Genomic DNA, 57,671 nt, shown 5'->3' with positions numbered 1-57,671 from the left:
AGGCAGGGTCAGAGCAAACGGCGGTCACTGCATAAGCGCCATCCCTTAGCTTGACGGAGTAGCCGCCGCCCGTAACATTTCCGGTATAGCTGTATCCGTCATTTAGATTCGTAAATTTGAGACTGCTGACGGTAACCCCGGACGGCAATCCGGTAAAAGCACCGGTTGCGTTGTAAACCGCTGCCTTCGCAACCGTGAGGGGCCGCACAGTATCCGCGCTGATGCTAACATCCGCTTCGCCTGTAAGCACGTAATCGTTCACGCCGGATAGGGCCAGGGTATAGCGCTCTCCGGCACGTGGATCTGCCGAGTAAGTCAGCGCTGCTGTATCCAGCACAGCTTCTACAACCGGAGCAAGACTTCCCTGGGGCGGAACCAGGCTAAGCTTCAGACTATTGAGGCTGTAGCCTGACTCAAACCCGCTAAGGGTACCGCTGAGCTTTGCCATTGAGGTTTTTACCACATTTAATTGGACATTCTTAATGCCGCTGCCCAGATCAGCAAGCGTAACGGCTACGTTCTTGGAGGTGTCCGAAATGGCATACTCAGAGCTGACGCCACGGAGAACGGCGGTATACGTGTAGCCTGCTGTAAGAGCAGCCACGTAAGTGCCGTCAGCAGCAAGCTCAACCGGCAGCAGCTCCCCGGTGGACTGATTCTGAAAAACAATGGAGTGACCGGAAAGCACGTGTTCATTCAGTTTGAGCGTACCGGAAACTGTAACACCCGGGGTTCTAGTAATGCGGGCAACATTGGGTTTATAGCTTCCTGACTCCGAATAAAACAGCTGCAAGGTTCCCGAGTCCAGTGCATGATATTCAAGGATCTGCCCCGCTGAAGTAAACGAGTCGGTGCTTCTGGTCACCACTTCACCGGTGGTGCTGCTGGTCAGGGCAAAATTAACGGTAGCCGGCCCGGACCCGTTGGTAACAAAGCCGTATACCGTGATCTTGTCTCCGGCTTTCACATTCTCCAGCCGGATGTATTTGGCTGAAGCATCCCCGTTGCCGGCGGAATAGACAGAGCCCTTGCTCGCATAGCCGTCGCTGAAGGTCTTGGTGGTAGGCTTGCCGTAGGATAATGCGCCGTTCCCTTCACCGTCGTAATAATATAGTCTGTGGTAACCGCCCCCGGCTGGGGTCATTACCGTTAAGTCGCCGAACACCGTATTCTCCCTGAACCAGCCGGCCCCGATAAAGGAGCCTAACCCGTTGAGGGTATCCACTGTAATGTGATTGATATAGGAATCTCCCGCTGCCTGTACGCCTCCGAAGTCCCATACCTCGATCTGGCCGCCCTGCGCATTGCCCTCCGCCTCTGCGGGGGGAGGCTGCAGGCCAAACACAGCCGTTACCAGCATCACAAGTACCATGAGCTGGCTCATGGCTTTTTTCGTCTGCTTGTACATATGTGTCCTCCTTGTTTCAAAAATGATAAATGATAAAGCCTCACTCATCTAAGCGCTTTCATCTTTACTCTAAAAAAACCGCCTTACTTCCTTTCCAGGTTCATAAGACGGTTTCACTACGGCCGGCAATTGTTATTTGTTTTTCAGATAAGCTTCCTTATACTCTTCCATCAGGCTGCTGCCGCCGGCCTGCTTCCATTTCTCAATTTCGGCGTTCCAGCCTACTTCATCAATTTTGCCCATGATATATTTGGTTTCCGCGTCCGTAATCAGCTGCTCAAGCTCGCTTCCGCGCTCTGTATAGGTATTCGAGATCAGCGTAAGGGCCGGATTGGACACCACATATTGTTCGTTGTCTGATACGATTTTATTGTTCTTCTGGAACAGCTCTGTCTGCTTCATCGGCTTATCCATGTTATAGGACTCTCCGCGCTGAAGCAGTGTATCCCGGTAAGGCTTCACTTCCTTGGCATCGGCATCCTTATCCAGCGGAAGGGTATGATCGCCTTCTACTGAATAATGCGTCCCTTCGATCCCTTTATTGATCAGATTGACCATTTCCTTGTCGAGCAGCTGATCGAGGAACGTCATCACCCGCTTCATTTCCGCTTCATCCTGAACAGAGGATTTCGGCAATACTAATATTCCGGCATTTCCGCTCTCGGCAGGAACACGGATTCCGCCAGGCCCTTCCAGTGCAACCGCATCCATAACGGCGGTAGGCACAACCTTCACCAGATTGGTCTGCATGGTCTGGGCATTGCCCCCGGAGATGCGCATCGCTACCCGGCCTGCTTCATATGCCTTATCGATGGTCTGGGCATCGGTTACAGCAAAATCCTGATTGATCAGCTTCTCGGCGTACAGCTGTCTGAATAAATCCAGAGTATCCTTAAATACATCGGTCATGAACTCAGGAGTGAAGTTTCCTTGCTCATCTGCCTCCCATTTATTCGGCCCGCCCTGCATAACTGAAAATCTGGTTAAGGTCGAAGCGACGCCCTGATTGTAATTCTTATCCAGCATCATTCCGTACGTATCCTTCTTCCCGTTCTTGTCCGGGTCATTCTCCGCAACAGCCTTCAGCACGTTATACCACTCATCCAGCGTCTTCGGAACCTTCTGGCCGGATTCATCGAACCAGTCCTTGCGGTACTGCAGAACAGCGCGGCCTACACTGCGGAATACCGGTAGTCCATATAGCTTTCCGTCAACTTTAATATTGTTATAATAAGTCTCAGGCTGGGCAGCAAGGTTCGGATAATCCTTCAGATAAGGTCCAATCTCCCAGAAAACATCAGCCTGCATGGCACTGATAATGGTTGGAACATAGCTGACCTTCAGGATCTTGGGAAGCTCTCCCGAGGCAATCATAACGTTAATTTTTTCGTCATAGCCCGAATTCGGAATCCACTGGAAGCTGAGCTTGGTATTTGTATATTTCTCAATAGCCTGCTCCATCGGATTTCCCTTGGCAGGCGCCTCAGCGGCCTGGTGTACGGCAATGGACAGCTCCAGCGGTGAAGTGTCCTCCACAGCAGGTGCATTCGTGTTACCTTTAGCCGCATCCGTATTGCCGCCCGCCGCGTTCTGCTCATTATTGCTGCCGCATGCCGACAATACAGATGTGGCCAGTAACGCGCCTCCCATTAGTAACGCCATTCTTTTCTTCATTAACCTAACCCCTCCGGTTGTAGAAATTTCTATGGTAAGCCTGTAACGCCCGTTTATCAGGAGCTACAGGCATTCATAGCCTGTTCATTGCCTTTCAAGCATCTTTAGCCCTCTTAGCCCTTAACCGATCCGAGCATTACCCCTTTGGCAAAATGCTTCTGGAGGAACGGATAGACCAGCAGAATAGGAACGGTAGCAAACACGATGACGGCCATCCTTATGGTCAGCGGCTGAATCTCTATGTTGTCAATCGAGGTGTCACCAATGCTGCCTTGCGCTAAAATAACGATCTGGCGGAGCAGCACCTGAATCGGGTACAGCCTGCTGTCGTTGATATACAGAATGGCGCTGAAGAACTGGTTCCAGTGACCGACCGCATAAAACAGGCCAAAGGTAGCCATCGCCGGCATCGAGAGCGGAAGCACAATCCGGAACAGCACGCCTACATCAGTGCAGCCGTCGATCCGTGCCGAATCCTCCAGGCCGTCAGGAATCTGCTGAAAGAAATTTTTAAGCACAATCAGGTTAAAGGCACTGATCGCATTCGGGATCATCAGCGACCACAGGCTGTTCGTCAGCCCCATCGCCTTGACCACGAAGTATGTAGGAATCATGCCCCCGCCGAACAGCATGGTGAACAGTACAGCAAGCAGAATAAACTGGCGGCCCCTGAGTGTTGCTTTTGCCAGCGGATAGGCCATAAGTGAAGTGAACAGCAGATTGATGAAGGTCCCCACTACCGTAATATAGATGGACACCAGCATGCTGCGGAACAGCGTATCCGTTGAGAAAATATACCGGTACGAGGCCAGTGACCATTCCTTCGGCCACAGAATTAACCCGCCCTTGGCGACTTCTGCCGGACTGGTAAAGGAAACCGCCAGCACATATACAAAGGGCAGCACGCAGACCAGAGCGATCAGAATTAACAGCGTGTAATTGATAATGTCAAAAATCCGGTTACCGATGGTTTTATCTTGAAGCATAGTAGAATACTCCTCCTCCGTTCCTTGTTCATGCAGCGGGTTCAGTAGACCCCTTCTTCTCCGAATTTTTTGGCCAGCCAGTTGGACCCTAATACCAGCACCAGCCCTACTGCCGATTTGAACAATCCCACCGCCGCACTGTAGCTGTACTGGGCCTGGGTCATCCCTTTGGTATACACGTAGGTATCGAATACTTCCCCCACCTCGCGGTTGGTCGGCGTAATCATCAGGAAGATATGCTCAAACCCGGAATCCAGGAAGTTGCCCAGCCGCAGAATAAACAGGATGATGATTGTGCTGCGTATCGCCGGCAGTGTAATATGCCACAGCTGGCGCCAGCGGCTGGCCCCGTCAATCCGTGCTGCTTCATACTGCTGCAGATCGACACCGGCGAGGGCAGCCAGGAAAATAACCGTTCCCCAGCCGATTTCCTTCCAGATCGATTGGGTGATAATCATCGTCCGGAACCATTCCGCTTCCAGCAGGAAGGCTATTTTTTCGCCGGTAATCCGGTAAAGCAGCTCATTCAGAATGCCATTCTCCGTTGTTAGCAGAATATAGAAGATCCCGACAACCACGACCCAGGAGACAAAGTGCGGAATGTAGATCAGGGTCTGCACGAAATTTTTGAACTTGGCCCTTCTAACCTCATTAAGCATAAGAGAGAGGATAATCGGCATCGGGAAAAAGAACACCAGATTGTAGACCGCCAGAATAACCGTATTGCGGAACAGCATGCCGAACTGCGGCTCCGAGAAAAACCGTTCAAAATGCTTGAGGCCCACCCAAGGGCTGCCCAGAAAACCGGTGTACGGCTTATAATCCATAAAAGCCATCGATACCCCGTACATCGGGACGTACTTAAAGATAATGAAATAGATGACACCGGGCAGCAGCATCAGATACAGCCACTTGTCCCGGATAATATCCCGCAGCAGGGTACCCGCCTTGCCTCTGGGGGCTTTAATGCCGGGCGTTCCTGCAGAAGTTGAGACATTCTGCTTCACCTTTTGTAACCTCCTTATGGTCCTGTTTGGTTTCTGGCCCCATCTTATTTCAGTTTGCCGTGACCGGCTATAAGGCTGGGGCAACCTGTTGACCGCTTCGGCTGTCCGGCCGCTGTCCATAAGGGTTAACAGGAATGCCGAAGCCTCCAATAGCCTTCATATATCCTTTACCGTTGACTCCAGATAACCATGGCTACAGCGTGATATAAACAAAAAAACGGGTTGAGATCGGTGATCTCAACCCGCCGGTTATTCCGCCGCCCTGCTGCTGTAGGCCTGCTCATATTCAAGACACATTTGATTGCCGCCTGCCGCCTGCCACTTGGCCAGCTCCGCCCGCCAGCCCTCCTGATCAATCATGCCCATAATGAATTTGGTCTGGGCATCCAGAATAATAGTCTCCAGCTCCTTGCCTCTTTCTCTATAGGTGTCCGACTCCAGTGTCAGGCCCGGATTCTCTACGGTATATTCCCTGTTCATTTTGCCGATCTGCTGATTCTTCTGGTACAGCTCAGGCTGGCGGACCGGCTTAATCGAACGCTGATACTCTGCCAGATTGGGCAGCAGATCCCTGTACGGCTTCACCTCTCTCAGATCCAGCGTGCGGTCCGTAATTTCGGCATAATCTCCCTGGTCAGACCAATGCCGGCCTTCAATTCCCCTTGTAATTACGGTCTGCATCGGAGGCTCAAACAGCTTGTCGAGAAATTCGAGGATCTGCTTCACCTCCTCCAGTGTTTTTACAGAATCCTTGGGAACTGCGAAGAATCCGGCATTGCCCGGTTCACCCGGCAGACGGCTGCCTGCAGGTCCGGCAAGAAAGGCTACATCCACCTTCGCGTCCGGCACTGTCTTGATTAATTTATCCATCCAGCTCTGGACGTTTCCTCCGGAGATCTGGATGCCCGCACGACCTGAATCATAGATTCTGGAGGCTTCATTATTATCGATAACTACAAAATCAGAATTGATCAGCTTCTCCGCGTACAGCCTTCTGAATAATTGCATGGTTTCATAAAAGGTCCCGGTCATGAATTCGGGGGTAAACCTGCCGTTCTCCACCAGCCACTTGTTCGGCCCGCCCTGGGATACAGAAATCCGGGTCAGCATCGAGCTGGCATCCTGGTTGTATCTTTTATCCAGCACCATGCCGTAGGTATCCTGCTTTCCGTTCCCGTCAGGGTCCTCCAAGGTCATCGCGCGCACGACAGTGTACCAGTCCTCCAGCGTAACCGGAACCTTCAGGCCCAGCTTATCGAACCAGTCCTGGCGGTACTGGATGGTCGCCCGGCCGAGATCACGGACAATGGGGATGCCATAGATCCGCCCTTCCACCGAGATGTTACTGTAATACTCGCTGTCCAGCACTGATAAATTGGGGTAATCCTTCAGCAGCGGCCCGAGCTCCCAGAATTGGCCGGCTTTGATCGTGCTTATATAGTCCGGTGTATAGCCCAGCTTAACCAGCTTAGGGAGCTCACCTGCTGCAATCATCAGCCTAAGCTTGTCATCATAAGCAGACATCGGAATCCAGTCGATCTGCAGTTCGGTGTCCGTATAAGCTTCAATAGCCTTCTCTACTTCATTATTATTGGGCGGCAGCTCACCGATCAGGGTGGCACCTATAGACAGATGAAACGGGGCCGGGCCGGCGGATTGCCTGGAGCTTCCGTCCACAGGCCCGCAGCCGGCAAGAACAGCCGGCAACATCAGGATAGCTGCACCACGGCAGAGATTTATTTTCATTCCTGGGCTCCATTCATCATATTCTCCCGGTATTGGCCCGGGGTAATCTGATAGGTTTTCTTGTAGCTGCGGATAAAAGAGCTGATATTTTTATATTTTATTTTCTCGCTGATTTCCGCTATCCTCATATCCGTCGTCTCCAGCATCTCCTTGGCCATCTTCATCCGGTAGTCCGTCAGATAATCGCTGAACGAGACCCCAATCTCCCGCTTGAAAATACGGCTCAGGTACACCGGATGATAGCTCAGCAGCTTCGAGTACATTTCCAGGGTAATATCCTGATCGTACTGCTCATGAATCAGATTCACCAGCCTGTCGGCAATTTTAACGTACTGAATTTTGGAGCTGTCAGACAGCAGCCTGATCAGAGGCTTGAACAGCCTGGATTCGAACCAGTGAATGATCTCCTCCCGGGTCTGCAGCTGAAAAATCTTTCTGAGGCTGCTCTCACCCTCCAGCACCTGCTTGACCGGAATTCCCTGCTCCTGGGCGATCCGCAGGATGCCGGAGGCCAGCTGCAGCAGCATAGTCTGATGCTCATACAGCGGGCGGTCCTTATGGACGAGGGTGTCCAGATACTGGCCCAGCAGCTCAGAAGCGCTGTCCGGCTGCATTTCCTTGATAGCGTAGATTACCCGGTCCTCCAGAATTTTCAGATGAGAGTATTCATAATGACTGTCTGCTGCATGGTTGCCGGTATCGCCGTAATGAATGATCATTTCCGGTCCCAGGCTGATCCGCGCCTTTAGGGCATTGAGGCTTTCCGCATAGGCATGGACGGTATCTGTGAGCTGGACATACGGATTGCTGATTCCGATGCTCACCTTAATCTGCAGCACCTTCTCAGCATTTAGCTTGATACACTCTGCAGCCTCATACAGAATCTTTCTAACCGCCTCCCTGTCTTCCTTATCTGTAGCAATCAGCGTAACCTGAGAGCCGTTCAGCGTAATTGGCGGAAAACGGAGCGAGGCAGGCAGCACCTCCTGGGCGATATTGCTGATCGCATACAGCAGCAGCTCACGGTCCTCTTCCCGGCAGCGGGTCTCCTGCAGATTATCAATCTGCAGGGCAAGCACCCCGAGGCTCCTCCAGCCTTCAGGAAAGCCGTATTTGTCTGAGCGGAATAAATAATCATTTTCGCTGATCTGGCCGGTGAGCAGCTTTAACACGAAATATTCCTTCAGATGGCTGGTCTGGCCCATCATCTGCTTCTCCAGCTGATCCCGTGATCCGGCAAGCGACTGAAAACTTGACTTGATATATTCAAGATCATCCCGGCTGCGCGGGGTACGCTGGTCTGAATCGGAATCCCCGTAGGTCCGCGCCACCTTCAGCAGATTACGGATAGGCAGATACATTCTGCGGCTTCCATACAAAGCTAAAGTAACGACAATCAGCAGGATAGTCAGACATACCAGAATGGTGAATCCGGCTATTTTCCGCGTATCCTTTTTGATCTCCCCTATATCCACCACCGAAATATAGGTCCAGCTGTTATAGCCTGAGGAACGGTACATGACAGCTGCTTCTTTTCCGTCCAGCTTCGTATTCAATATTCCTGACGGCCGTTCGGTATCGGAGTTAAGCCGATCAAGCACCTTGCTGTTAATTTCTTCATATCTGGACTTATCCGGTCCGGCAGCCAGAATATCCGCCCCCGTCCGGTCCAGAATATAATTCCGGCTGGATACGTTCGAGGACAACTGCATGACATCCTGGACCTCAGATAAAACAATGCTCACGACCAGCAGCCCCTGCGGTTCATTGGTCCGCGGCAGAATCGGGATTTTGTGCACTAATGTAATCGTTTCCACAGGTTCGTATAAATCATCGGTACCGGAAGCCGAGACCCCCGTATACCAGAAGATGCTCTTCGGCTGTCTGGCATTTTCCACAAATTCCTGATAGTTCTCCAGCTGATCCAGCGGCTTCATAACATTCAGGTTGAGCGCCCAGTTCTGCTCCAGGCTGACCAGGTGCGCCTGCGTAATAATGGCATCACTTGACTGCAGGTTATACAGCTCCTTGGTTAGCTGGCGGACGGCCTCAAAGTTATATGAAGATAACGGGCTGCTTATGGATTCCCTGACGAGCGAGGAATTGGCAAACTGGGTAGCCGATTTCTCTGTAGTTCTGAGAATCTGCTCGACACGCATCTGCGTCTGATCCAGCCACTGCATATTCATTTCCTTGACCTTCGTCTCCATATCCCTTGAAGCTGTAGAGTAGGAGGCAAAGCCGATAATGATCGTAGGCAGAATGCCCAGCACCAGACTATACGCAAGCAGCTTCAGCAAGTATTTGCTCAACTCTATTCCTCCTGACATCCATTCTGTAGAGCAGATCATAATCCCCAGGCAACCTTTATCATCCCAGCTTATGGCATTTCACACAATATACTTCAGATAACCTCTTTGACATTTTACTGATTTTCCCTGTATCCCACAAGCAGTCCCCACCTTATTAAGATGAGGACTGCTGCGGCTAATTAAAGTTCTTTATATTTGGGATTAGCCGTGGCTCCAGACATTCAGCTCATACATCGTCCATACCCGGTCCTCAGGATCGGCCAGAGCCAGCTTGATAAACCGGCCCTTCTGCTGCGGAAAGAGGATTTCTGTCTGTCCTGCCTTTCCCTGACCGGTCCCTTCTGCAACAGCTTCCCCGTAATGTACACCGTCCTCCGAAACATACAGCCGGAAGCCGCCGGGGTTATCTCCGGTATCCTGATCAATTGTGATTCTGTTGAAGCACTGCTCCTCCGCCATATCCACAACGAGCTGAATCCCGTCAGCCTGATATGAGGCTCTCCAGCCTGCCGCAGTGCCCTCCTCCAGGACGGCATAGGCATTAAGGCCGTTTCGGGAGGCAACAGCCGACCAGCCCGAGCGGTCCAGCCGACCGTCGTCCTGCACAAACTTATACTTATCCAGATGAAGCAGATTGTCCTCTGAATTCCCATAAAATTTCAGAATAACACTATGGGTACCGGTCGTTCTGGCAATCGGGCAGCTCACATATTGCCACATATCATCCCCGGTTTGCGGAACAGGGCAAGTACCGATGACTTCCCCTCCCACGCTGTCCAGCACAATCTCAAGCTTGGAATGACGGGCTATACCGGATACCTTTGCCTTGAAGGTCCTGGAGCCAACCTCATCAAATACCACGTTATCGTGCCGGATATAATCAAAATTATGGCAGTCGGTTACATACCACGTCCCCCCGACAGGGGTCACCAGGCTTACTCCCGCCGTTTCATCCGCGCTCTCAGCTTCAATATAACGGTAAGCGCTCCGGAGCGCCGAGGGCTTCACGCCGCCGGCACCGGTGGATGGTTTCTCCGGCAGCCGGGGCGGCTTGACCCCGGGGCTTCCGGCTGCAGCTATGGTAAGCCCTGTGCTGTCAATCGTGCCGTTCCATTCGATCAGCAGCTCCCTGGCATATCCGGTACCGGAACGGGTAAATGGAGTATTCTCCCCGTTAACTGTCACCGTCACTTCCGCCCCGTAAGGATCGGCAAGATGTATGATGCTTACTTCAACAGGCTGATCGAACCTTACGGTGATCTCTTTATTGTGCCGGAGCTCCCCGCTCTCTCTGCAGTTGACGGACCCGTAGCCTTCCGGGGTGACAAACATGGCTTCCTTCAGCTCATGCTCCAGCTCCTCCGGAATAACCGGCTTCAGCCACAGCTCCTTCGTATGCCTGTCACGGTGGAAGCCTACGATATCGTAATAGTTCCGCCAGATTCCCGGCATGCTGATATACTGCTTATCCCCGGAGACCGCAGTAGCGGTATAATTGAACTCCACCGCCGCCGGCAGGATATCCAGCGGATGATTAAATACATAATTCCTGTTGTTGTACTGCCTGTTATAGGCATCCTTCTGCATGGCTGCCCATTCGCCGGTTCTTCCGGTCTGAAGCAGCAGCCCGCCATAGTGAACAAGAATATACGGGGTCCATTCGTTATAGGTCCCGCCCAGATTGCCCAGCCCCCAATAATAGGGATGGTAATAGCTGTCCAGCCTCTCCAGTACAGCATCCGTTTCCGGCGCCGGCCATATTTCACCGAGCTGCAGGTGCAGAGACAGCCATTGTCCGGCAAAATAGGATTCACAGCCTCGCCCTGCAGGCAGGGCATCCTGCAAATAACGGGCCCGGTATGAAGCTGCCGCTGTTTCATAACTCATGCGGTATACCTCAGCCAGCCCGGCTTCACCGTTCATCTCAGCAAGCCTGATCATAATCCGGTAGGCAACTGCAGAAAGACTGGCATTATACGGGTTCGGGTCGCCGCCTGCATCATATGAGTTCTCTGATTCGTCAAAGGTATACGGGTACTCAGCGCTGCCATAGAGCTCCACCTGCTCCAGAATCCGCTCCCCCGCCTTCCTGACGTAAGGCCAGAAGAAATCCAGCTGCTCCGTATCTCCGGTGGCACGGAAGGTTTCAAAGACCGAAATAATAAAGCCGCAGTTCAAATCCACCCATTTGCTGATCTCCCTGTAATCCTTGTGATCCTTATCATCCCAGTCCACCAATACGGACTTGTCCGGTCCGCCGCTGTTGAAGTCATGGTGGATTTGCCCGTTATCCTTCTGGGTTCTGGCCCAATACTGCAGCTCCTGCCAGGCGAAGGAGGGAATCAGCTGATTGATGATCTGCCGCGCATGCCACATCTGGTCCATCGTACCGAAGCAGGTCCATTCCCCTTCTGCAAAAGCGACTCTCCCGTCTTTTTTATACATGGAGTTATTCGATATATTTGCGAGCGTATTCAAGGTTTGATTCAGGAGCCATGGAGGCAGATTGGACCGGCGCATCCGGTGAACAAGCTCCTCTGCATTAGCCTTGAGACTATCAAAATGGTCTAAGCCCAGCTGTGCAATATCACCGGGATTGTCATACCTGTTCAAATAATAGGCGCGTTCCGGATCGGTATCATCATACCAGGCCAGTACAAAACGCAGCGTCTTCGTCTCCTGCGGGGCCAGGTTTACTTTAACAGCAACCTTGTTAAGGGTAGCTTCAGGCTGTCCCGTATATTCCCCATGGCTGATAAAGAGGCTGTCATCCCCGCCGCAGCTGATCACCGCTGCCGGATCGCTGCTGGCGGCATAAACGGCCCATTGTTTTGCTGCGAAGCCTTTTCCTTTTGTGTAGACGGACGGGCCGGATTGCAGCTCTACCTGAAAGGAACAAGCGGCTATTGCTTCAGTATCGGCGCGATTCACCAGAACAAGCTCATAAAAAGCGTAAGGCATGCTCATCAGCTCCGGGTTCAGGCGGTCCAGCGGCGAAAATGCAGTCATATGTATCCAGATAGCTTGAACCGTACCGAAGCTGACCCTATGGACCGGCCAGACCGCATCATCCTCATAACGTCCGTTGCTGCAGTAAGCCTTAAGGGTATCTACGGTTTCAATGCTTCCGCCCCGGTATGAATAGAACTGCATTCTTGTGCTGCCCATAGAGCTGTAATCATTCTGATCGGCCGGCGCTTGTGTGACTGCGGCAAAGGTTCCGTTGTGGGCGCAAAATTTGACTGCACCTGCTCCGAAGCCCCCCAGCGGCGTTCCTGTAGTACCGTCTACCGCACTCGAGAAGTCCTCCCCATTTTTGTACAATGACTCCACTTCCTTCTATGATAAAATAGTTGTGATTGTCCGGGAATGAGTCACATTATAGCTCCCGGCCATCACTGCCAGAAAGCCATTAATTGCTCATTTGCAGTCAGAAATTGCTCAATACTCATTTGGCTTGGCGGCGGCACATACAGAAGTGAGGAGGCTTCCTGTCGTGAAGGCTTTTTATGAATTACGCTCTTATCCCGCTGACCTCCCTCTGCGCATTTACAGGCATGAGAACAAGCTGTTCTCCTTTCACGCCCATTGGCATTCGGATATTGAAATCGTTTTCGTTATAGAAGGCGATATACGGTTTGGAATCAATCAGGAGACTCACCTCCTGAACCAGGGGGAGGCAGCTGTATGCTGCAGCGGGGATATTCACTGGTACGATAGTCTGGATGGGGCTACGTTCTATATTCTGGTCTTTCAGCCCGGTGTTCTTGGCAGCTATGCAGCCAGTCCCCCGGATATCCGGTTCAGCAGCTCTTTCTTCACTGACGCTATTGTCCGTGAGCGGGGTCTTCATCCCGGATTGCTGGACAGCCTGAAGACGATTATCGACGTGATCTATGCTGAAATGCAGGTAAACGAACCCTTTTCCCGGATGTGTATCACCGCTAAAACAATGGAGCTGTTCGCGCTGCTGCAGCGCCATATTCCGCGTACCCCGCTGGATGCCGAGCAAGAAAGCAGGCGGCTGGCCAGCTTAAAGACTATGCAGAGCATTATTGATTATCTGCAGTCGAACTACACCAGCCCTTTAACCCTTGCTGAAACAGCGCAGGCTTTCAATCTCAGCACCTTTCATTTCTGCCGGTTGTTCAAGAGCCTGGCCGGCACCAATTTCAAGCAATATCTGGATGCCATCCGCGTGGATGCGGCCGAGGAGCAGATCCGCTCCACCCGTGACTCCATCACGAACATCGCACTGGAGTGCGGCTTCAACAACCTTAGAACCTTCAACCGGGTATTCAAGTCGGTCAAGGGCTATAATCCGTCGAGCCTGAGAAGCGGTCCAGGCACAACAAAAGGCATTGAAGACTGAACGAACACTTAAGTTTTGCAGAATGCTGTTATGGACAAAGAACAAGCCGGGAGGGAACCAATGCGCAATCCATTTCACAATGTAGGCTTGTTCAGACAGCTGGTCTACTTGATCGGAGTAACGTTTATTATCGTGCTGGTATCATTCGCTGTTTCTAATAAAATTGCAGAGCGTACGGTAGAGAAGCAGGTCGCAGACTCAGCTGACAAAATCGTGCTCCAGGTAGAGGAGACGCTGGCCAACTTTTTTAAGGATATGGACGGGATCTCTTACTCTCTGCTTTACAGCACCATCTTGCAAAATTACTTAAGCAGCGATGATCCGCTCACGAAGATTCTGATGAATCCGGAGATCATTGCCGAGTTCTCCAGTACACTGGCCCTGAAGGAAGAGGTAATGGGCATCCAGCTCTACAACCGGGAAGGGGAGCTCGCCACCAGTATCGGCAAACCCTTTGCTCCAGTGCAGCAAAGATCAGCAGATGAAATTAAATATGAGCTGGGCACCTCTGACCAGGCCGGCAGAACCTTCTATACCATTTCAGTACCTGTGTACAATTTGCAGAATAACCGTGTACTTAAGGACTACCGCGGTATGTGCGTATTTTATATGGACGTCAAAAATTTCACCTCGGTCTTAGGCAAATCGAAGCTGACCGAGCATTCGCGCCTGTTCCTGACCGATGAGCGGGACCGCATTATAACCGGCTCTGACGGACCGGATTCCCGCGTGCTGGCAGATGTCGATCAGCACAGCTCCGGCAAGGAGTATATTGTGCTCAAGAAGACACTGGCCAACGGCTGGAAAATTGTCAGTGACATCCCCCGTGCCGAGCTTCTGTCAGAGCTGGATCTGGTCAAACGGCTGAATGTTGTTGCTTATGCCGTGATTTCACTGGTGTTCCTGCTGTTTCTGCTGCTGTTCTATTTCCAGCTGCTGCGCCCCGTACGCGCCCTGCTGGATTTCGTAAATTCATATGCGCGCAGGGGAGGACAAGCCCGGTTCCATAACAGCTACCATAATGAAATTGGCGTGCTGGGCACAAGCATCAATCATATGCTGGATTCGATTGTACAGCTGGGAAATGATGTGCAGAATGCGCAGCGGAAAATGTACGAATCCGAGCTGGACCGCAAGCAGATGGAGATCACCGCTTACCGGAATCAGATCAATCCCCACTTTTTATACAATACACTGGAAAGCATCCGGGCCTTATCCCTTTACCACAAGGTAGGTGACATCGCTGAAATTACCTCCTCCTTATCAAGGCTGTTCCGGTATTCCGTTAAAGGGGATAACTTTGTTACGATACGTGAAGAGATTGCACATATGCAGGAATATGCCCGTATTATTGACTTTCGTTTCAGAGGTAAAATCACGATCCGCTTTGAGGTGGAAGAGTCCTTAACCGAGGTGAGAACACTTAAGCTGCTGCTTCAGCCATTGGTTGAAAACGCTGTCTTCCACGGGCTGGAGCGTAAAATCGGACCCGGCACGGTTACCGTTACGCTGCATAGCGTTCATTCAGACTTCATCCGGGCTGTCGTCGCAGATGACGGGATCGGATTCCGTGACGACAAGCTGGAACAGCTCCAGGCTTTTTTGCTGCACGCTGAGCTTACAGGCGACCATCGTACAGGACTGCAGGGCTCCGGAATCGGCCTCGCTAACAGCTTCCGCCGGCTTAAGCTGTTTTACGGCGGACAGGCAGCGCTTAAGATTGAGGCCGGCCCTGTTCAAGGCACAATTGTCACGCTGGATTTTCCCATTCATATTCCTTTAGATGAGACGGAGGCCGACTAACATGAGAAAAGTATTAATCGTCGATGACGAGCCTTGGGTTGCCTATGGCATATCCCGGCTGATTGACTGGGAGCGTCTCGGCTTCAGGATTATCGGAGAAGCCTATGACGGAGCCAGTGCATGGCAGCAGGTGATGCAGGAACAGCCTGAGCTGGTTATTTCCGATATCCGCATGCCCGGACTGGACGGCCTTGAACTGCTTGAAAATATTAAAAGGAGCGGACTTCCCACGCAGGTTGTGCTGATCAGCGGATATGCGGATTTCAGCTATGCCCAGCAGGCAATCCGCCACGGTGCTTTTGATTATCTGCTCAAGCAGGTGGAGCAGGACCAGCTGGAGGATGCGGCTAAACGGGTAGGAGAATTTCTGGATGCCAGGGAGCAGTCCGACAGCAGCCTGGATCTTTTTCTGGATGACCTGTTCGAGCTGCTTGATCCGGATAACAGTGTGAGCATTGCAGGCTTCATTGAAAGCAGGCGGATACCGGCCAGCTTCCCCCACTTCCGCTTCATCAACTGCCTGTTCCCGGAGGTCTCCCCGGACTGGCCGGCCCTAACCAGTCCTGCAGACGCGGGACAGCTTCACGAGCTCCGTATGCGTACGGGACAGAATAAGCTGTCCATTCTTATCAATTATGACGAGGATAACCATCCGCTTGATTTACTGACTTACATTTCAGAGCATCTGCAAGCTGCGGAATGGACCGGCATCAGCAGCCTGGGACTGCTTGACTCCCCGCTTTCCCGCCTTCATCAGGAAGCTGACATTGCTCTATACAGCTCGGCCTTTTACCGGGCAGAGAATGTGCTGCGCTACAAGCCTGTTCTGCCCCCTGCTGAACTGCGTAAAATGCTGCTTAGACTGGAAGTGTCTATCAAGGAACAAAGCCAGGATGATATCACCTCGGATATCTCGCTTATAGCTTCCATATGCCGGACTCATTTGCTGCCGGCTGATCAGGTGGCTTTTGCCTACAATCAGATTGTCAGCCTGTATTACAAGTACTATGAATCTTCTTGGAGCTCCGGTCCGGAGCTGTTAACCTATGAAACGATCGCCCGTCAGCACTGCACCTCTGAAGAGCTTTTTGCCCGCCTTGGGGCCAGCTTTGAAAATGCAGCCGGTGAACCGGCTGTTAGCCCGAGCGGGCTTGCCAAGCGGGTGCTGGATTATATAGATGACAGCTTTACCGAAGATCTGCTTCTAAGCGAGGTAGCCCGGAACTTCCGCCTCAGCACCGGCTATGCAAGTGCCCTCGTCAAGAGGGAAACAGGCTCTACGTATTCGGACTATGTGACTGCCAAACGTCTGCAGCTGGCCCGCCAGCTGCTCGCAGACCCGGAGCTGTCGATCCACGAGATCGTACAGCGGATTGGCTATAAGGATTATTTCCATTTCAACAAGCTGTTTAAGAAACACTTCGGTGTAACGCCAAGCAAATACCGCAAACTGTGAAAGCGGATTTAACCCGTGAACAAAACACCAAAACAGCAAACTCCAGCCCTATGCCCTGGACGGCTGAACGTTTAGCATAAGAATTGTCTTATGCCTCATTACAACAAACGGGGAGGTTTAAAGAGAAATGAAAAGAATGAAGCCACTGGCACTATGCGGTTTATTGGCCTTATCACTTTTGGTTACAGCATGCGGAGGCTCAGGTTCTCCTGACGGTAATGCGGGCAATGCCGCATCACCGTTACCGGATACAGCCGGAGCGGACAGCGGGAAGCTGGATCAGGCCGTATGGTTCTCCAGCATTGATTTCTGGAATCCGCCGGCCACCTGGAACACAGATCCGAAGTCAGTGCAGGGCGCAATTTCAGAAGCAACTGGCTTGAGCTTTGAATTCAACATTCCGGCCCAGGACGGTGATACGAAGCTGAATCTGATGCTCGTATCCGGCAAGGATTTTCCTGATGTGCTGACAGTTACGAATGATGTGATGGTGAAGAAGCTGATCCAGTCGGGCAAGGTGTGGGACCTGGAAGAATTCCTGACCAAATACGATCCGGAATCCCACATTCTTAAAGACTTTCCGGCTGACGTAAAAGCAGTGATTGAAGAGCGTGACGGCGGCTTCTATTCCTACCCGAGCCATATCAATTCAGCAGATGCCCGCAGCGTCTATCCGCCTTCCGGTGAGTTCTACGTTGACCTGGTGGATTATGCCTCCAATCTGGGCATTATGGTAAACGGCAGCATTCTGGAGCAGATCGGCATGACACTTGAGGATATCCGTACCGAAGAAGGGCTGCTGGCTGCATATGACAAAGCCAAAGGCCTTAAGGTGGACGGCACACCGGTGATTCCGCTGCTGGTTGACGGTAAGGGCTATCAGGACACCACTCTCAAGTTCCTCCAGGACACCTTCGGTGCAATGGTTGTCGATAAAGACGGAACCTATAGGGATCTGCTGCTTGCTCCTGAAACTAAAGACGCTTTGTCTTTTCTGAACCAGTCCATGCGCAGCGGTTACTTTGAGCCGGGACAGATGACTGTCGACAACGCCGCAGTCAAAGCCGATGTCGCCTCCGGCCGGGTGTTCACCTTTATCGGAAATACGGCCAATACCTCATTCCAGCTTAACGATTACTGGCAGTCTTCAGGTCCCATCCTGTCCGCTGGCGGCAAAGCTCCGACATTGGATAAAAGTCAACGGGCCGGCGGCGGCTGGATGAAAACTCTGATTTCCAAGGATACCAAATACCCTGAGAAGCTGGCTAAATGGCTCAGTTATATGACCAGCAAGGAAGGGATGATGCTGCATATTTACGGCTTTGAAGGCGAGCATTACACTCTGGACGACAAAGGCCTGCTTGTCAAAACCGAAAAAGGTCTGAAGGACGCGGCAGATTATATGAATACAGCCGTCAGTGCGATCTGGCCGTTCCATCACACTACCTTCTCTTATTCGGTACAGCAGCCTCCAACTGAGGAAACAGATAAGGAAGCCGTTACCGCCAATAAAGTCCAGGCAGCCTACGGTAAGGATAAGGAGACTCATATATACGACAGCTCCGCCCTGTCACTGCCAGCCGATCTCTTCCCTGCTAACAGCGATAACGCCAATATTGAAACACAGATCAAGGCTTATAAAGAAGCACAAATTGCCAAGATTGTGATGTCCAAAACAGATGATGAATTTAACCGGCTGTACGATGAGCTGATTGACCAGTTGAAGAAGCTGGGGATTGAAAAGCTGGATGCCGAGCGCAACCTGTATATTCAGCAGAAAAGCGATGAATACGGTGTTCATACCAAGGGCATCAATTCCTGATAAGCAGCTGAACCAAAGATAAACAGGCTTGAGCCTGCGGCGGCACAGCTGCGGCAGGTGCAAGCCGGATTGGAGGAAGAAAACGGTATGGCGATGATCGAACCAATAACTTCTTCTAAGAAGAAGAATAAGGCATCCCGCAAGCAAAAATCCTTCAGGCTCGGCTACGACTTCCGCACACAGCTGGAGCTCAAAACGATGCTGCTGCCCGCTGTGTTCCTGATCTTCCTGTTCGATTTCACACCGCTGTTCGGGCTGCTCATGGCCTTTAAAGATTTTGAGCCGGTTATGGGTGTCAAAGGCATCTTTACAGCGGACTGGAACGGGATGGCCCATTTCAAAAGACTGTTTACCAATTTCCAGTTCTGGCCAATGATCCGCAACACCCTGGGCATTAACCTGCTTGGCGCAGCAGTCAGCATTCCGTGCACCCTGCTGTTTGCCCTGCTGCTCAATGAAATCCGCAATTCCCGCTTCAAGGCGGTCGTCCAGACGGTCACTTATTTACCGCATTTTCTGTCATGGGTCATATTCGGCGGGTTATTTATTACACTGCTGAACAGCGATGGCATCGTTAACTATGTACTGCTTCAACTGGGCTTCATCGACTCTCCTCTGCAATTTTTGGCTGATCCGAAATATTTCTGGGGTGTCGCCATTGCGACGGGCCTGCTGAAGGACCTCGGCTGGGGTGCTATCCTGTATCTGGCCGCAATGGCCGGAGTGGACCAGAGCCTGCATGAGGCGGCGGCAATCGACGGCGCAGGTCGTTTTAAACGAATGCTCCATGTAACGATACCAGGTATTCTTCCGACACTGATGGTGCTTATTATTTTCGCTGTCAGCGGCATGCTGAATAACAACTTTACCCAGATTTATGTCTTGCAGAATACGCTAAATCTGCCTGCCAGCCAGGTTATCGATACGTATGTTTATCAGACCGGACTTCTCAATTTTCAATTTTCGTCTGCGACCGCGATCGGTTTAACAAAGTCTGTCTTTGCTCTGGTCCTGCTGGTCGGGTCAAACTGGGTATCTAACAAAATAACTAAAACCGGATTGTTCTAAGGAGGAAATCGCTTATGGTGGGCGGAAACCACGCCGGGGAGCGGCTGTTTAACGGTTTAACCATTGCTATAATGATCCTGCTCATGATCATGACCGTGTATCCCTTCTGGTTTTCGGTCATTAGTTCATTTAACAGCGGAGGAGACTTACTTCGTGGTCCTGTGTTCCTCTGGCCGCGGGAATTCACTTTCGCCAGCTGGAAAGCGGTATTGTCGGACCAGGGCATTCTGTACGCGGCCTGGATTACAGCCTCGCGGACTGTAATTGTTACAGCCGTATCCATTCTGTATACGTCGATGTTTGCCTATGCCTTCTCCCGTCCCTATTTGCGGCGCAAGGCCTTTTACATTACGATCGGCTTCATCAGCATGTATTTCAGCGGCGGCCTGATTCCTTCCTATATGCTGATGAACTGGCTTGGATTATATGACAGCTACTGGGTCTATATCCTCCCTGCCCTGTTCGGCGGATTCTGGAATGTCATTATTTTCAACGCCAACTACAAGGGCATTCCGGAAGCTTTATTTGAATCCGCCAAAATGGACGGGGCCAGCGAATACCGCATCTTTTTCCAGATTGTCCTGCCCTTATCCAAACCCGTACTGGCCGCATTGTCTGTCTTTACAGCCGTCAACATCTGGAATGATTACGGAGCGACGCTCTACTATACGCAGTCTACCGATCTGCAGACACTGCAGTACTTAATTCTGCGGCTCATTCAGTCAAACCGTGCGGTTGAGAACATGATGAGCATGAACAATGGCACCAATCTCGCTGTTGCCAATCTGCTTAATAATACCGGCGGAGTCGGTAACGTCACGGCACGAACGATTGAACTGGCCGCAATGGTTATCGCCTCTCTGCCCATGATTATTCTGTACCCGTTTGCGCAGAGGTTCTTTGTTAAAGGGGTGCTGCTGGGCTCGGTAAAAGGATGATGGAGCTTTGGCAGCAGCATCAAAAGGAGCAGGAAACACCGTTACCGGTCTTCCTGCTCCTTATGCTTGCTTAACAATAAGCCTACCGCGTCAATCCCCTCGTAAACGTCCCCACACTCTCCGTGATGAAATCCTCCAGTGTCAGGCCAGGAAATTGTTCACCGCCTGCCAGATTGTTAAGGAATACCCCATAATTCATAGAGATGAAGGAATAAGCCTGCAGCTCCGCGTTAGTCTCGATCAGCTTACCCTGAGCAGTCATCTCCTTAAAATAACGGGTCAGAATTTCAATGAATTGCTTCGGGTGCCTGATCGTGCGCTCACGAAAGCCCGGCAGATGATCTGCCTCTTTTACACTGATCATGATCATTTTACGGTTGCGGTTCATGATCTCATGATAGGTCCGGCTGATCAGCAGCAGGTCTGTCTCCAGCTCCCACACCAGCTTTTCATTAAACAGCCTCGTCATTTCCTCCGCATAATGAAACCGGTCAAAGGCTGTCTCCAGCAGGTTTTGCTTACTTCCGAAATGGCGGAACAGCGTCTTTTCGCTCAACCCGGCGGCAGCGGCAATCTCCTGGGCTGTTACTCCCTTATAGCCCTTGCTTGCCATCAGATCAATCGCAGCCAGCAGCAGCTTATCACCGGTATTTTTAACAGCGTTGCTTCCTTCACTCATTATTTCCACCTCATGATTATAGTCTGGCAGTTTCCGGCCGTTCAGCTGTGTCCTTGTCAGATCTGCGCCCAAATTGAACAAAATATAAAGAAGCCATGATTGCCACCAGCAAAGCCAGTGTTAAAAAAATGTTGCTGTATACAAATGCAGCGCTGTCACGGGGAATCGGATTAAACCTGATGGTCGTTGTGCCGAAATCGAGAATTTTGCCTATCGTTGCCGTGGATACCGCTGCTGCAATAAAGTTTAACATGGAAAACAGGCCCATCCCGATCCCTATCTGATCCTTGGACAAGGTGCGGGAAATGGTGTTTGATAAGGCGATCTGCATAAAGGATTGGCCCAGCACCGTAAAGATAAGGGATACGGCAATAAAAACAGGCGGCATGCCCGCAACCGTAGACAGGCAGAGGAAGCCAAAGATAAGCAGAGCGGCTGCTGCAGTTAAAAGAAAGGAATTCCCTTTTTCATCAGCCAGCCTGCCCCCTTTGCGCCCCATATATGCCGTAATAAGCGCCGAGGGCAGCATGATCAATCCGATTACAGCCGGTGACAGCTGGTTTAGCTGTGCCAGAAGCTGGGGCGTAATGAACGGTGTGCTGAAGCTGATCGCAGTCAAAACAAAGGCAATAGCCAGACCGGAGGTATAAGCCTTGTTCCGGAAAACAACCGGATCAATGAACGGATGCGCCGCATAGCGGATACGCAGAATGAAAAGCAACAGCAGTATGATCCCGCTGACAGCGTATCCTACGCCTCCATTCGTTAATGCAAGCAGTAAGGCAGCTACAGTTCCTGCCAGAAGAACGCCACCGATAAAATCGATTCTGCTATCGCTCCCCTTCTCATCGTCCAGGTATTTACGGTAAAACGGTAACGTGAATAGGGCAAGCAGCGGAATAACGAAAAGCACCTGCCAGCTCCACACCGTAGACACAAACCCGGCAATAATCGGGCCAAGTGCCGACCCGAGTGCTACCCCGATGGCTGAAGTGCCAAGGGCGCGCCCGCGCTTTTCCGGTGAAAAATAACGGATCGGAATAATCATCGCCAGCGCCGGAATGACGGATGCCCCGACCGCCTGGAGCAGACGGGCCACAATCATCATCCAGTACTCAGTGGACACGATTCCGAATAGAGAACCGGCTGCTAAAAAGATCAGGCCGAACGTCAGCAGATTTTTCAGGCTGTATTTGTCCGTCAGCTTGCCGAAGGTCACCGTGCCGATTGCGTACACGATCAGATAGCCCGATACCATCCAGCTTACCTGCGACGGCGACAGCAGAAATTGCTTGCTGATCACCGGAAGCACCACATTAAACATCGTTCCGTTCATCACGGAGATGATCAGAGTAAATACAAGAATACGCATTAGCCGCTCACCGTTATTGGCGGGAATGCTGCTGTTTGTCTGCATTGCAGGGCCTCTTTTCTATAAAATAAACCTGCCGTTCCCGGCTTGTTTGACTGTCAGTACTGACTGACATTCAAACAAATAATAGCCCACATCTGTCTGTTTGTCAAAAATTTATTTACCGTTACTCAACACATTCGTCATTAAATCCTCTACTGTATAGAGTCCATTGGGCTGGGTTGCAATGAATGCAGCCGCCATCAGAATACCCTTAGTCAAATCTCTGCGGGATTCCAATTGATGTGACAGTTGAATGGTTTCACCTAAGGCATTATAGAGCGTAACATAATGTTCTCCGATAATATCGCCTTCTCTTATGCTCGATATTTCAATCTCTGTCTTTTCATCAGCTTCGCGTATGATCTCGTCAATTTTCAGTGCTGTTCCGCTCGGCGCATCCAGCTTGTATTTATGATGCTTTTCTACAATCTCGGCCTTAACAATACCTCCCCGCTTCACAATTTCTCTGATTTTCTCAATAAATATGTATATGTCCACACTGAAATTAGCCGCCATCAATATAGGAAAAGAATGACTCAGCTCTTGAATGTCGTTCAAATCCTCATCTGTGAATGCAGTGGTGGCAATCACCAGCGGTTTTTTTAGTTTTTTATAATGGCCGGAATTGCTATTCATAAAGGCATCTCTCATCGTAACATCGATGATGACATCCGCTTCATTCACCTTATTGAAGTTATCGGAAATCACGACATTTGTTTTCTTATACTCAGAGATCAGAGAAACACTGCGCCCAACATGCTGATTCCCTTCTCTTGTTACGGCATTACTGAGCAGGAAGCCTTTACTATGTTCTATCTCGTTAAGAATGTCTGCAGAAAATCTTCCCGTGGCCCCAATCAAAGCAATATTAACAATATCCATGCGGACCCTCCTGATACGGTTTCAAGTGATTATGCAGATTATAGCATTATTCTAAATAAATGACGCGCCCGGGAAGAAAGGTGAGCCTTCCGCAGGGCGCGTCATAGGGTGATTAGTGAATGTCTTTCTTTTTAAAGTTACCGCCCTTAACCTCAGCCACGTCGTACACTACGACAAAAGCACCCGGGTCAATTTCATGGATGATATCTTTAATCTTGCTTTCTTCCAGACGGTTGATGACACAGGTAATTTCTTTGAACTGCTCGTTGGAGTAGCCGCCGTATGCATCAGTATAGGTTGCTCCCCGGCCCAGCCGGTCGCGGATGGTTTCGACCATGACTTCAGGCTGGTTGGTGATGATTTTGAACGTTTTGGAGCCGCTCAGACCTTCCTCTACGATATGTATAACTTTTGAAGCAATGAAATAAGCTAGCGCCGACAGGATCGCCCCCTGCAGACCAAACACGGTTGACACGACAATGAACACAAAGGTGTTCAGGAACAGGATCAGGTCACTCGTACCAAAAGGCAGCTTCCGCGACAGCAGCACAGCCAGCATATCAATCCCGTCCAGCGCCCCGCCGTTACGCAAAGCAAGACCCATCCCGAAACCGATGATAATCCCGCCGACCACTGTAACCAGCAGGGTATCCCCCTGAATGATTGTCGGTACGTGATGCATAAGGACGGTGCCGACCGCTAAGGAAGCTATACCTAGAATGGAATAAAGGGCAAAGCTTTTACCAATCTGCTTATAACCGAGCCACACAAAAGGAATATTAATAACCGCAATCAGCAGCCCCAGCGGAACTCCGAATAATTGCGAGCCTACGATACTTAGACCTGTCACGCCTCCGTCAGAGACATTATTGGGAATTAACACAGCTTCCAGACCATACGCAGCGATCATAGCCCCGATGGCTACTAATAATGCCTTTGAAAAAACCTTTAGCTTATTGGATTTCGGTTGTCTTCTTACATTCATCAAACTTCCCCGTTTCTGAATTAATTTACCTTTTACAAAAAAAGCTCACAGAAACCAGTCTATAATATTTATCACAACATTAGCAAATGGCAGCGGGCGTTTGGGCAAAGGGCAGCAGCAGTGTGGTTCACCAGACGGAGAGCGTTTGGGCAAAGGACAGCAGCAGTGTGGTTCACTAGGCAGAGAGCGTTTGGGCAAAGGACAGCAGCAGTGTGGTTCACCAGACGGAGAGCGTTTGGGCAAAGGACAGCAGCAGTGTGGTTCACCAGACGGAGAGCGTTTGGGCAAAGGACAGCAGCAGTGTGGTTCACCAGACGGAGAGCGTTTGGGCAAAGGACAGCAGCAGTGTGGTTCACCAGACGGAGAGCGTTTGGGCAAAGGACAGCAGCAGTGTGGTTCACCAGACGGAGAGCGTTTGGGCAAAGGACAGCAGCAGTGTGGTTCACCATGTCCGTTGGCGGTTATCGTTACATAGAACGGCTTTTGGCGACACATCCTAAGCTAGAGTCTGCACATAGAAAGGAGATTATCCCATGAAGGACAACAAGGAAGCCCCGCTGGACGGGCGCAAACCGGGTGTACACCCGATCCCAGAGCCGGATTCCAAGGCGGATAGCGATACAGGAGCAGCAGGTAAGCTCGACGAAATCGTCGGCGCAGTGCTGGGTAACGACCACGAGGTAACCGCTCCCGGGATTGCCCCGGATCATGAGGACAAAGAGGAGCGCAGGGACTAAGCAGCAGGGATTTTTCCCTCTATTGCGGTCCGGGCGGGCAACTTTGGACCATTTAGAGGGATTTTTCCTTTTATCGCGGCCCGGGCGGGGCAACTTCGGACCATTTAGAGGGATTTTTCCCTTTATCGCGGCCCGGGCGGGGCAACTTCGGACCATTTAGAGGGATTTTTCCCTTTATCGCGGTCCGGCGGGGCAACTTCGGACCATTTAGAGGGATTTTTCCCTTTATTTCGTCCATTTCGCCTACTTTCGGCGGAATCAGAGGCACTTTTGCCCTTCATTCGCTCACTCCGCCCACTTTCGGCGGATTCAGAGGCACTTTTGCCTTTGATTTTCTCATTCTGCCCACTTTCGGCGGAATCAAAGGCATTTTTGCCTTTTATTTGTCCATTCCGCCCACTTTTGGCGGAATGAGAGGCACTTTTGCCTTTGATTTTCTCATTCCGCCCACTTTCGGCGGAATCAGAGGCACTTTTGCCTTTGATTTTCTCATTCTGCCCACTTTCGGCGGAATCAAAGGCATTTTTGCCTTTTATTTGTCCATTCCGCCCACTTTTGGTGGAATGAGAGTCACTTTTGCCTTTGATTTTCTCATTCCGCCTACTTTTAGCGGAATCAGAGGCATTTTTGCCTTTCATTCGCTCATTCCGCCCACTTTTGGACGGAATCAAAGGCACTTTCGCTTTTGCCTCTCTTCTGCTCATTCCGCCTGCTTCTTCTTGGCGGATTCAAAGGCACTTTTGCCTCTCATTCTTACATTCCGCCAACTTTCCGCGGCGTTGGTGGGATTTTTTCCTTTGCTTTAACCCGGACAGGGCGTTTTCAGCTCAGTTGGCTGGATTCCCCCCTTTACTCAGGTACGGGCTAACCAAATTCAGTCGGCGTATAGGGGTATTGGGGTTTACCACACACATTAAACAAGGTATCCCATTCCGCATCAGCCAGCGGAATCCGGGATACCTTGTTTTTGTTCAGCACAATTACCGTTCAGCAGCCTCTAGAGCGAAACGGGGCCGCCGTTTGCTTTGGTACTCTTTTTGCCAAGCAGCTTGTTCGTAAAATGCACATCAAAGAAATGAATAATCGGTCCCAGGCCAAATGCGGACACCAGCGTTCCAAGGCCGACAATGCCGCCTGCCAGGAAGCAGATCAGCGCACAAAGCGCGTCGGTAAACATCCGGTGCCAGAAATACGAAATCCTTGGCGCTCTAATCTTCATAATTAGAGACAGCGCATCATACGGGGCTACCCCCACATCCGAGGACTGATACAGCGATACTCCAAAGCTGCAGACCACCACGCCGATTGCTACTGTGATCACCTTATACCAGAACTGCTGGGGCTCACCCAGCACCCCGATCCAAATATCATAAAAGAAGGTGGCGATATACCCCAGAAAGATGGCATTAACAAACGTCCCGGCTCCGATAAACTTCCTTCCGGTAATCCATTCAACTACGAACAGCACTACGTTTAGTAAAATAAGAAAATTAGCATAGCTGATAAAGCTGAGGTCTGCCAGGGCCATTACCATGCCGCTAAACGGATCATTCCCCATACCGGACAGCTTAAAAATACTGATGCCCATCCCCAAAAATATATTGCCGATAATCATAATAATTAGCCGTTTGGGATCTAGTCCCTTAATATACCCAATCATCCGGCTCATCCTGTTACCTTAATGCTGACTTCCAGCTTAACCGGAATAATCCCGTCATCAGCAATGAATTCTATTATATAAGGCTCATTACGTACCGCATCAGCAGCAGGCGTCCAGCTGAACGTACAGGCCTGTCCCGGAACAAAAGCGGCTGTATCAAAGCAAGCCCCCTCCGGTAATTTCCCTGCTGTCAAAATCATCGGCTCCGCAATCCCCTGTACCCCAGGGTCCTTATCGGACCGGGTTTCATTATAGATCCTGCCGTCCGTTTCATGAGCAGATACCTCATATGCCGGCTGTCTGGCTATAACAGGGAAGGACAGCTGTTCACCAGCCCGGATACTCTGCTCTGCAACAAAAGCGAAGAACGGCCGGAATACCGTCTGCGGCAAAGGATACGCTCCGGTCTCAACCGGGAGGCTATAGCCATTATCCGGGATAGCTACCGTTTCATACGGATACAGCCGGTCCTTCGGCGTCCCCGGAGCAGGCGCATTGACTGCCACCCTTTTGACAGACAGTTCACTGTCTATGGTTACATCCTCTACTGCGGTCTGCTCATAAGGATAGTCCGTTACATATTCCAGTCCTGCCGGGCGTTTGCACCGGTTACTCACCAGGACAACATCTTCAACTCCGTCGGCACGGTCAACGCGGATATTCCGGAGCGAACCCTGCACAACATCATCGAGCACAATGGGATACCGGGTATCTTCTGTCAGGAAGCGAAGCTCGATCCCGTCCAGATACAGATTGTCCACGTGTCGTGCATACAGCCCGTAGGCCGGCAAAATCCCCCAGTTGCTTGGCTCAGGATAAACCTCCGGCAGCTCCGGTACATTAAACGGCGCGTCCTTCCACGTTCCGGCTTCCGGATTCCATTCTGCGCGGGGGAGCAGTCCTTCATTTTTCAGGAAAAAGGTGTTCACCAGCCACGGCAGCGACTGCACACTGCGCTTCTGTCCGCCATACTGGGCATATTCCCAGTTCGTGTTCAGCTGGCGCTGCTCCACCGCATGCTCCAGGCTCAGACCGCCGCGGTATTCCACCTTGACGTTGGTAATGGACACATTCTTAATCCGGCTGCCCATCAGGCCCATCAGCTCAATCGGATAGCGGGGATCGGCATTTTTGACCGTAATATTCCGGATGATAATGTCGTGAACATAAGCAATATGCTCGCTGCCGTTCGCATTGGCATACAGCGGAAGCTCGCCTTCCTGCAGCTCTTTACTGTAATCCGGAACATATTTCTTCGTCAGCTCATCGTAGCAGACAGCATACCATCTGCCATTCTCTTCATGGACATTGGCCGGATTCAGCCGGAGAGGCTGCTCAGGGTCTACAATATTAAAATAGGAGGAGCCGTCCGCAGAAACGTTATGTGTTCTATTATAAGACGGAAGATAGCGCCTTGCCGGATACACCTGGTATGGCTCCTTGGCCGGCAGCACCCAGTGACTCTGATCCAGTCTGACATTAGGTGCCGCATCCCCGGCCGGAATAAAGTCCTCTCCGGTGCTGTTCCCCGTAACAGGGAATCGTCCGCGGTCTCCTGCCTTAATGAATATCGGCGAGCTGCTTACATCCTCCATAGTCGAATCCTCAAAAATAATATTGCTCAGGTCCGCCCCGTCCACAGCCTCGAGCGCAAAGCCTCTGGATCTTTTAAACTGGACACGGCGCACCGTAACAAGGTCATACCCGCAGGTTGACTCCGTTCCCAGCTTGACCCGGGCGGTAGGGCCGCAGCGGTCCGTGGCGATCAGCTTATCCTGTGTATACGTTTTCGCATATACGGAGCCTATGTCATAGCCGCTGACGATGCAGTCTTCAATCAGCACGTTACGCAGCGGCATGAATATTCCGCCTCCGTAGGAGGCTTTTAACACAATGGCATCATCGGTCAGGGAATTAAAAGTAGAATGCACAATCGTCACATTCTCACAGCAGTCCACATCAAACGCATCGCGGTTCGTATCGACCAGAATGTGCTCCACATACATATTTTTCACACAAGTCGTAATAATCGCAAAATGGCCGCCGGCCAGAATCGAAAAGTCGCAAAAGGCTATATTCTCGCACCGCACCAGTGCAATCGCCTTGTTCCCGAACCATTCCCCCTGATGCCCCGGCCCGTTACGGCGGATTGGCTCATGCGGGTCGCCACCCATCAGGATCTGCTCCAGCTCCCCTTTATCATTCAGCGAGCTTCCATCCAGCAGACCGGGACCGTAGATCATCACATCACGGATATCCGCTCCATACATCAGACTGTTCGCAAAATACGTATGCCCGTGATCCTGCAGGCCCACATACAGATTGACCTCAGGCTCATCATAATTACCGCCCTCTCCAAGCTGCAGCTCATAGGACCGGGTAATATCCGTTCTGGCTGCGGAAAGGACACTGCCTGCGGACAAGTACAGATTCACGCCGCTCTGCAGACGGATCGTATACACTCTGAAGCTGCCTTCAGGTACAACTACAGTTCCGCCTTCTAACGATGCAGCCAGAATGGCATTATTAATTGCTGAGGTATTCACCACAGGTGAATGGTCCGTCCCCGCCCCGAAATCACGGATATCGAACCGGCGTTCTTCCTTCAATAGATAGGTTCTGTCAAAAGGGCATCCTGTTGCTTCTGTTACCTGAAACATAATAGCCTCCATTTTATCCGGGAGCATGCTGATAGGTCCTCCCGCAATTTCCTCTGCTGCTGTCTCTTGGCTGTTTGTCTACCGTTTTCATTCTACGTAAAGCGGGGGATTTCCTGCGTAATCCTTTAACGGCTGGTCTTTTTATAATTAGCATGAAAAAACCCGCCCGGCTCCTTTCGATGCCGCCAGCGGGTTTTATTTTCGGATAAAGCTACACACCTGCTCTAATATTCTTCACCGTTTTCTTTTCTAATGAGAAGCCAGAGTAGCTTCTGTCACCGCCGCTGCCAGTGGGAGCCTGCGGAACGAAGCCCACCTTCACCGTCTCCTCCACCGGTAAATTGAAGAATCTCACCATGTAGAACTGGTCACCGTCTAATGAATAATGAAAAGCAAAGCCCTGGCCGACACGGGTAATCTGAAGCCATACTGAATCCCCGTCAATATTGCTGCCATTTGCGTCGTCTGATAACGGATTCGTCACCACACTTACAACGGCATGGGTATCGAAATCTGTCAATTCAAAGCATAGCTTGGCCCATACCCCAAGATCCTTCATGACCATTACCGAAGCAGAATCGTAAACATCCCGGAAATCATGGCTTACCTTCACCCGCATCACAAAATCACCGGAAACCTCTGTGTAAAAAAACGGGGCATTGGTAAGCGAGCTCGGCGTAATTCCTTCTTCAGATACCGTTCCATTGTTGCAAAAGAAATCACTATCCTTCGGAGCGTATAATATCACTTCTTCATTCTCATACCGGATGCTGCTTTCGTTAAGCCAATTAAAGCTGCTGAAATCCTTGTGATCCATTCAACTTCCCTCCAGCTCTTTTAGGATTAGTAAATTTTCACACTACAGTAAATAATTTTATCACTGAAGCTGCCGTTTCGTGTAGAACGATTCTTCTCAACTGATAGCACAATCTGAACAATCCGGGCTGCACTCAACCATCAGTTGAACTACCCGAAATAATCAAACAACAGGTTATTGTCCGTTCCATAAATCTCCAATAAAATTGGACTACACAGAAAAGGAGCGTGGATACGGAATCATGAAGGATAAATTAGCCAGAAACATAAGCCTGTACCGCAAGGAAAAGGGACTTACACAGGAGGAGCTTGCCCAAATTCTCGGTCTGTCTTTTCAGGCCGTGTCCAAATGGGAAAATGCCCAGTCCATGCCGGACATTTCGCTGCTGCCCCAGCTGTCGGCAACCTTACAGGTAAGCATCGATAAGCTGCTGGGTTATGCATCGCAGGACCGGCCGATTTCGATCTATGAGGATGTTTACAAAACACAGGAATATTACTGGGGAACTGAGCCCAACAAGGTATGTTATCAGGTGCTGCAGCTTATGCCTCCCACCAGACATTTGAAAGTGCTGGATTTAGGCTGCGGGGAAGGAAAGGACGCCGTCTTCATGGCCCGGAACGGGTATGAGGTGAGCGCCCTGGATATTTCAGATGCGGGTATCGAGAAGACCAGGCGGCTAGCTGAAAAGAACGGTGTACACGTAAATGTGTTTAAAGCAGATATCCAGGACTACCGTTTGAATGCTCACTATGACATCATCTTCTCAAGCGGCGTGCTTAACTACATCAAACCGGATTACCGCAAAGAAATCTTTGATCATTACAAGCACTATACCAATGAAGGCGGCCTGCATGTCCTTAATGTGTTTGTTAATAAGCCGTTCATTGCCCCTCCGCCCGAAAAAGAATCCAACTCCTACAAATGGCACTCCGGCGAATTGCTCGCGCATTATCATGACTGGCTGATTAAGGATAGCACAGAAGTCGTCTTCGACTGCAATTCATCCGGCATTCCGCATAAGCACGCCATGACTAAAATGATCGCGCAGAAGGTTAGCATGCTGCCTTAGAGCTGGTGAAACACCAAAGAGGGGCATTACGCCCCTCTCCTCATCCAAACTCCCGCTTGACCACACTTAACGCCTCAGCGATCACCTGATGCATATCAAAATATCTGTACAGCCCTAAGCGTCCTCCCAGCAGCACATTAGGCATTTGCTCCGCCAGTTCACGGTACCTTCTGTATTTTTCATTATTGCTGCCGTCATTCAATGGATAGTAGGGCTCATCCCCTCTGCTCCATGCCTTTGGATATTCCTTTGTAATAACGGTCTTGGGCTGAGTCCCGAATTCAAAATGCTTATGCTCAATAATCCGGGTAAACGGGGTCTCGGCATCGGTATAATTTACAACTGCATTTCCCTGATAGTTTGGCTGATCCAGCACAGCGGACTCGAAGCTCAAGCTCCGGTATTCCAGTTCACCAAATTTGTAGTCGAAAAACTGGTCGATCATACCTGTGTAAACAATCCTCGGGTACTCTTTTATATACATCTCTTTGTCCGCAAAAAAGTCCTGACTCTGCTCTACCCGAATGGATTTGCCCGACAGCAGCTTTTCAATGATTGGGGTGTAGCCGCCGACAGGAATTCCCTGATAGGTGTCATTGAAGTAGTTGTTATCATAGGTGAACCGGACCGGGAGGCGTTTTATAATGAAGGAAGGCAGCTCGGACGCTTTACGCCCCCACTGCTTTTCACTGTAGCCCTTCACCAGCTTTTCATACAGATCCTTTCCTACCAGCGAAATGGCCTGCTCCTCCAGATTTCCCGGCTTTTCGATCCCCGCAGCCGCTGTCTGTTGCGCAATTTTGGCCATCGCCTCAGCAGGCGTAACCGTTCCCCACAGCTGGTAAAAGGTATTCATATTAAACGGCAGATTATAAATTTCACCTTTGTAATTGGCGATCGGGCTGTTGGTATAGCGGTTAAAATCAGCGAATTGATTAATGTAGTCCCAGATCTCCTTACTGTTCGTGTGGAAAATATGGGCTCCATATTTATGCACCTGTATACCCTCAATGCTCTCGGTATAAATATTGCCGCCGATATGATTCCGCTTGTCAATCACCTTTACGAGCTTCCCCCGCCGGGCTGCTTCATAAGCAAAAATACTGCCAAACAACCCGGAGCCTACCACCAGATAATCGTATTTCATATAGGGCACCTTACTCTCAATTAAATCCCACAATTTTCTGTGAAACCTTATAGGCAGATACCGTTATACTGCGGCCCAGATAACCCGGTATGTTCATTAATCTTCCCATTACGCCATACCGAATCGTATTATATAATTCCAAATCTTTATCTTTGATGTACCTCCACAGCTCTTTTTTCTTCTTCAAATTCTCTTCCTGCTTAGAACGAATTAAGAGTATGGTGGAAACGACAGTGATAATTTCAAGGTAGTTCAGCATATACTGGCGCAGCTTCGGGCTTGCAATCTCTTCCAGGTTCAATCCGTCGATCATCAGTTTATTCACTTTCAGCTGCTGATCGATTCTGGCGATCATGACCTTCTCATTGACGGACTGATCCTCTCTGCCGATAAAATACCGGTAAAAATCCGTATTCACATAATAGATCCGTTCCACTTTTTCCAGCGGCTTGAACACAAACAGATTGTCTACATAAAAGGTATGCTCCGGTAGCCTGAACTGGCATTCCTTCAGCAGATTCGTCCGGTAGATGATTGAGTGCATCAGAATATACTGACCTTTACGGAAGCTCTGAATATCGTCCCAGGTAAAAATCCGTTCCTCCGGAAAGTTTTTGCCGTACTTCATGACCTTCCGGTGCTTTTTCCCCTGCTTCTCATAGACAAAATTGCTGACTACCATATCCACTGGCGCGTCTTCGGTAATTAATTTCTTCAGCGTCGCCAGTATTTTCTGATACGCCTTTCTGTCCACCCAGTCATCACTGTCTACTACCTTTACAAAAAAACCGGAAGCATGGCTGATTCCTGTATTCACCGCACCGCCATGCCCCAAATTTTGCTGATGCACCACTTTTACCATCAATGGATACTTTGCCTCATAGTCCTCGGCAATCCTTCCAGTCTGATCACTGGACCCATCATTGATGATCAAGATTTCAATTTCTTCTCCCTCAACAAGCAGGCTGCTGATACAACGGTCCAAGTAATCCTGCGAATTATAGCAGGGGATTATGAAAGACAATAGTTTCATTCACACTAACCTCTTTTTATTCTTTTTTAAGCTGAAATCTGCTTTTTATCTTCTCTGAAAATAATTTTCAGGATCGGGAAGTAGACCCAGAACGAAATAGCCGCATTGATGAGCATCGTAATCAGGTCAGCAGCTGTTTCACCTGTTTTTCCAAACCTGTCAATAAAGAATTGGTAGATCGGGTCCTTATACCAGCCCTGAAGCGCCCCGGCACAAAGGGTAATCATAATGTAGGCGATCAGATACCAGACAGCCGCTTTGTAAATGTTCCCTTTTGAACGGAAGGTGATATTGCGCTGGGCAAAGAAATTAATAACCTGGGCAATCCCGAGCGTCAGCTGAACGGCAATAAAGTAGGCCAGCCCGCCCCCGCCGCCGGAAGAAATGGACCCTAAAGGATAGTTAAAGATGTAGTAGGGCGATCCGTCAGTATTGTTACCCACCGGAAAAATTTGAAAATTGTGGGCTTCAAGTGCCGTACCGCTAAAAGCAGCTTTTAACACCGGCATCAGAATCATCTGAAATACTGTAATCCCGTTGCTGAGCAGAAAAAACATGATAAACTGGGCAATTTTCGGGTGTTTAAGACTGTAATTATTCCAGAACGCTTTAATTCTGCTCATCGCTGCCACGTCCTTCTACATTTACACTAAAGCGCAGGACCACCGGCTCTGTCTGATGGGTTGAGATGGTTAAGGTGCCGTTGCCGGCTGCGCCGGTTGACTTGATATAGGTTCCGCACATGCCTCCCTCTGCTGTAACACAGTCAGGACCAATGATTTCAATGTTCCCTTCTGCTTTCAGGAATACAGGCAGATGAGAGTATGTGGCATTGTTGTTGTTAATATCGGCCACCCGGATGCGGACTGATGCAACATCAAAAGTCTCTGCTTCAGTCAGGCTGGTGCCGCTGATTGTAGTTTCCAGGTGAAGGCTGGCGTTAGACGCTTTAGTAATCTCAGCAACAACCTTACCATTTTTGACCGCCTCAAAGCGGTATACCGGAGCAGACACGCCCCAATTCTCAATATATTTAAAGAACAGGCGGTAAAAGGTTACTGGAGATACAAGGTGCCGCAGCATGACCCACATCGCTTTAAAAATGTATTTTGGCGGCAGGGCGGTACCGAAGCGCTGAATGGCCAGCAGGCATTCTTTGATGGCCTCAGCTTTTTTGTGCGAATAGTTCTCGCCCTCCTCAATTACATTTCCTACTGTGTCGTAGAATTCAATAGGAGGGTGCGGCAGATGACGGTACTTTTTGTTGACCGGCATAAATTCCCGGATCATCCGCTCATTTTTATACAGGCGTACTGAGTCCGCATTCGTGAAAATATAATTTTCACCAACAGAACCTCCGGGATAATCGCCGATATGCATATCTGAGCCGACCTCAAGAACCGGAGCTTCTTCCGAGAAGCTCGCATAGACCTTTGAAGCAAGCTTAGGATTACGGTAGATATCCATGATGCCGTGGTAACAGATACGGTCGCCTGAGCCAAAGTCGCCATGTGTCTGGTAATCGAACATGCACCAGCCAAAGGCACCTGCGATATCCTCTTTTTTATACACTTCATTCAGTACGTTGGCATGACGGATCGCATGGGACAACCGGTGGGTAGGCGTATCTGTTGATTTGGTCGGGAACATATGGCCATTGAACTCGGCAATCAGATAACCCTTATTCTTATTGGGCGAAATCAGCCATCTTGGCAGCAGTCCGCTATTCTTGCCTGTATGAGAGAAGTCGTTGAAGGCATATACATCCTCCAGCAGACTGCTTCTCCAGAGGAACCGGACGCCGCTGGACTGTCGGCTCTGATCCAGACGGCGGGCAATTTCATTTGTTCTGGTGTACAGTGCATCATCGTCCTGGGACTCATTCACCCGTACGCCCCAGAGAATAATAGACGGATGATTGCGGTACTGCATGATCATTTCCCCGACATTTTCACAGACGATCCGCTTCCATTCATCATCGTTCTTGATATGCTGCCAGCCTGGCGTTTCGGTGAAGACAAGCAGTCCCATGCGGTCACAGGCATCCAGAAAGTGCTGAGACTGGGGATAGTGAGAGGTGCGGACCGCGTTGACATGCAGCTCTTCTTTCAGAATCCGGGCATCCTCAATTTGCATAGATGCTGGCATCGCATATCCCACATGAGCATAGCTCTGATGGCGGTTAACCCCGCGGATCTTATACTTCCGGCCATTCAGATAGAACCCGTCGCCGCGAAACACTGCCTGGCGGAAACCAAAGGACACGGTGTACTCGTCAATGATCTCCCCCTGCTGATTTCTCAGAGCGGCTATCAGAGTATACAGATATGGCGTTTCGGGACTCCACGCCTGAGTGTTATCCACAGGGATACTGCATTTATCAATTACTGTTCCAAGGGCATTCAGGCTCTTTTGGCCCACTACCGTCTGCTGCTGGTCCAATATGCTTAACTCCAGCGTATGGCTTGTATCAGGACGGCTGATCGTGATATCGATCAGGGCCTGCTTCATATCCGGTGTCTGGACAAACACATCTTCAACATAGCTTTGATCTGCAAGCAGCAGCCATGCTTCACGGTACATTCCGCCATAGGTCATATAATCAATAACATGGCCAAACGGCGGCACGTTCGCATCCTCACGCGTATTCAGCCGGACTACAATTCGGTTCTCTTCCCCGTACAGCACCTTATCTGTTATCTCTATCCGAAATGCAGTATAGCCACCGTAATGAGTCATTAATTTCTCGCCGTTCACAAATATTTCTGCTACATGGGCAGCACCGTCAAACTGGAGAAACAGGCGTCGGCCCTTCCATAGCTCAGGTACATTCAGATGACGTCTGTAACCGCAGATCATCTGGCAGGCACTTTCCTCCATATAATGAACAGGCACTTCCTTCGAGGTATGGGGCAGCCTTACGGCTGTCCCCTCCTCTGTGAAGTTAATAAATGCATTGGTAATGTTCTCTACAAAACTCCATCCATCACAGATACTGATTTTTCTCATCTACTTATCTCCATCTATTCATTTTGAAGTGGTAACGGTAAAGATTAATCGTTCCGTTCTGGATTGCTTCATGAAGCTTGAGAGGATCGAAGCAATGGTACCAGCAGCAAAAATAATGCCAAAAATAATGACTGCCTGCGGATTTCCTCCAATAAAATTAACGCCATTCACAACATCCGATAATGTCGGAAAGCCTAAATAAAGATGCCATGACAGCGCTACGCCAAAGCAGACTGCAGGTAATAGAGGAGCAAAATAATAGTTTTTCGTCCACACCACCAATTCTCCCAGGAAGCCGGCGATAATCAGGCCAAAGGTAATAAAGGAAAAGGTCCGGTCGCCGTAATCAAACAGGATAAAGGCAATATTTCCGGCAAGCATCAGGCAGGATGCAAGAAACCCGATCCAGAAGCCCAGCGTTCTGTCTTTGAATAAGACCATTTTATTTCCCCCCCTTTGTATTGCGTCTTAGACCGCTTCTGATGAACAAAATGGCACTGAGCGCCGTTAATGCGATAAGAACGTAATTAGTAACCTTCAGGAAGGTTTCCCACCACGGGGTGAACCCTTCAACTTCGGTATCATCGGTCAGACCGTTAAGCAGGCTGGACTTGGCCAGTGAATAATAGAAATGCTTATTGGCGCGTCTTAATTCCTGCAGCACATAGCCGTCCTTTTTACTGGCCAGATACTTAAGAATTTCGCTGGCCCGGCCGGTGTCGGCATTAAAGGTATCCGTGCCTGCAATCAGGGATTCAACCGTTGGAATATTCGGGTTACCCTTGACAGAATCCGTAATGGTCACACCTTTAAAGCCCCATTCATTTCTTAGAACTTGTTTTAATGTGGCACTATCGCTATAAGCCAGCTGTCCGCCGATTCGCGAGAAGGACATCATTGTTCCAAGCGCTCCGCCTTTTGTAAAGGCACCCTCAAAGCCCTTCAAAGGCCCCTGGCGGTAAGCCTGCTCATGCATAAACGTAGACAGCTCTTGTCTGTTCGTTTCCTGGTCATTTGCTACAAAATGCTTGATAGCAGCCGTTAAACCCTTAGCCTGCATCGCTTCGGTTTGTTTAGCCGCCAGCAGATAACTCAGAATGCTGTCCTCCGAATAGTATTCAAAGTTGCGTCCGCTGAAAGGAGAGCGGTGTAAGTTTCCCCCTGGCGACCAGAGCTGTGAAGTACCGCTGAACAGGCAATCCTCGGCAATAAATTTGCCGCGTTCTGCGATCAGCTCATGGCTCCAGGTTGATGCTGCCACAACCTGAACCACATGGAATGTGGCCGGCTGGTTGCCGCCATACAAATAGTTCGATTGGGAGCCGGATGGACCGTCCGTATTTTTATTGGCCGGTTTATTGATGGACTTTACAGCCGGCTGGCCGAAATTCTCACCAATCGTTGCACTTAACTCACTGACGGTCAGCTGATCCAGGAACTTGTTCCAGGTCTCATCATCCTCAAACGGGACATCCTTCATATCGAGGAGCTTGAGTGTAACCTTTGCACCTTGTGTAAAGCTGTCATAAGCAGGCGCGTCCGCCGGCTTTTGATATTTCTGGTCGTACATAACCGCTTTGAGCTCATCCGTTGCCACAATATCCTTATATGGCTGCGGATAAGTGTTCCAGTCGCTGCGGGTCAGATACGTTATTGTATTTTCTGCAAAATAGTTAATATCGACGTTATCAAATTGATTCGAAACTACCTCATCCGCATATTGAGACTTGGCGTAGGTTGTGTTGTCCAACGACTCTAATGCAACAGCTGCCGCATTTTCCGGCTTGCCCTTTACTTTGGAACCGTCAGCAGCAAGCAGCTTGCCTTGAACCTTTGCGCCCTCTTTCTTAGCTAAAACGTTATTGAGCGCATCATGGCTGTCATTTCCGATGGCAAAGTAATAATCACCCGGATCGTAGACATAGCTGCCCTTCTTGGCCGGGTCGGCACCATTCTCAGCGTTAACGTCATACGTTGCGAACAGGTATTCATCAACGGTGACTGTGACTTCTTCTGATTCACCGGCAGCAAGCTCGCCGGTTTTGCCGAAGCCGATCAGCTGAATGGCTGATTTCTCGGCCTGCCCTTTTTCATAAGGAAGCTGAGCGTACAGCTGGACTACAGACTTGGATTTCCCTGTGTAAGCTGAGCCTTCCGGGTACCCTTCATTTGTTACTTTTACTGTTGCAGTAACGGTTTTCGCTTGTCTGTCCCAATTCAGGCTTGTTAATTCCTGGGTGAAATTGGCGTACGAGCTGCCATAACCGAAGGTGTATACCATCTCATCCGCGTAGCTCCAGCTATCCTTATTCACAAAGGCGCCTGCACTGCTGTCAGCATTATTCAGCCCGAGAACAGTATCCTGATACCGTGTTTCATAGTATTTATATCCCTGGTAGATGCCTTCAGCTTCAACAATGTAATGACCGTCATCGTTGGCATATTTGAAATCACCGGCATTGCTTACCGCTGGTGAAGACAAGGAATTAGCTGCATAGGTATCAACCATTCTGCCGGAAGGATCGGCTGCCCCTGTCAAGACATTGGCTACACCGGTGAAGCCCTTTAAGCCCGGATTACCGATCCACAGCGCGGCATCCACACCGTATTCCTCTTCTTCTATCCAGCCAAGCTCCATCGCATAGGCGCTGTTGATCAGGACGATTGTTTTGGCAAATTTACCGCTGTCCTTAATCATATTGAGCAGATCCTTCTCAGAATCATGCAGTGCCAGATAAGAGATTCCGTCTCTGTCGGAAGTGGCTAAGTCTTTACCCTCGCCGCCATCGCGGGCCAGCATCACAATAGCTGCATCATTGTAATCCCCTTGATAGGTGGCTTGCAGCTCGCTTGTGTAGAAGCTTTTTTCAACCTCACCAATAAACCAGTCGGGCGCTGCCTTCACTCGGGCAACCTCGCTGCTTTTATAAGCGTCAAACAGCTTGTCATTAATCTTGAAGCCCGCTTCCTGCAAAGCGCTGTACAGATTGACCTGCCGCGCCTCATCCATCCCCGGCCCCCCGGCATTCCCGCTGTACACAGGATCGGCGGTTGCCCGGCCAAACAAGGTGACGCTGCGTTCTTCTGAGCTCAGCGGCAGAACCGCCTGCTCATTCTTCAACAGCACTGTGCCCTCTTCCATCGTCTGCACATCATGCTTATCAGAGTCTGCCAGCATTTGCTTCAGGCCTTCATCTGACAGCTCATAATCACTCTTATATTGCATCGTGCTGGCATCCGCTTCGATTACCGGTGCTGTGACATTCAGGAAGACGTTGACCTGTCCGCTCCAGCTGAGCAGAAGCTGAGTCATCAGCAGGCTAAAAGATAATAGAAAAGCAAAAACAGATGTCATCCCGCGCCACAAATTCGATTGTCTTCTCAATGTGTTACCTCCCTGCACAATCCCTGATTGGCTTATTTGGATGCTGCTTCGTCACCAGTCAACACTACATAATCGAAGCTGTCATTTGCTGCGTCAACAATGATTGAGGTTTCCGGGAAGGACACCGATTCCAGATATTCTTCAGCAGACAGAGCCGGACCCTCACCGCCCACTGCAGTTCCCATCTCATCGGTCCAATCGCTCGTATTCACATAACCAATCGGGTTGGTACCGGCCGAATAAGAGCTGTTCGTTATAACTGCTGTTGGTTTGGACAGCTCAAGGGTAACCAGTCCGTCAGCATCGGTTGAAGTTAAAGTGCCGTAGTACTTGATAATGCTTGCTCCTCTTGGAACAACATCATATTTACCATCGTCATTAAACAGCAAATGTCCGGAATAGAAGGTATCCGTGCTTGTCAGGACATAGGTGTTGTCTGCAAAGGTCTCAATGCTTTGTACACCGAAGATGGCCTGCTTGAAGGTATATTCCGGGTAAGCACTGGAAAAGGCTACGTTTGTTGTCGAAGCATATACCGCTGACGGCTGTCCTCCGCCGCTGCCTGCCTCATTTGAAGAATTACCGCATGCTGCTAGCCCTGTCGCCAGCGCTATTGTCAAGATTGCCGTGCTTACTCTTTTAACTGTCTTTTTAGTCATTTTCTTATCCCCCTGGCAAGGTTTTGTATACGCTTCCGTAAGCGTACACTCATTGTATTTAAAAAGATTTGATCCATGTGATTCGTAGCATAATCTAATGAAATAACAGATCATTCAGCTCACCGCTTTTAGTTTGCGCTGTTTTTTTGTAGTCTGTGAGAAGCGCAGGGCGCTTCATTGACAAAAATGAATTCGCTTTCTATAGTGAAAATGGACCTGTATTAAATGAAGAGGTGAACTATGATTATTAAAATTGCCATTGTGGAAGATGATCTGGATCAAGCCCGTCTGCTGGAAAGCCACTTGGACAATTACGGCACCGAAAAAGGGCTTTCTTTCAGCATCGTGCATTTTCCGCAAGCTGTTGCACTGTTAGAAAACTACACCGCAAATTTTGATATCATATTCATGGATATTCAATTACCTTATATGAACGGAATGGATGCTGCCCGCAGCATCAGAGCACTTGATAAAGGCGTCATTATTATCTTCATCACGAATCTTACGCAATACGCTATTCTGGGCTATGAAGTGGAAGCGCTTGATTATATCGTAAAGCCGGTCGAATATTTCGATTTCGCCCTTAAAATGTCACGCGCCATACGGAGAATCAACGAGGTACCGCGGAATGATATTCTTATCTCAACCGACGAGGGCATTCTTAAGGTATCACCCAGGAGTATCCGCTACGTTGAAACAGAAGGACATCATGTAATCTACCATACGGCAGATGGTGTATTCCGGCAGTATGCAACCATTTCGTCGATTGAGAAAAAGCTGGAGGAATATGATTTCTTCAGATGCAACAACTGCTATCTTGTTAATTTGGCCTATGTGCAAAAAATACAGGGCTATACCGTTATCCTTGACGGCGATGCCCTGCGGATTAGCCAGCCCCGGAAAAAGGCTTTTGTTAAAAAACTGATGGAATATGTAAGAGATAAGGATCAATGAGCGGGATCATCGATAATCTATTGGGCATCTACTCTAAACAATTCACTATTCGCTCAGCGATTTCAGTTGAATTTTTCTTTTGCGTCTTTCTGCTAACGCTCCCTTTTCAGAAAAGAAACCGTTTTGAAATGAAATTAAGTATAATGACTCCGTTTGCTGTTCCCGTTATTTTTCTAATGTCTGTAATCAACACGCATTTCCCGCAGTTTTTCGCCGGTATGACGAATATCTTTATGTATCTGTTCGCTCTTTCAGCGTTATATTTGCTTTACAAGGAAACCTTTTCTGAATTATTACTCTGCCTTTGCGGTGCGGTAGCCATTCAGGTCATAGTAGGCCGTTTATATGAAATATTGATTATACTCTTACACAAAAATCCGTATGAAACCCTCTCTCTCTTTGAGACTATGGTGCCATACCGGGACTGGCCGCTCTACTATTTGATTCATTTCTTTTTTTGCGCTTTGCTTGCTCTTCTTTTCCGCCGGAAAAGAGTGTATGAGCACGACCGGGCCAATAAGCAGCTAATCATTACCTTCTCCCTCATTTTTATTGTAGTAACGATGATTCTCAGCTCAGTCAGCCGTTCCTTTGAAGGGGAGAATGCGGTTCTCGATTTTATCATCCGGACCTTCGCCATTCTGTATGCCCTGTTGACCTTATTGTTACGGACGCGAATCCTGGAGACCAGCAGGCTCAAGCAGGATTTATTAATCATGGACGAGCTGCTGTATTCGGAAAAAAAGCAGTTTGACAGTATGCGGAGCGAAATTGAGGTCATTAATATGAAGTCCCACGACCTCCGCCAGCAGTTGTCGAGCATCAGCTATAAGCTCACCCTTCAGGAGCTGGAAGCTTTAAAGGAAGCCATTGAGGTATACGATACAACCGTCAAAACGGGCAGCGATATTCTGGATGTAATTCTTTATAAAAAGCAGCTTTTCTGTGAAAAAAACGGAATACGCATGAGCTGCATGGCGGATGGCCAATGCTTGTCTTTTATCTCATCCACCCATCTGTATTCCCTCTTGAATAACGCTATTGAAAATGCCCTGGAAGCTGTTCAGCTCGTCCAAAACGATAACAAACGTATGATCTCCATATCTATCGGCAAAGAACACGGCGTAATCGGAATTCACGTAACCAACTATTTTAACGGAGATTTTATCGTCAAGGATCAATTGCCGCAAACCGGCAAGAAGGATAAAAACCGCCATGGCTTTGGTATTAAAAGCATGCGCCATATTGCGGATCAATATGGCGGGACTGTTTCCTTTCATACAGAAGAAGATATTTTTTATCTGCATATTTACTTTCCCGGCAGCTGAAATAAATAAAAAAACCTTGAAAGGCCCGGGGCCAATCAAGGTTTTTATTTGAGGAGATTATTCGGTTACGTTCTCCAGCAGATTCATGATCAGAACCACTGCTTCTGCCCGTGTTGCGATCTGGTTAGGGGCAAACCGGTTCTGGCCGGTACCACTGACCAGTGAGTTTTCTGCAGCAGCTGCGATATAAGGAACTGCCCAATTAGGGACCTCGCTGCTGTCTGCAAAGGAGAGCTTGGCCTGTGGATCTACCGTAATGCCAAGGGCTCTCACGATCATTACTGTTAGTTCCGTACGGGTCAGCTGCTGTTCCGGACGGAAGGTCCCGTCTTCATAACCGCTGATAATACCCGCTGCTGCAGCCTGTGCAGCATAAGCACTGGCCCAAGCAGGGATAGCCGAAGCATCCTTAAAGGTGCCTGCACTGCTCTCCGGAAGCTTCAGTGCGCGGGCAAGCATAGTAACAAATTCGGCACGGTTCACCTGCTTATTCGGACGGAAGGAATGGTCCGCATACCCGTTGACGAATCCGGCTTGCACTGCTTTTTGGATCGCTGAAGCGGCCCAGTGACTGCTTACATCGGTCAGAACAGGCTCCGCCGAAGGCGTCGCTCCGTTACCGGCAGGTGTAGGACTTGGTGTAGCGGCAGCTGTTGGTGCAGCTGTCGGAGATGCTGCCGGTGCCGTTGTTGAATCCACCGGGCTTCCCGGTAACGCTGGTGCCGGAGTTGGTGTTGGAGACGGAGTTGTTGTCGGTACTTCCGGTGTCGGCGTTGGTGTAGGCGTCACTTCTCCGTCCTTCTCCTTCTTGATAATACCAAACTGTTCAATAATATAAGGCTCTGCGTTGTTCTTATTCTGGTCAATTTCATAGGATACTGCCGTAAGCTTGCCGCCGTCGACCGTGATGCCTACAAAGTTCTGGATCTGGCCGCGCTTCGGACGTGAGCTGTCGCTCGGGTCAGGTCCATATGGTGCGGCATGGTTCTCATCAGCAACCTCGAACAGGTTGTAATAGCTATCTCCAAGGGCGTCTTTCTTGTTCTTGTAATAGACCTTTGCTCCGGCAGTAGCCGGGATCAGATAGATCGATCCATCCGGGTTAACGGTGTATTCCACCGTTGTTCCGTTCAGGGACTCTGTAATCTTCTCTGTTGCTGCAGCTGTTCCGTCTGCCTGAATCGGTTTGGTGCGGGCATAAATATGGTCATGACCCTGCAGCACAAAGTCGATGCCAAGCTCAGCCATCAGCGGTGCAATTTTGGATCTTACCCCATTGGCGCCGATAATATCCTTGTCGGTTGCGTGATTCGAGGTGGTGTAAGGACCTTTGTGAATATTAACAATAATCCACTGTGCCCCGGCCTTCTTGGCCGCCTCTACATCTGCTTTAAGCCACTCCACCTGATCCGTACTGAAATTGGCGTACTCTGCCGAGTCCTCATTGCTGTTCAGTACAACGAAATGGGCATTGCTGTAATCATAGGAATAATAGGCTCCGGTCTCTGTCGCAGACCCCGGGGCTTCCTTAATATTAAAATGCTCATAGAAGGCATTAGCCTCATCCTCATGGTTTCCTGCCGATGGAACAATGGTTGTATTCAGCAGGCTGTTCTGGGAATGTCCAAGCAGCCAGTCCCATTGCACTTCCTTAGTTCCAGTGTCCACGATATCTCCGTTATGGACTACAAATTGTGCATTTGGCACAGTTGCCAGCGCCTTAGCCAGCGTTTCTGAGGACAGAATAGCTTCATCTTCGGATTTTGCCTGTGTATCTGCAAGATCAACAAAAGTAAATGCACCTGACTCAGGAGCTGTACTGAAGGTGCCGGCGGTACTCCAGATGCCCAGCGCCTGATCCCCTACCCGGTATGAATAAGCGGTACCGGCTTTCAATCCGGTAGCTTCCGCCTTGTGCACCAGTTCATCTTTGGCATTTGTAGAAACCGCAGAACGGCCGCTAAACGTAATGGCATTGGTGAAGTCTGGTGCACCGGCAGCTGCCTCTACAACCTGCAGGTCGCTGTTTGTTGAACCAAGCGGTGTGTACCAGGTGAAGCCTTTTGAACTAACCGGATCACCGTTAAAGGTTACGGTCACTTTGCTTACTGCCGGCTGGCTGGCAATGACGCCTTCAGACTGGTTCCGGCCGCTAACGGCTTTAATAACAAACTGGTAATCCCGTGCGGAATCTGTATTTTCCACTGTGTAGCTGTAAGCTGTTTTTCCGGCTTCAGTTGAAACCTCTGTAGTCCAGTTGGCTCTAAGCAGATCATTACTTTCATAGATTCGGTAACCGGATACCGGCAGCTCTGTAGCTGGAGCTTCCCAGGACAAGGTCAGCTTCCCGTCTGTACCCGTAATCATTTGGGCATTCAGTACAGCTGGAACTGTTACATCTGTCTTGTGGATGCCGTAACCGTCATAGAGGTCTGTTGTGCCTCCAGTTGTAGTTGTATAAGCTTTGTAGCTCAGTTCGTTTTCTGTAACAGTGAAGCCTGAGAACATTTCCTTGCCTGGCTGCTCGTATTTGGCCGCAAACGGGAAGGTGCCGGAGGCAACATTGTATTTCTTGTTGCCTGCCGCATTGGTAATCAGATAGAGCGTACCCTCCGGATCTGTCACTGTGCCGGAGGAATCCGGAACAATATCAGTCAAAGGCACGTTGTTAAGCATCTGATAGCTGCGGGTATACGTATGATCGTGACCGCCGATCACCATATCAATGCCCAGCTCATCGAACACTTTTGTCAGCTCTGCACGGTAGAACAGAACATCCGTGTCATTAGTGTGACTCGCTACGGAGTAAGGCGATTTATGCAGCAGCACAATATTCCACTGCTTATCTGACTTGGCTACTTCACTGCGCAGCCATTCTACTTGTTTATAGTAGATTTCATTGTTTGCCGCATTGGAGCTTTTGCCGTAATATTCGGTGTTAAGCACCATAAAGTGTGCCGGGCCATAGTCCAGTGAATAGACAGATCCATCCGGCTTCGCACCTGTATTCGAAACATTCGGAAGATTAAAATGCCCCGTATAATTGCTGTAATTCTTGCTTTCGTGATTTCCTACCAGAGGGACCAGCGGGATATTCTGCAGAATTGCCTTTGGCTTGTCAAAGAACCAGCCCCACTGCTCTTCAATATCCCCGTTATCCACCAGATCGCCTGAATTCAGGATGAATTCAACATCCGGGAATTTACTGAGTCCCTCCTGCAGGGTGTGATTCCAGATATCAAAATCCTCTTCAGTTGTACCCTGGGAATCCGTAGTATACAGGAACTGATAAGAGGAATTCGCTGCTGCTTCTGTTGTGAAGGTTCCAATGTCACTCCAGTTGCCTTCCTGTCCGTCACCGGCTCTGTACGCATATGTAGTACCCGGCTGAAGGTTGTCCGCAAGCACTTTATGGCTTGAGATAACAGACGTTTTGCCGGCAGATTTGTCTGCTTTTGAGTTATAGACACTCGCGACAACCGTAGTGCCTTCATAGGTCAGAATACCCTCGGCCGGGAAGACGCTTCCCGTTACTTTAGCTGCTTCTACAACCTCCAGCTTAGTGCCCGTTACTGTCTCAGGAGCATACCAGGCAAATCCCATACTGGTCTGCGGATTTCCGTTAAAGGTAAGCGCAACTGATTCAGGCTTGCCCCGGCCAGGCACTTCCGGCTCAGCTGCCGGATAGGCGGTCAGCTTCATGTCCCAATACAGGTCCGAGCTGCTTGCATTTGCCTGATGGACTTCAGCAGCAAGCTCATTGTTGCCGTCCTTCAGATTTGCCTTCACAACGTCCGTCAGATCTACCTTGGAGATGTTAGGATCACTTTTGGAGTAAGTACTTTTTGTTAAGTAATCAATCACTCCGGCAGGCATACCTTCACGATAGATTTCTGTTCCGTTTAAATACAGGACAATGCCATCATCGAAGGCGAGTGTGCCTTCAATCTTACCAAGAGCTTTTACTTGCTCCAGGTCAGCATTAACATTCGTACGGAAATACGAGGTCATATATTTCTTAGATTTGCTGCTGCCATAGCTTATATTTGTGTTCAGTCCGCCAAAAAGCGTTGTGCTGACCCCGCTGCCGTTATCCTTGTAGCCCAGGGGAGCCAGTCCCGACTTCCAGCCGGAATCATCATAAACTGCCTGCCAGACCGTACCCTGATCGGTACCGTCGTCAACATACTTCCATGCCGAATTTCCCTCCAGCAATACCAGCGGCTGGTCTGCCTGACCCTGAAGGGCTTCATTCGCGCTGCTGCTCTCTGCCATTACTGTCAATCCATTGGTCGCAAATCCAAAGGCCATAATTAAAACCAGCGCCATTGAGATTGACTTGTTGATAAGCTTCTTCAAATCACTGCCTCCCTGTCCATAAACGTTATTATTTGCAACCAGCTTAGTTTAATGGATAAACATTCGTGCAATATTCGCATAAGGGCAGAGAAATGTAAAACCTAACCTTCAGTGTTACCGGCACAGTCTGGCATCATCAATCCTGAAATGGACCCCGCCCTGCAAAATACTGGTCAATTACTTCCAATACACCGCTGTTAGTGTTAGCCGGTGCCAGATACTTTGCCGCCACCTTCACTTCATCCGATCCGTTCTCCATGGCAAAGCTATATTTTACATGTCTCAGCATTTCAATGTCATTGCCTCCGTCACCAAAGGCCATTGTTTCGTCATCTTTTATACCCCATTTGTCTTGCAGCAGTTGAATACCGGACGCCTTGTGGAACTTCGGCACAATCAGATCAATACTTCCATGCCCACTGGAGACAGCGGTTACCGTGCTTCCGATGCTGCTCCGCAGCAGATCTCTTAACTGAAGCGTTTCCTCATCCGGACAGGAGAGGGCAAATTTAAGAATCTGGTCATTCACCTCATCGAAGCTGCCCACTCTTTTTAACCGGTGATAATATTTGTTTACTATATTAAAAAAGGTGTCCGATACACTGTCCAGCACATAGGCACTTTCTTTGCCGCATAACACAATCTGAAACTTTTTATTGGAGACCAGCTCTTTCAGAACCAGCTCTATATCCTCCTTGGGAATATCAACAGCGGACACTTCCTGCCCCTGATCAACGATATAAGCGCCATTTTCAGCCACATAACTGATTTCATCCTGGATCTCATCAAAAAAGGATTTCAGCTGATAATACTGGTTGCCGCTCGCCACCACAAACCGGATTCCCTGCTCCTTCATCTTTGCATATTGTTTAGCGAACCTTGGCTTGTCATATCCCATCTCTTTATTGAGAAACGTTCCGTCCATATCTACTGCGATAAGCTTGATTGTCATCCTGTCTCCTCCTGAGATCATACTTCTATTTCTTGTTCTTCACCTGTTTTAAATAAATCCGGTCAAACTAATATACAACAACTATATAGATTGAACTAATAATATTGCTGTTTTGGGATTGCATGTGACTCCAGAGAATGTTTGGACTTCCAGCCGCTGTTGTCTGCAGATTTCTTTATTTATACCATTTTTAACGGTTGAAATCCGCAGACAAAGGCGGTCGCTACCGCTCTTCCAGTTCCAAAATTCACCTCCGCCACTCTTTCCTTAACATAAATTCTTAAGTTCAATCTATATATCGTTTTTTTCAAAAAAAATAGGCCCCCATACTGGCAGGCCTAACGATTTAGTTTACAGCTGCTCTCCATCGGTCTGAATGACCTTTTTGTACCACTCAAAAGAATCCTTCTTGTAACGTTCCATCGAGCCGTTGCCTTCATTATCACGGTCGACATAAATCATACCGTAGCGTTTCTTCATTTCTCCCGTTGTAAAAGAAACAATATCGATAATGCCCCAAGGGGTGTAGCCGATCAGATCCACTCCGTCATAATCAACGGCGATTTTGATCGCTTCAATATGGGATTTCAGGTACTCAATTCTCTCCGGATCATGAATGGAGCCGTCGGCTTCGAGCTCATCAATAGCGCCAAATCCATTTTCAACAATGAACAACGGAATCTGGTAGCGGTCATAGAAACGGTTAAGCGTATATCTTAATCCTGTCGGATCAATCGCCCAGCCCCAGTCGGTAGACTTGATGTACGGATTGTCTACGGAATTCGGCATGCTGCTGTTAACCGTTGTTTCGAGATTATCTCTGACAACGCCGCTTTTCACAGTAGTTGACATATAATAGCTGAATCCTAAATAGTCCACGGTACCCTGCTTCAGAATTTCGTAATCCCCGTCCTCAATTTGGAGCTTGTAGCCTTCCCGTTCAAATTCCTTTAAGGCATATCTCGGGTAGGTTCCGCGCACCTGCACATCCGGGAAGAAGTACCGTTTACGCAGCTCTTCTTCAGCCAGCATGATGTCTTCCGGGTTACAGGAATAGGGATAGATCGGCACATGAGCCGCCATGGCTCCAATCTGGAAGTCCGGGTTGATTTCTTTCCCTTTGATAACCGCCAAAGCACTGGCAACTAACTCATTGTGGGCGGTCTGGTACATAACTTCCTTGGCATTTTCACCTTCATTGACAATAACGCCGGAGTTGGTCCACAAGAACAGCGGATTGTTCACATCCATCTGGTTGTTGATTTCATTAAAGGTCATCCAGTATTTCACTTTATCCTTGTACCGTTTGAAAACAGCTTCCGCAAAGTTCACGAAGTACCCAATAACCTTGCGGTTTCTGAAGCCGCCGTATTCTCTGGCAATATAAAGCGGGATTTCAAAGTGGGACAGCGTGATGATTGGCTCTATATTATGCTTAAGCAGCTCGTCAAACACATCGTCATAAAATTGCAGTCCCTGCTCGTTAGGCTCCTCTTCATTTCCATTCGGGAAAATCCGGCTCCAGGCGATTGAGGTACGCAGGCATTTCAGGCCCATCTCGGCAAATAAAGCGATGTCTTCCTTATACCGGCCGTAGAAATCAATTGCTTCATGGTTCGGATAAAACGTACCTTCCTCTACTGTATCAGTAATCACACGGGCTACACCGTGCTCCCCTGCAGTTAAAACGTCAACGACACTAGGCCCCTTACCGCCTGCATTCCAGCCTCCTTCAAATTGATGTGCAGCCAGTGCACCGCCCCATAGAAAATCTGCCGGTAATTTACTCATGTTGTATCCTCCCTGGATCAGTGTTTTAGTGTAAACAGTTTTTTATTAAAGGAAATTTGTTTAGCGTCTTCAATGCCGACCTGCTGATATTCCTGTGCATTCGTTAAAATAATCGGCGTAATAATCGGATAACCTGCACTCTCAATCATCTCTTTATCGAATTCGACAAGCACATCGCCTTGCTTGAATCGATCTCCGGCTTGTACCTTCACGGTAAACGGACGGCCCTTCAGCTTGACGGTCTCTATTCCTACGTGCACCAGCAGCTCCGTGCCATCTTTGGAAATCATCGCAATTGCATGCTTCGATGGAGCGACCATCGCAACCTCTCCGTCAAAAGGCGCAACCACTTTGTTCTGATCCGGCACGATCGCTACCCCTTGTCCCATTGCGCCTGTGCTGAATACTTCATCCGGCACTGCTGTGAGCGGGAGCACTTGTCCGCTTAGCGGAGATGTAATGATTTCTTCAATACTTGCACTAACAGTTTCAGTGCTGCTTACGATAGCTGCGCTTGGCTCTACAGTATTGGCTGCAGTATTGGCTGCACTTGCTGTAACTTTCGCTGTATCATCCCCGCATCCGAAGATCAGGGCCAGAATGACCGGCAGGATCAAAGCGATACCGGCACCGAGTAAAATCCCCCATAAGGACATTGGATAATCAGCACTGTAGCCGTTAATGATCGTTAGCGGTCCGGACAGTCCGGCATAAGCAAAGTAGTGCGGATCAAAGAAGCTTGCAGCAAGACCGCCGGCTCCACCGGCAATACATCCGTAGATGAACGGCTTTTTAAGACGTAAGGTTACCCCGTAAATTGCGGGCTCGGTAATCCCAAAGATCCCGGTCAAACCCGCTGAAGTCGAGATTTTTTTCAATTCTTTGTCTTTGGTTTTCAAAAGAACGCCTAATGCGGCGCCTACCTGAGAAATAACGGCGATCGTAATATAGACCTGGAAGGAATCCTGCCCGTATTGCTCGTAGTTGGCCAGTACCAAAGGTGTAGTTCCCCAGTGTACTCCGAAAATAACAAGCAGCTGATAAAACGCGCCAACAACGATTCCAGCCAGCGCAGGTACATGATCGACCAGGAAGTTGTATCCATCAGCAATGCCATAGGCAGCCAGTGAAGTGATCGGACCAATGGACACCAGCGTCAGCGGTACCATAATGGCCAGACATAAAAGCGGAACAAGTACGGGTTTAATCACATCATTCATGTGCTTGTTAAGGAATCTTTCGAGATAAGACAAGATCCATACCAAGAATAATGGAGGCAATACAGAAGAAGTATAAACAGTTTCACTTAAGGGAATGCCTAGGAATGAAATAGGAGTTCCCCCAGCGATCTGAGCCGCCATATCTCCCCATGAGGTACTGACTAACGCAGCACTACATGCAACAGCAATGTAGGTATTAGTCTTAAAATGCTTCGACGCTGTGATCGCAATGAAAATTGGCAGATAAGTAAACGGTGCCCACGAAATAAAGCTTAAGACCTGATAAGTTCCGGTATTTACAAAATCGGCAAAGAGTAATTTAAGAACAATCAATGCCCCCTGCAAAAGTCCGGCTGCCGCCAGAATATACACGAACGGAGCAAAGACAGCAGACATGGTTGCGATCACGCGGTTCAGAACCGATCCCTTGTTCTCAAGCTCTGTATCCGATGCTTCAACATTTACTAACTTAACAAATTCCTCATAAACCTCTCCAACATGCTGTCCAATAACGACCTGGAATTGCCCGCTGTTCTCTACCACAGTAATGACACCAGGCATTGAAGCTACTGTTTCTTTGGCCTTTGGTTCATTATTCTTTAGAACCAGCCGCAGTCTTGTTGCGCACCGGGTAGCGCTTGCTACATTCTCTTCTCCCCCGATTGCTTCCAATATATCTCCGGCAAGCTTGGTATAGTCTCTGACTTTTGTCGCCAATTGCTGTTCCTCCCTGAAATAAGTTTGCGCTTTCATGTAGTGTGCGCTTTCATTATAATTGTTACGTAACAATTTATCAATAGCGTAATAATAAAAATATACCGTAAATTGTAGTAAGCATCATTCGGGTATGCTATAATTAATGAGCCAAAAATAACTGTAAAGAGGAAATTTTATGTTGAAATATAGAGAAATAGCAAACGAACTGGAAGCCTATATTCGGGATAATAAGCTCCAGCAAGGTGATAAATTACCCGTATTAGAAACGTTAATGACTACATTTGAGGCCAGCAAAAGTACGATTACCAAGGCTTTAGGTTTATTGGAGAAAAAAGGGGTCGTGTTTCAAGTCAGAGGCAGCGGCATCTTTGTCCGCAGATTTAACAGAACAGGTTATATCAGTCTGCTGTCCAAGCAGGGGTTTAAGAAAAGCCATGAGGATCACAATCACACTTCAAAAATTCTGGAGCTGGATGTGCGGACTCCTTCAGAGGAAGTGGCTAATAATCTAGGCATGAGCGTAGAGGACGAAGTCTATTATGTTAAACGGATTCAATATGTAGACGGCAAAGCATTATGTATTGAAGAGTCCTTTTATAATAAAACCCTCATCCCTTATCTGAATAAAGAGATCGTGTCGGAATCCATTTTCAACTACATAACGGAAGCTTTGGGACTCAAAATCGGCTTTTCGGATAAGTATCTTCACGTTGATAAAATCAATGCAGAAGAAGCTGAGTTTCTGGGTCTGGAGACCGGCGATCCGAAGCTTGATATCGAAACGATTTATCACCTCACGAACGGGCAGCCTTTTGATTACTCCAAACTAACTTACAACTATAAGCAGTCCCAATTTTTTATCCAGGAAAATAGAGAACTATAATCATGAGGATGCCCCCGGGCCCCCTGTCCTAACCTGACGTTAGCTGCAGCGGGGTTCATTTGTATGCAAAAATACTGCCTCCAGGAGGCAGTTCAACTAAGCTGGTTACAAATCTTTTGCGTATTTCTTACCGGAATACAATACTATGATACCCAGAACAGAAAGGATAAACGAGACCAGCAGCATAAACGTCAGACTGGTATTCTCCAGAATAAAACCACCGATGATACTGCCTACCCCGCTGCCTACCCCTAAATAACAGACGCCTACTGCTGCTTGAGCCTTCACCGCGTATTTTGCCGGCAGAATCGTCCGGATAAACTGCACATTACCTGCCCAGAACAGCCCGTGCCCCAGCATTTGCAGCGCTTGAACCGCATTCAGAACAAATAAGTTTGGAGCAAGCAATATAAGTAATACACGTAACGTAGCGAAGGAGAAGGAAAGAATCATTAATCTATAAATGCCCAATTTATTAGTCAGCTTGATAAACAGTATAGCGGCAGGAACTTCACTCATTGCCAATATAAACATCCCGACCCCGTAGGTTTTGCTGCTTCCGCCGAGTGAAGTATACACATCTATCAGGAAGTTGGAGGTCATTTCTTTCCCGATAAAACAAAGAATAATAGTGATCAGGAATATTTTAAATAAGGGGAATTTCTTCATTAATTCGAAAAAGGACAGATTGCCCTGATCCGCTTCATCAGTAGGATGCTCTATCCCTTTTAGCGTATCAATGTTCAGGATCAGAATCAGCAAGGGAACAAATAAAACGAGCTGGAGGATCAGGATCGTAGCCGGTTCTACTAATAAACCTACCAGTAATGCACTGACCGCATAACTCAGAGAGCCGAAGCCTCTTGCTGCGGGATAATTAATTTTTCTGCCCATATGAAAGTACAAGGTAGACATCGCATCAATAAAGGAAATCATCCCGAAGGAGAAGATCCCGTAAAACACAAAAATAACACTCATCCACAGGAAGCCGGGGTTCATCAACTGGGCAACGGTCATGAGCATGCTCACGATAATCATTACGGCAATTAATAAATTGAAGGAGATTTTCTTATTATACTTATCCATAAAATTAGCAAACAGCGGTTGAAAGATCACACTTAGCAGTGCCCTGATGCCCAGCAGCATGCCAATTTCAGAATTACTAAACCCCTGCTTCTGCAGCACCGGCACCATATACGCTACAAAACAGGTACACACAGCATAATAGCTGCATTGTATTAAAACATACTGAACATTCAACCTTTTATCCACCTGAACTTTGCTCCCCGTGACCAAAATAATGTTGCGACACCAAAGGAAAATCCCCGAAATACTGGTGTGCGAATTCATTATAATTGTTACGTAACAATTTATCAATAACGTAATAATAAATAAACACAGCAACTCATCTGCGGGTGAGTTGCTGTGTTTACCGTTTGTTGAATACATTGTCAACTATATCTCTTTTGTTTCATTTCACAGCACAAATGCCTTAAAAAGTAACATTCCTACCATAAAATGCAGCTTCATATAACTGCTTCATTTGTCCAACCGAGGTTTCACGCGGATTCGTACCTGTACATGGGTCCTTCACTGCATTGGCGGCCATTACATCTACATGTATAAGGAACTCGGTTTCTGTAATACCCAATTCTTTAATTGTTCCGGGTATCCCCATTTCACGATTAAGCTCACGGACCCATTCAATTAAGGAATCTGTTAACTCCTTGGTAGTATCCCCCTTCAGTTTTAGACGGGCTGCAAGCTTAGCGTAACGTTCCTCTATAGCCTTTCTATTGAACTGAATTACGTATGGCAGATAAATTGCATTCGCCAGTCCATGAGGAATATTGAAGGTAGGGCCACTTTTGTGTGCCAAGCTATGTACATTTCCCAAAACTGCATTGGCAAAAGACATTCCTGCCATAGCCTGCGCGTAGTGAACTTTCTCTCTGGACGACATATCTCCTTGATAAGAGGCGAGCAGATGATCTTTAAGTGCCTCGGCAGCTTCAATTGCAAGTGCATCAGTAAAAATAGTGCGCGGCTTGGCCACGTAAGCTTCTAAACTATGCGTAACTGCATCCATACCGCTATAGGCAATCATATGCTGAGGCATTTGAGCAACCAGAATGGGATCGATAATGGCAATATCCGGAGTAAGTCCGAAATCGGCCAACGGATATTTAATTCCTGTCTGTTCATCTGTAATAACAGAAAGATTGGAAATCTCCGCCGCCGTACCGCTGGTTGTTGGAATCCCAATGAATTTGGCTTTTGTCCGGAGCTCCGGCAGAGTGAAGGGCACCGCAGCCTGTTCAAAGGTCAATTCTGGATACTCATAAAATATCCACATTGCTTTGGCGGCATCCATTGGAGAACCTCCCCCTAACCCGATTATCCAATCAGGCTGAAACTCTCTCATTTGCGCAGCTCCTGCCTGAACCATAGCTACCGTTGGCTCTGTATTAATGCCTTCAATAAGCTGCGTCTCCATGCCTGCTGCTTCAAGTAATTGTTTGATTTTATCCAGATACCCCTGATTTTTAATGGAACCGCCACCAATGACCAAAGTTGCCTTTTGCCCCCGCAACGTTTTCAGAATATCCAGAGCATTCTCTCCAAAATAAATATCCCGCGGAATTGTAAATCTGTTCATGTTCAGTTCCTCCTGTTAATTAATGTCCCGACTACATTTTTCATTATAGACAGCACGTTTCTTTTTCGTAAGTACGCACTTTCTTTACATATACTGACCAAAAAGTAATGTAGTATCCTTAAGGAAACCAACATTTGGGGTAATCCTGATGAATATAGCTCAGTATGAGCTGAAGCCTTTCTTGCTGCAGCTTATTAGCTTTGGAGGTCTCTTCTGCAGACAATGTAATATTGGAGATGATACTGAACCATACCTGGACCGTCTTGATCGACAGCTCATACTCCCAGCCCCAGGATCTGTCATCATAGCTTTGCTTCATTTCCCACAGCATTTGCAGAACCTTCCGCTGCCAGTCAGCCTCCCCTTTAATCTCAATAGATAACAGGGATGAGTTGATATAGGGCAAAACGTATTTCTGCTCCATCGCGCTGTCCGCATAGAATGTCAAGTATTTCTCGGGAAAAGCAAAGCTGATGTACTGGCCATCCGGGGTCAGCCGGGTCTTCCCGCAGGAACCATCTCATGATATTATTATGTCCAGTTGCAATTCCCACTCTGCCAAATCCAATGATAAAGGTGATCATGATGAACCGCGAAGCCGTTATTGAGCTGTTGAAGCAGCAGAATGTAAGCCATGAAGTGATTGACCATCCTGCAGCCTATACCATCGCAGACATGGAGAGCTTCGGGCTCCCCAGAATAGATCAGATAGCCAAAAATCTGTTCATCCGTGATGACAAGAAAAGAAACTATTATCTGCTGACAATCCAAAAGGATAAGTCCGTTAACCTGAAGCAGCTGCGCACACTGCTGGAATCCCGGCCCCTGACGTTTGCTTCTGAAGAGGATCTGCTGCAGCTGCTCGGGCTCACCAAAGGCGCCGTTTCCCCGTTTGGCATCCTGAATGACAAGGAATGCACCGTGAAATTTATCCTGGACGAGGAGCTGCACAAGAGTGCAACCGTCGGCGTCCATCCTAACGAAAACACCGCTACAGTCTGGCTGGCACCCGAAGATCTGCTCGGCATCGTAACAGCCCATGGTAATGAGGTCAGTGTAATAACACTGTAGGCATACATGAAAAGAACCCAGGCGCTTATCCTATTGGACAAGTGCCTGGGTTCTTTTTTAATATGAAAGCTATTCCTCAATAATCTCAATATCACCTGAGCCCAGCTCGATCTTCACGGTTTCAGGAACATCATATTCCTTCGCCGGACCCGTCACCGTCCCATTATTGGTCAGCAATTGATACTTCCGCTCATAGGTCTCCGGCACATGCAGCTTCACCTCTCCGCGGTTCGACTGGATAACAAGCTTGTTCAGCGTATTCAGATCCGCCAGATAAATGTTCACTGTTAACCTGGCATCATTAAACTTCGCCATACTGAAGCCGAAATCGGAGACAACTGACAAGCTTAAGCCTTGTGAATCCGGCTGGATTTGCTCTATTTTCTGGGCAAAGGATTCTGGCAGGCTCCCCGTTATTTCCACCCTATTGTCAGCGCTGCTGCTCGGCCTGATATGAACATCCAGGTTCTGGCTTAGACCTTTAATTTCTATCCGGGAAGCCTCAGCTTCAGTTAATTCCCAGCTTTTATTCACCGATACGGTCTGCTCATGAGTGTACCCCATAAGTACAATACCGACCGCCGCCAGCATCAGCAGAACCACCAGTACTTTTGTCCGTTTACGCATAGCCATGCCCCCTATTTCAATTCCTCACCCGAGAATCTGACCCAGCTCCAGCCCACCGTTACACTCCAGATCACGAATCCGCCGATAATCATCCCGGTCCATTCCGCATGGCTAAATTCCCCGATGTTTACAACTCTGGACAAGTTCTGGAACAGCAGGTAAGGCGAAAGGCGTCCTGCGTCCATCTTCATTTGGCTCATGAGCACATTCAGCAGATTCTCACCTAAGAGGACGATTAGCAGGTATAAGGCTGTAGGCAAAGCCGTTGTGCGCACCAGCGTATAGATCATGAATCCAAGTGACAGTACGATGTAATAAAGGATGATTTGCAGGCCAATAGTCAGCATTATTTTCTCCGGGTTAAATGAACCCAGCAGCA

At 48.9% G+C, this 57,671-nt stretch carries 44 protein-coding genes (2 of these 44 running past the window's edge); 13 read left to right on the top strand and 31 right to left on the bottom strand.

Annotated elements, in window-relative coordinates:
• The 7 genes from R70723_RS31950 to R70723_RS07520 form a co-directional block, all read right to left on the bottom strand.
• On the bottom strand, positions 1 to 1,408 hold the 5' end (the start) of the coding sequence (locus R70723_RS31950) for a pectinesterase family protein (protein ID WP_052421220.1). 3,290 nt of this gene lie to the left of the window's left edge; only the first 1,408 of its 4,698 coding nucleotides appear in the window; its start codon is at positions 1,406 to 1,408; its stop codon lies beyond the left edge, outside the window.
• Between the two features lie 132 nt (positions 1,409 to 1,540).
• Entirely contained in the window at positions 1,541 to 3,082 is a 1,542-nt protein-coding gene (locus R70723_RS07545; RefSeq protein ID WP_039871040.1) for an extracellular solute-binding protein, read from the bottom strand.
• A gap of 113 nt (positions 3,083 to 3,195) precedes the next feature.
• Entirely contained in the window at positions 3,196 to 4,068 is an 873-nt protein-coding gene (locus tag R70723_RS07540) for a carbohydrate ABC transporter permease (RefSeq protein WP_039871039.1), read from the bottom strand.
• 41 nt (positions 4,069 to 4,109) lie between these two features.
• Positions 4,110 to 5,036: an ABC transporter permease gene (locus R70723_RS07535; RefSeq protein WP_047171351.1), complete on the bottom strand. Its 927-nt coding sequence runs from the start codon at positions 5,034 to 5,036 to the stop codon at positions 4,110 to 4,112.
• Between the two features lie 288 nt (positions 5,037 to 5,324).
• Positions 5,325 to 6,821, bottom strand: a complete 1,497-nt coding sequence (locus R70723_RS07530) for an extracellular solute-binding protein (RefSeq protein ID WP_039871035.1) — start codon at positions 6,819 to 6,821, stop codon at positions 5,325 to 5,327.
• A complete protein-coding gene (locus R70723_RS07525; RefSeq protein WP_144027030.1) occupies positions 6,818 to 9,133 on the bottom strand; it encodes a helix-turn-helix domain-containing protein in 2,316 nt (771 codons plus the stop codon). The genes R70723_RS07530 and R70723_RS07525 overlap by 4 nt, the downstream gene beginning before the upstream one ends.
• A gap of 201 nt (positions 9,134 to 9,334) precedes the next feature.
• Positions 9,335 to 12,457: a carbohydrate-binding protein gene (locus R70723_RS07520; protein WP_052421219.1), complete on the bottom strand. Its 3,123-nt coding sequence runs from the start codon at positions 12,455 to 12,457 to the stop codon at positions 9,335 to 9,337.
• Between the two features lie 172 nt (positions 12,458 to 12,629).
• On the opposite strand from R70723_RS07520, the gene R70723_RS07515 reads away from it, so the two are divergent.
• The 6 genes from R70723_RS07515 to R70723_RS07490 all read left to right on the top strand — a co-directional run bounded on the left by R70723_RS07515 (position 12,630) and on the right by R70723_RS07490 (position 20,592).
• Positions 12,630 to 13,505: an AraC family transcriptional regulator gene (locus tag R70723_RS07515; protein ID WP_039871033.1), complete on the top strand. Its 876-nt coding sequence runs from the start codon at positions 12,630 to 12,632 to the stop codon at positions 13,503 to 13,505.
• Positions 13,506 to 13,565: 60 nt separating this feature from the next.
• Positions 13,566 to 15,308 carry a sensor histidine kinase gene (locus R70723_RS07510; protein ID WP_039871031.1) on the top strand — a complete coding sequence of 581 codons (1,743 nt, stop codon included), beginning with the start codon at positions 13,566 to 13,568 and terminating at the stop codon, positions 15,306 to 15,308.
• A 1-nt stretch (position 15,309) separates the two neighbouring features.
• Entirely contained in the window at positions 15,310 to 16,764 is a 1,455-nt protein-coding gene (locus R70723_RS07505; RefSeq protein ID WP_039871029.1) for a response regulator transcription factor, read from the top strand.
• A gap of 127 nt (positions 16,765 to 16,891) precedes the next feature.
• Positions 16,892 to 18,586, top strand: a complete 1,695-nt coding sequence (locus tag R70723_RS07500; RefSeq protein ID WP_039871026.1) for an extracellular solute-binding protein — start codon at positions 16,892 to 16,894, stop codon at positions 18,584 to 18,586.
• A 69-nt stretch (positions 18,587 to 18,655) separates the two neighbouring features.
• Positions 18,656 to 19,654 carry an ABC transporter permease gene (locus R70723_RS07495; protein WP_231574839.1) on the top strand — a complete coding sequence of 333 codons (999 nt, stop codon included), beginning with the start codon at positions 18,656 to 18,658 and terminating at the stop codon, positions 19,652 to 19,654.
• Positions 19,655 to 19,668: 14 nt separating this feature from the next.
• The gene (locus R70723_RS07490; protein ID WP_039871024.1) at positions 19,669 to 20,592 is read left to right on the top strand and encodes a carbohydrate ABC transporter permease; all 924 of its coding nucleotides are present in this window, start codon (positions 19,669 to 19,671) and stop codon (positions 20,590 to 20,592) included.
• A gap of 82 nt (positions 20,593 to 20,674) precedes the next feature.
• Here the strand turns inward: R70723_RS07490 and R70723_RS07485 are convergent, their stop codons facing one another.
• From R70723_RS07485 to R70723_RS07470, 4 genes are all read right to left on the bottom strand, one after another.
• Positions 20,675 to 21,271 carry a TetR/AcrR family transcriptional regulator gene (locus R70723_RS07485; protein ID WP_039871021.1) on the bottom strand — a complete coding sequence of 199 codons (597 nt, stop codon included), beginning with the start codon at positions 21,269 to 21,271 and terminating at the stop codon, positions 20,675 to 20,677.
• A gap of 16 nt (positions 21,272 to 21,287) precedes the next feature.
• Positions 21,288 to 22,688 (bottom strand): MFS transporter, encoded by a 1,401-nt coding sequence (locus tag R70723_RS07480; protein ID WP_039871019.1) that lies wholly within the window; start codon positions 22,686 to 22,688, stop codon positions 21,288 to 21,290.
• Positions 22,689 to 22,799: 111 nt separating this feature from the next.
• Positions 22,800 to 23,567 (bottom strand): 4-hydroxy-tetrahydrodipicolinate reductase, encoded by a 768-nt coding sequence (gene dapB, locus R70723_RS07475; protein ID WP_039871017.1) that lies wholly within the window; start codon positions 23,565 to 23,567, stop codon positions 22,800 to 22,802.
• 112 nt (positions 23,568 to 23,679) lie between these two features.
• A complete protein-coding gene (locus R70723_RS07470) occupies positions 23,680 to 24,552 on the bottom strand; it encodes a YitT family protein (protein WP_039871013.1) in 873 nt (290 codons plus the stop codon).
• 100 nt (positions 24,553 to 24,652) lie between these two features.
• On the opposite strand from R70723_RS07470, the gene R70723_RS33330 reads away from it, so the two are divergent.
• Positions 24,653 to 25,027 (top strand): hypothetical protein, encoded by a 375-nt coding sequence (locus R70723_RS33330; protein ID WP_156123792.1) that lies wholly within the window; start codon positions 24,653 to 24,655, stop codon positions 25,025 to 25,027.
• A 58-nt stretch (positions 25,028 to 25,085) separates the two neighbouring features.
• Complete coding sequence (locus R70723_RS07465; RefSeq protein WP_039871011.1) at positions 25,086 to 25,289, top strand: hypothetical protein; 204 nt, start codon at positions 25,086 to 25,088, stop codon at positions 25,287 to 25,289.
• Positions 25,290 to 25,411: 122 nt separating this feature from the next.
• On the opposite strand, the gene R70723_RS07460 is transcribed toward R70723_RS07465, so the two are convergent.
• From R70723_RS07460 to R70723_RS07445, 4 genes are all read right to left on the bottom strand, one after another.
• The gene (locus R70723_RS07460; protein WP_039871010.1) at positions 25,412 to 25,993 is read right to left on the bottom strand and encodes a hypothetical protein; all 582 of its coding nucleotides are present in this window, start codon (positions 25,991 to 25,993) and stop codon (positions 25,412 to 25,414) included.
• A gap of 293 nt (positions 25,994 to 26,286) precedes the next feature.
• Positions 26,287 to 26,949 carry a YczE/YyaS/YitT family protein gene (locus tag R70723_RS07455; protein ID WP_047171054.1) on the bottom strand — a complete coding sequence of 221 codons (663 nt, stop codon included), beginning with the start codon at positions 26,947 to 26,949 and terminating at the stop codon, positions 26,287 to 26,289.
• 5 nt (positions 26,950 to 26,954) lie between these two features.
• Positions 26,955 to 29,636 (bottom strand): glycoside hydrolase family 28 protein, encoded by a 2,682-nt coding sequence (locus R70723_RS31945; RefSeq protein WP_052421218.1) that lies wholly within the window; start codon positions 29,634 to 29,636, stop codon positions 26,955 to 26,957.
• 184 nt (positions 29,637 to 29,820) lie between these two features.
• Complete coding sequence (locus R70723_RS07445) at positions 29,821 to 30,426, bottom strand: DUF1349 domain-containing protein (protein WP_039871008.1); 606 nt, start codon at positions 30,424 to 30,426, stop codon at positions 29,821 to 29,823.
• Positions 30,427 to 30,667: 241 nt separating this feature from the next.
• Here R70723_RS07445 and R70723_RS07440 point away from each other — a divergent pair, with 241 nt between their 5' ends.
• Positions 30,668 to 31,498 (top strand): methyltransferase domain-containing protein, encoded by an 831-nt coding sequence (locus tag R70723_RS07440; protein ID WP_039871006.1) that lies wholly within the window; start codon positions 30,668 to 30,670, stop codon positions 31,496 to 31,498.
• Between the two features lie 40 nt (positions 31,499 to 31,538).
• Here R70723_RS07440 and glf read toward each other — a convergent pair whose 3' ends face one another.
• From glf to R70723_RS07405, 7 genes are read right to left on the bottom strand one after another with little or no spacing between them, the layout of a single operon-like run.
• On the bottom strand, positions 31,539 to 32,645 hold the full coding sequence (gene glf, locus R70723_RS07435) for a UDP-galactopyranose mutase (RefSeq protein ID WP_039871003.1): 1,107 nt from the start codon (positions 32,643 to 32,645) through the stop codon (positions 31,539 to 31,541).
• Between the two features lie 16 nt (positions 32,646 to 32,661).
• Positions 32,662 to 33,678, bottom strand: coding sequence for a glycosyltransferase family 2 protein (locus tag R70723_RS07430; RefSeq protein WP_039871001.1), 1,017 nt, complete (start codon positions 33,676 to 33,678; stop codon positions 32,662 to 32,664).
• A 26-nt stretch (positions 33,679 to 33,704) separates the two neighbouring features.
• On the bottom strand, positions 33,705 to 34,301 hold the full coding sequence (locus tag R70723_RS07425; RefSeq protein WP_039870998.1) for a hypothetical protein: 597 nt from the start codon (positions 34,299 to 34,301) through the stop codon (positions 33,705 to 33,707).
• Positions 34,288 to 36,687: a glycoside hydrolase family 2 protein gene (locus tag R70723_RS07420; RefSeq protein ID WP_039870997.1), complete on the bottom strand. Its 2,400-nt coding sequence runs from the start codon at positions 36,685 to 36,687 to the stop codon at positions 34,288 to 34,290. Before R70723_RS07420 ends, R70723_RS07425 begins: the two co-directional genes overlap by 14 nt.
• Before the next feature lie 18 nt (positions 36,688 to 36,705).
• A complete protein-coding gene (locus R70723_RS07415) occupies positions 36,706 to 37,128 on the bottom strand; it encodes a hypothetical protein (protein WP_039870996.1) in 423 nt (140 codons plus the stop codon).
• Between the two features lies 1 nt (position 37,129).
• A complete protein-coding gene (locus R70723_RS07410; RefSeq protein WP_144027029.1) occupies positions 37,130 to 40,072 on the bottom strand; it encodes a glycoside hydrolase family 3 protein in 2,943 nt (980 codons plus the stop codon).
• 32 nt (positions 40,073 to 40,104) lie between these two features.
• A complete protein-coding gene (locus tag R70723_RS07405) occupies positions 40,105 to 40,731 on the bottom strand; it encodes a hypothetical protein (protein WP_039870994.1) in 627 nt (208 codons plus the stop codon).
• Positions 40,732 to 40,971: 240 nt separating this feature from the next.
• Here R70723_RS07405 and R70723_RS07400 point away from each other — a divergent pair, with 240 nt between their 5' ends.
• Together R70723_RS07400 and R70723_RS31940 are read left to right on the top strand one after the other, a co-directional pair.
• Positions 40,972 to 41,685, top strand: a complete 714-nt coding sequence (locus tag R70723_RS07400) for a LytR/AlgR family response regulator transcription factor (RefSeq protein WP_039870991.1) — start codon at positions 40,972 to 40,974, stop codon at positions 41,683 to 41,685.
• A gap of 128 nt (positions 41,686 to 41,813) precedes the next feature.
• The gene (locus R70723_RS31940) at positions 41,814 to 43,013 is read left to right on the top strand and encodes a sensor histidine kinase (protein WP_179088014.1); all 1,200 of its coding nucleotides are present in this window, start codon (positions 41,814 to 41,816) and stop codon (positions 43,011 to 43,013) included.
• A gap of 57 nt (positions 43,014 to 43,070) precedes the next feature.
• Here R70723_RS31940 and R70723_RS32800 read toward each other — a convergent pair whose 3' ends face one another.
• The 4 genes from R70723_RS32800 to R70723_RS07370 all read right to left on the bottom strand — a co-directional run bounded on the left by R70723_RS32800 (position 43,071) and on the right by R70723_RS07370 (position 52,052).
• Positions 43,071 to 47,372, bottom strand: coding sequence for an S-layer homology domain-containing protein (locus R70723_RS32800; RefSeq protein WP_081957274.1), 4,302 nt, complete (start codon positions 47,370 to 47,372; stop codon positions 43,071 to 43,073).
• 136 nt (positions 47,373 to 47,508) lie between these two features.
• A complete protein-coding gene (locus tag R70723_RS07380; protein WP_039870988.1) occupies positions 47,509 to 48,324 on the bottom strand; it encodes a Cof-type HAD-IIB family hydrolase in 816 nt (271 codons plus the stop codon).
• A gap of 351 nt (positions 48,325 to 48,675) precedes the next feature.
• Positions 48,676 to 50,115, bottom strand: a complete 1,440-nt coding sequence (bglA, locus tag R70723_RS07375) for a 6-phospho-beta-glucosidase BglA (protein WP_039870986.1) — start codon at positions 50,113 to 50,115, stop codon at positions 48,676 to 48,678.
• 17 nt (positions 50,116 to 50,132) lie between these two features.
• On the bottom strand, positions 50,133 to 52,052 hold the full coding sequence (locus tag R70723_RS07370) for a beta-glucoside-specific PTS transporter subunit IIABC (protein WP_039870983.1): 1,920 nt from the start codon (positions 52,050 to 52,052) through the stop codon (positions 50,133 to 50,135).
• 175 nt (positions 52,053 to 52,227) lie between these two features.
• Between R70723_RS07370 and R70723_RS07365 the strand changes: the two genes are divergently transcribed.
• Complete coding sequence (locus R70723_RS07365; protein ID WP_039870982.1) at positions 52,228 to 52,935, top strand: GntR family transcriptional regulator; 708 nt, start codon at positions 52,228 to 52,230, stop codon at positions 52,933 to 52,935.
• Positions 52,936 to 53,040: 105 nt separating this feature from the next.
• Here the strand turns inward: R70723_RS07365 and R70723_RS07360 are convergent, their stop codons facing one another.
• The 3 genes from R70723_RS07360 to R70723_RS31455 form a co-directional block, all read right to left on the bottom strand.
• Positions 53,041 to 54,384, bottom strand: a complete 1,344-nt coding sequence (locus R70723_RS07360) for an MFS transporter (protein ID WP_081957272.1) — start codon at positions 54,382 to 54,384, stop codon at positions 53,041 to 53,043.
• A 43-nt stretch (positions 54,385 to 54,427) separates the two neighbouring features.
• The gene (locus R70723_RS07355; RefSeq protein WP_039870978.1) at positions 54,428 to 55,594 is read right to left on the bottom strand and encodes an iron-containing alcohol dehydrogenase; all 1,167 of its coding nucleotides are present in this window, start codon (positions 55,592 to 55,594) and stop codon (positions 54,428 to 54,430) included.
• 118 nt (positions 55,595 to 55,712) lie between these two features.
• Positions 55,713 to 56,018, bottom strand: a complete 306-nt coding sequence (locus R70723_RS31455) for a hypothetical protein (protein WP_052421215.1) — start codon at positions 56,016 to 56,018, stop codon at positions 55,713 to 55,715.
• A 158-nt stretch (positions 56,019 to 56,176) separates the two neighbouring features.
• On the opposite strand from R70723_RS31455, the gene R70723_RS07345 reads away from it, so the two are divergent.
• On the top strand, positions 56,177 to 56,665 hold the full coding sequence (locus R70723_RS07345) for a prolyl-tRNA synthetase associated domain-containing protein (protein ID WP_039870977.1): 489 nt from the start codon (positions 56,177 to 56,179) through the stop codon (positions 56,663 to 56,665).
• A gap of 69 nt (positions 56,666 to 56,734) precedes the next feature.
• On the opposite strand, the gene R70723_RS07340 is transcribed toward R70723_RS07345, so the two are convergent.
• Positions 56,735 to 57,292: a DUF4097 family beta strand repeat-containing protein gene (locus R70723_RS07340; protein ID WP_039870976.1), complete on the bottom strand. Its 558-nt coding sequence runs from the start codon at positions 57,290 to 57,292 to the stop codon at positions 56,735 to 56,737.
• Between the two features lie 11 nt (positions 57,293 to 57,303).
• Positions 57,304 to 57,671, bottom strand: partial view of an ABC transporter permease gene (locus tag R70723_RS07335; RefSeq protein WP_039870974.1) — the 3' portion only. 355 nt of this gene lie beyond the right edge of the window; only the last 368 of its 723 coding nucleotides appear in the window; its start codon lies beyond the right edge, outside the window; its stop codon occupies positions 57,304 to 57,306.

Origin of the sequence: Paenibacillus sp. FSL R7-0273 (assembly GCF_000758625.1) — a bacterium.
GTDB lineage: Bacteria > Bacillota > Bacilli > Paenibacillales > Paenibacillaceae > Paenibacillus_AQ.
The sequence above is the reverse complement of the archived record's forward strand: the minus strand, read 5'-3'. Positions and strand labels throughout refer to the sequence as shown.

Bases quoted from the DNA above. Each gene is read 5' to 3' on its own strand.
- R70723_RS07365 (WP_039870982.1), top strand. From the start codon at position 52,228: ATGTTGAAATATAGAGAAATAGCAAACGAACTGGAAGCCTATATTCGG.
- bglA (WP_039870986.1), bottom strand. From the start codon at position 50,115: ATGAGTAAATTACCGGCAGATTTTCTATGGGGCGGTGCACTGGCTGCA.
- R70723_RS07465 (WP_039871011.1), top strand. From the start codon at position 25,086: ATGAAGGACAACAAGGAAGCCCCGCTGGACGGGCGCAAACCGGGTGTA.
- R70723_RS07415 (WP_039870996.1), bottom strand. From the start codon at position 37,128: ATGGTCTTATTCAAAGACAGAACGCTGGGCTTCTGGATCGGGTTTCTT.
- R70723_RS31940 (WP_179088014.1), top strand. From the start codon at position 41,814: ATGAAATTAAGTATAATGACTCCGTTTGCTGTTCCCGTTATTTTTCTA.
- R70723_RS07445 (WP_039871008.1), bottom strand. From the start codon at position 30,426: ATGGATCACAAGGATTTCAGCAGCTTTAATTGGCTTAACGAAAGCAGC.
- R70723_RS07510 (WP_039871031.1), top strand. From the start codon at position 13,566: ATGCGCAATCCATTTCACAATGTAGGCTTGTTCAGACAGCTGGTCTAC.
- R70723_RS07505 (WP_039871029.1), top strand. From the start codon at position 15,310: ATGAGAAAAGTATTAATCGTCGATGACGAGCCTTGGGTTGCCTATGGC.
- R70723_RS07480 (WP_039871019.1), bottom strand. From the start codon at position 22,688: ATGCAGACAAACAGCAGCATTCCCGCCAATAACGGTGAGCGGCTAATG.
- glf (WP_039871003.1), bottom strand. From the start codon at position 32,645: ATGAAATACGATTATCTGGTGGTAGGCTCCGGGTTGTTTGGCAGTATT.
- R70723_RS07355 (WP_039870978.1), bottom strand. From the start codon at position 55,594: ATGAACAGATTTACAATTCCGCGGGATATTTATTTTGGAGAGAATGCT.
- R70723_RS07470 (WP_039871013.1), bottom strand. From the start codon at position 24,552: ATGAATGTAAGAAGACAACCGAAATCCAATAAGCTAAAGGTTTTTTCA.
- R70723_RS07455 (WP_047171054.1), bottom strand. From the start codon at position 26,949: ATGATTGGGTATATTAAGGGACTAGATCCCAAACGGCTAATTATTATG.
- R70723_RS07545 (WP_039871040.1), bottom strand. From the start codon at position 3,082: ATGAAGAAAAGAATGGCGTTACTAATGGGAGGCGCGTTACTGGCCACA.
- R70723_RS07420 (WP_039870997.1), bottom strand. From the start codon at position 36,687: ATGAGAAAAATCAGTATCTGTGATGGATGGAGTTTTGTAGAGAACATT.
- R70723_RS07360 (WP_081957272.1), bottom strand. From the start codon at position 54,384: ATGTATTCAACAAACGGTAAACACAGCAACTCACCCGCAGATGAGTTG.
- R70723_RS07405 (WP_039870994.1), bottom strand. From the start codon at position 40,731: ATGACTAAAAAGACAGTTAAAAGAGTAAGCACGGCAATCTTGACAATA.
- R70723_RS07500 (WP_039871026.1), top strand. From the start codon at position 16,892: ATGAAAAGAATGAAGCCACTGGCACTATGCGGTTTATTGGCCTTATCA.
- R70723_RS07540 (WP_039871039.1), bottom strand. From the start codon at position 4,068: ATGCTTCAAGATAAAACCATCGGTAACCGGATTTTTGACATTATCAAT.
- R70723_RS07490 (WP_039871024.1), top strand. From the start codon at position 19,669: ATGGTGGGCGGAAACCACGCCGGGGAGCGGCTGTTTAACGGTTTAACC.
- R70723_RS31455 (WP_052421215.1), bottom strand. From the start codon at position 56,018: ATGGAGCAGAAATACGTTTTGCCCTATATCAACTCATCCCTGTTATCT.
- R70723_RS07440 (WP_039871006.1), top strand. From the start codon at position 30,668: ATGAAGGATAAATTAGCCAGAAACATAAGCCTGTACCGCAAGGAAAAG.
- R70723_RS07430 (WP_039871001.1), bottom strand. From the start codon at position 33,678: ATGAAACTATTGTCTTTCATAATCCCCTGCTATAATTCGCAGGATTAC.
- R70723_RS07425 (WP_039870998.1), bottom strand. From the start codon at position 34,301: ATGAGCAGAATTAAAGCGTTCTGGAATAATTACAGTCTTAAACACCCG.
- R70723_RS07460 (WP_039871010.1), bottom strand. From the start codon at position 25,993: ATGAGCAGAAGAGAGGCAAAAGCGAAAGTGCCTTTGATTCCGTCCAAA.
- R70723_RS31945 (WP_052421218.1), bottom strand. From the start codon at position 29,636: ATGCTCCCGGATAAAATGGAGGCTATTATGTTTCAGGTAACAGAAGCA.
- R70723_RS07340 (WP_039870976.1), bottom strand. From the start codon at position 57,292: ATGCGTAAACGGACAAAAGTACTGGTGGTTCTGCTGATGCTGGCGGCG.
- R70723_RS07485 (WP_039871021.1), bottom strand. From the start codon at position 21,271: ATGAGTGAAGGAAGCAACGCTGTTAAAAATACCGGTGATAAGCTGCTG.
- dapB (WP_039871017.1), bottom strand. From the start codon at position 23,567: ATGGATATTGTTAATATTGCTTTGATTGGGGCCACGGGAAGATTTTCT.
- R70723_RS07345 (WP_039870977.1), top strand. From the start codon at position 56,177: ATGATGAACCGCGAAGCCGTTATTGAGCTGTTGAAGCAGCAGAATGTA.
- R70723_RS07380 (WP_039870988.1), bottom strand. From the start codon at position 48,324: ATGACAATCAAGCTTATCGCAGTAGATATGGACGGAACGTTTCTCAAT.
- R70723_RS07400 (WP_039870991.1), top strand. From the start codon at position 40,972: ATGATTATTAAAATTGCCATTGTGGAAGATGATCTGGATCAAGCCCGT.
- R70723_RS07530 (WP_039871035.1), bottom strand. From the start codon at position 6,821: ATGAAAATAAATCTCTGCCGTGGTGCAGCTATCCTGATGTTGCCGGCT.